37 protein-coding genes, 1 tRNA gene and 3 pseudogenes (1 of these 41 only partly in view) are annotated in these 49,347 nt (G+C 68.9%); 18 read left to right on the top strand and 23 right to left on the bottom strand.

The window, feature by feature from the left end:
* Together ACH4YP_RS39970 and ACH4YP_RS39975 are read right to left on the bottom strand one after the other, a co-directional pair.
* Positions 1 to 81: the beginning of a hypothetical protein gene (locus tag ACH4YP_RS39970; RefSeq protein WP_398495980.1), read on the bottom strand. It extends 243 nt beyond the left edge of the window; the window shows 81 of its 324 coding nt (coding positions 1–81); it begins with the start codon at positions 79 to 81; the stop codon falls past the left edge of the window.
* A 21-nt stretch (positions 82 to 102) separates the two neighbouring features.
* Positions 103 to 1,821: a sodium:solute symporter family protein gene (locus ACH4YP_RS39975; protein WP_398495982.1), complete on the bottom strand. Its 1,719-nt coding sequence runs from the start codon at positions 1,819 to 1,821 to the stop codon at positions 103 to 105.
* Positions 1,822 to 1,948: 127 nt separating this feature from the next.
* Between ACH4YP_RS39975 and galT the strand changes: the two genes are divergently transcribed.
* Genes galT through galK form a run of 3 tightly spaced genes read left to right on the top strand, consistent with a single transcriptional unit; the run spans position 1,949 to position 5,147 of the window.
* Positions 1,949 to 3,010 carry a galactose-1-phosphate uridylyltransferase gene (galT, locus tag ACH4YP_RS39980; protein ID WP_361052027.1) on the top strand — a complete coding sequence of 354 codons (1,062 nt, stop codon included), beginning with the start codon at positions 1,949 to 1,951 and terminating at the stop codon, positions 3,008 to 3,010.
* The gene (galE, locus tag ACH4YP_RS39985; protein ID WP_361052030.1) at positions 3,007 to 3,981 is read left to right on the top strand and encodes a UDP-glucose 4-epimerase GalE; all 975 of its coding nucleotides are present in this window, start codon (positions 3,007 to 3,009) and stop codon (positions 3,979 to 3,981) included. Before galT ends, galE begins: the two co-directional genes overlap by 4 nt.
* Entirely contained in the window at positions 3,981 to 5,147 is a 1,167-nt protein-coding gene (galK, locus tag ACH4YP_RS39990) for a galactokinase (RefSeq protein WP_398495984.1), read from the top strand. Before galE ends, galK begins: the two co-directional genes overlap by 1 nt.
* Positions 5,148 to 5,354: 207 nt before the next feature.
* On the opposite strand, the gene ACH4YP_RS39995 is transcribed toward galK, so the two are convergent.
* On the bottom strand, positions 5,355 to 5,810 hold the full coding sequence (locus tag ACH4YP_RS39995; protein WP_398496029.1) for a GNAT family N-acetyltransferase: 456 nt from the start codon (positions 5,808 to 5,810) through the stop codon (positions 5,355 to 5,357).
* A gap of 250 nt (positions 5,811 to 6,060) precedes the next feature.
* On the opposite strand from ACH4YP_RS39995, the gene ACH4YP_RS40000 reads away from it, so the two are divergent.
* The gene (locus ACH4YP_RS40000) at positions 6,061 to 6,828 is read left to right on the top strand and encodes a response regulator transcription factor (RefSeq protein ID WP_055617965.1); all 768 of its coding nucleotides are present in this window, start codon (positions 6,061 to 6,063) and stop codon (positions 6,826 to 6,828) included.
* On the opposite strand, the gene ACH4YP_RS40005 is transcribed toward ACH4YP_RS40000, so the two are convergent.
* A complete protein-coding gene (locus ACH4YP_RS40005) occupies positions 6,787 to 7,284 on the bottom strand; it encodes a MarR family transcriptional regulator (RefSeq protein WP_327396383.1) in 498 nt (165 codons plus the stop codon). The genes ACH4YP_RS40000 and ACH4YP_RS40005 overlap by 42 nt on opposite strands.
* A 152-nt stretch (positions 7,285 to 7,436) precedes the next feature.
* Between ACH4YP_RS40005 and ACH4YP_RS40010 the strand changes: the two genes are divergently transcribed.
* Positions 7,437 to 8,255, top strand: a complete 819-nt coding sequence (locus tag ACH4YP_RS40010; protein WP_361061550.1) for a trans-aconitate 2-methyltransferase — start codon at positions 7,437 to 7,439, stop codon at positions 8,253 to 8,255.
* A 9-nt stretch (positions 8,256 to 8,264) separates the two neighbouring features.
* A pseudogene (locus tag ACH4YP_RS40015) lies at positions 8,265 to 8,408 on the top strand (glyoxalase); the annotation flags it as partial.
* Here ACH4YP_RS40015 and ACH4YP_RS40020 read toward each other — a convergent pair.
* Genes ACH4YP_RS40020 through ACH4YP_RS40035 form a run of 4 tightly spaced genes read right to left on the bottom strand, consistent with a single transcriptional unit; the run spans position 8,383 to position 10,602 of the window.
* Entirely contained in the window at positions 8,383 to 8,631 is a 249-nt protein-coding gene (locus ACH4YP_RS40020; protein ID WP_398495987.1) for a type II toxin-antitoxin system RelE/ParE family toxin, read from the bottom strand. The pseudogene ACH4YP_RS40015 and the gene ACH4YP_RS40020 sit on opposite strands and share 26 nt — an antisense overlap.
* On the bottom strand, positions 8,628 to 8,879 hold the full coding sequence (locus ACH4YP_RS40025; RefSeq protein WP_151484010.1) for a type II toxin-antitoxin system Phd/YefM family antitoxin: 252 nt from the start codon (positions 8,877 to 8,879) through the stop codon (positions 8,628 to 8,630). The genes ACH4YP_RS40020 and ACH4YP_RS40025 overlap by 4 nt, the downstream gene beginning before the upstream one ends.
* A 41-nt stretch (positions 8,880 to 8,920) precedes the next feature.
* The gene (locus tag ACH4YP_RS40030; RefSeq protein WP_267026752.1) at positions 8,921 to 9,592 is read right to left on the bottom strand and encodes a TetR/AcrR family transcriptional regulator; all 672 of its coding nucleotides are present in this window, start codon (positions 9,590 to 9,592) and stop codon (positions 8,921 to 8,923) included.
* A complete protein-coding gene (locus ACH4YP_RS40035; protein WP_361061544.1) occupies positions 9,589 to 10,602 on the bottom strand; it encodes a fatty acid desaturase in 1,014 nt (337 codons plus the stop codon). Before ACH4YP_RS40035 ends, ACH4YP_RS40030 begins: the two co-directional genes overlap by 4 nt.
* A 296-nt stretch (positions 10,603 to 10,898) precedes the next feature.
* Between ACH4YP_RS40035 and ppc the strand changes: the two genes are divergently transcribed.
* Positions 10,899 to 13,631, top strand: a complete 2,733-nt coding sequence (gene ppc / locus ACH4YP_RS40040) for a phosphoenolpyruvate carboxylase (RefSeq protein ID WP_398495989.1) — start codon at positions 10,899 to 10,901, stop codon at positions 13,629 to 13,631.
* A gap of 85 nt (positions 13,632 to 13,716) precedes the next feature.
* Here the strand turns inward: ppc and ACH4YP_RS40045 are convergent, their stop codons facing one another.
* Positions 13,717 to 14,202 (bottom strand): hypothetical protein, encoded by a 486-nt coding sequence (locus ACH4YP_RS40045; RefSeq protein WP_361061541.1) that lies wholly within the window; start codon positions 14,200 to 14,202, stop codon positions 13,717 to 13,719.
* A gap of 254 nt (positions 14,203 to 14,456) precedes the next feature.
* On the opposite strand from ACH4YP_RS40045, the gene ACH4YP_RS40050 reads away from it, so the two are divergent.
* A complete protein-coding gene (locus ACH4YP_RS40050; RefSeq protein WP_361061539.1) occupies positions 14,457 to 14,687 on the top strand; it encodes a type II toxin-antitoxin system VapB family antitoxin in 231 nt (76 codons plus the stop codon).
* The gene (locus ACH4YP_RS40055; RefSeq protein WP_398496031.1) at positions 14,687 to 15,115 is read left to right on the top strand and encodes a PIN domain-containing protein; all 429 of its coding nucleotides are present in this window, start codon (positions 14,687 to 14,689) and stop codon (positions 15,113 to 15,115) included. The genes ACH4YP_RS40050 and ACH4YP_RS40055 overlap by 1 nt, the downstream gene beginning before the upstream one ends.
* Positions 15,116 to 15,614: 499 nt before the next feature.
* Here ACH4YP_RS40055 and ACH4YP_RS40060 read toward each other — a convergent pair whose 3' ends face one another.
* Both ACH4YP_RS40060 and ACH4YP_RS40065 read right to left on the bottom strand, forming a co-directional pair.
* Positions 15,615 to 16,310 (bottom strand): hypothetical protein, encoded by a 696-nt coding sequence (locus ACH4YP_RS40060; RefSeq protein WP_398495992.1) that lies wholly within the window; start codon positions 16,308 to 16,310, stop codon positions 15,615 to 15,617.
* A 64-nt stretch (positions 16,311 to 16,374) separates the two neighbouring features.
* On the bottom strand, positions 16,375 to 19,893 hold the full coding sequence (locus ACH4YP_RS40065; protein ID WP_398495993.1) for a DNRLRE domain-containing protein: 3,519 nt from the start codon (positions 19,891 to 19,893) through the stop codon (positions 16,375 to 16,377).
* A 613-nt stretch (positions 19,894 to 20,506) separates the two neighbouring features.
* Here ACH4YP_RS40065 and ACH4YP_RS40070 point away from each other — a divergent pair.
* Positions 20,507 to 28,141 carry a ricin-type beta-trefoil lectin domain protein gene (locus tag ACH4YP_RS40070; RefSeq protein WP_398495995.1) on the top strand — a complete coding sequence of 2,545 codons (7,635 nt, stop codon included), beginning with the start codon at positions 20,507 to 20,509 and terminating at the stop codon, positions 28,139 to 28,141.
* A complete protein-coding gene (locus ACH4YP_RS40075) occupies positions 28,138 to 28,710 on the top strand; it encodes a suppressor of fused domain protein (protein ID WP_398495996.1) in 573 nt (190 codons plus the stop codon). The genes ACH4YP_RS40070 and ACH4YP_RS40075 overlap by 4 nt, the downstream gene beginning before the upstream one ends.
* Positions 28,711 to 29,463: 753 nt before the next feature.
* On the opposite strand, the gene ACH4YP_RS40080 is transcribed toward ACH4YP_RS40075, so the two are convergent.
* The 8 genes from ACH4YP_RS40080 to ACH4YP_RS40115 all read right to left on the bottom strand — a co-directional run bounded on the left by ACH4YP_RS40080 (position 29,464) and on the right by ACH4YP_RS40115 (position 36,793).
* Positions 29,464 to 29,679, bottom strand: a complete 216-nt coding sequence (locus ACH4YP_RS40080) for a DUF397 domain-containing protein (protein ID WP_361061526.1) — start codon at positions 29,677 to 29,679, stop codon at positions 29,464 to 29,466.
* Entirely contained in the window at positions 29,676 to 30,500 is an 825-nt protein-coding gene (locus tag ACH4YP_RS40085) for a Scr1 family TA system antitoxin-like transcriptional regulator (protein ID WP_398495998.1), read from the bottom strand. Before ACH4YP_RS40085 ends, ACH4YP_RS40080 begins: the two co-directional genes overlap by 4 nt.
* Before the next feature lie 1,165 nt (positions 30,501 to 31,665).
* Entirely contained in the window at positions 31,666 to 32,277 is a 612-nt protein-coding gene (gene pth, locus ACH4YP_RS40090; protein ID WP_269651141.1) for an aminoacyl-tRNA hydrolase, read from the bottom strand.
* Between the two features lie 94 nt (positions 32,278 to 32,371).
* On the bottom strand, positions 32,372 to 32,959 hold the full coding sequence (locus tag ACH4YP_RS40095; RefSeq protein ID WP_361061520.1) for a 50S ribosomal protein L25/general stress protein Ctc: 588 nt from the start codon (positions 32,957 to 32,959) through the stop codon (positions 32,372 to 32,374).
* 202 nt (positions 32,960 to 33,161) lie between these two features.
* The gene (locus ACH4YP_RS40100; protein WP_055617955.1) at positions 33,162 to 34,133 is read right to left on the bottom strand and encodes a ribose-phosphate diphosphokinase; all 972 of its coding nucleotides are present in this window, start codon (positions 34,131 to 34,133) and stop codon (positions 33,162 to 33,164) included.
* 121 nt (positions 34,134 to 34,254) lie between these two features.
* Complete coding sequence (gene glmU / locus ACH4YP_RS40105) at positions 34,255 to 35,703, bottom strand: bifunctional UDP-N-acetylglucosamine diphosphorylase/glucosamine-1-phosphate N-acetyltransferase GlmU (protein WP_398496001.1); 1,449 nt, start codon at positions 35,701 to 35,703, stop codon at positions 34,255 to 34,257.
* Positions 35,704 to 35,831: 128 nt separating this feature from the next.
* A tRNA-Gln gene (locus tag ACH4YP_RS40110) sits at positions 35,832 to 35,903 on the bottom strand.
* 8 nt (positions 35,904 to 35,911) lie between these two features.
* Entirely contained in the window at positions 35,912 to 36,793 is an 882-nt protein-coding gene (locus ACH4YP_RS40115) for a hypothetical protein (protein WP_361061516.1), read from the bottom strand.
* A 167-nt stretch (positions 36,794 to 36,960) separates the two neighbouring features.
* Here ACH4YP_RS40115 and ACH4YP_RS40120 point away from each other — a divergent pair, with 167 nt between their 5' ends.
* Positions 36,961 to 38,289: a sensor histidine kinase gene (locus ACH4YP_RS40120; RefSeq protein ID WP_398496003.1), complete on the top strand. Its 1,329-nt coding sequence runs from the start codon at positions 36,961 to 36,963 to the stop codon at positions 38,287 to 38,289.
* Positions 38,290 to 38,380: 91 nt separating this feature from the next.
* On the opposite strand, the gene ACH4YP_RS40125 is transcribed toward ACH4YP_RS40120, so the two are convergent.
* Positions 38,381 to 38,893, bottom strand: a complete 513-nt coding sequence (locus ACH4YP_RS40125; RefSeq protein ID WP_361061512.1) for an SUKH-3 domain-containing protein — start codon at positions 38,891 to 38,893, stop codon at positions 38,381 to 38,383.
* A gap of 96 nt (positions 38,894 to 38,989) precedes the next feature.
* Positions 38,990 to 39,493, bottom strand: a complete 504-nt coding sequence (locus ACH4YP_RS40130; RefSeq protein WP_361061510.1) for a YwqJ-related putative deaminase — start codon at positions 39,491 to 39,493, stop codon at positions 38,990 to 38,992.
* 249 nt (positions 39,494 to 39,742) lie between these two features.
* Here ACH4YP_RS40130 and ACH4YP_RS40135 point away from each other — a divergent pair, with 249 nt between their 5' ends.
* The 3 genes from ACH4YP_RS40135 (at position 39,743) to ACH4YP_RS40145 (ending at position 44,804) form a co-directional block, all read left to right on the top strand.
* Positions 39,743 to 40,738: an SMI1/KNR4 family protein gene (locus ACH4YP_RS40135; protein ID WP_398496006.1), complete on the top strand. Its 996-nt coding sequence runs from the start codon at positions 39,743 to 39,745 to the stop codon at positions 40,736 to 40,738.
* A 7-nt stretch (positions 40,739 to 40,745) separates the two neighbouring features.
* Positions 40,746 to 43,733 carry an SUKH-4 family immunity protein gene (locus ACH4YP_RS40140; protein WP_398496007.1) on the top strand — a complete coding sequence of 996 codons (2,988 nt, stop codon included), beginning with the start codon at positions 40,746 to 40,748 and terminating at the stop codon, positions 43,731 to 43,733.
* Between the two features lie 183 nt (positions 43,734 to 43,916).
* A complete protein-coding gene (locus ACH4YP_RS40145; RefSeq protein ID WP_398496009.1) occupies positions 43,917 to 44,804 on the top strand; it encodes a cellulose-binding protein in 888 nt (295 codons plus the stop codon).
* A 182-nt stretch (positions 44,805 to 44,986) separates the two neighbouring features.
* Here ACH4YP_RS40145 and ACH4YP_RS40150 read toward each other — a convergent pair whose 3' ends face one another.
* A complete protein-coding gene (locus ACH4YP_RS40150; protein WP_398496033.1) occupies positions 44,987 to 46,564 on the bottom strand; it encodes a cation acetate symporter in 1,578 nt (525 codons plus the stop codon).
* Positions 46,565 to 46,590: 26 nt separating this feature from the next.
* Complete coding sequence (locus ACH4YP_RS40155; protein WP_361061503.1) at positions 46,591 to 47,064, bottom strand: DUF485 domain-containing protein; 474 nt, start codon at positions 47,062 to 47,064, stop codon at positions 46,591 to 46,593.
* A 267-nt stretch (positions 47,065 to 47,331) separates the two neighbouring features.
* Between ACH4YP_RS40155 and ACH4YP_RS40160 the strand changes: the two are divergent.
* The 3 genes and pseudogenes from ACH4YP_RS40160 to ACH4YP_RS40170 all read left to right on the top strand — a co-directional run.
* Positions 47,332 to 47,745: pseudogene (locus ACH4YP_RS40160) on the top strand (polymorphic toxin-type HINT domain-containing protein); the annotation flags it as partial.
* 250 nt (positions 47,746 to 47,995) lie between these two features.
* Positions 47,996 to 48,442, top strand: coding sequence for a hypothetical protein (locus ACH4YP_RS40165; protein ID WP_398496011.1), 447 nt, complete (start codon positions 47,996 to 47,998; stop codon positions 48,440 to 48,442).
* 408 nt (positions 48,443 to 48,850) lie between these two features.
* Positions 48,851 to 49,252: pseudogene (locus tag ACH4YP_RS40170) on the top strand (SDR family NAD(P)-dependent oxidoreductase); the annotation flags it as partial.
* Between the last annotated feature and the right edge of the window lie 95 nt (positions 49,253 to 49,347).

Consider the following 49,347-nt stretch of genomic DNA (forward strand, 5'->3'; position numbering starts at 1 on the left):
GGCCGCGGTGGCGGACTTGCCCTGCAGTTCGGTGACTTCGCGCTGGAGGTCGCGGTCGGAATAGCCAGAGTGCTCGGACATGGGTGATCAGGCCTCCGGTCGTCAGAAGGAGAAGGGGATGTAGCAGGCGGCGGCCAGGATGATCGCGCCCCAGCCGAGCAGGGCCGGCTTGCGGTACCAGGCGTCGTCGCCCTTGGCCGGGGGCTCCTCCATACCGGGCGAGGTGGTCCCGTACACCAGGCCCTGGAGTTCCTCCGCGGGCTTCGGCGCGGTGAAGAGGGAGACGGCGAACATGACCACCGCGCCGGCCACGAACCCGGCGATCGCCGAGACGAAGTTGGCGCCCTGGTCGGAGGGGATGCCGATGATGTCCTGCTTGTAGAGGACGAAGTAGTTGATCATCGCGGCCGTGGTGCCCGCGAGCAGGCCCCAGAAGCCGGACTTCATGGACGCGCGCTTCCAGAACATGCCGATGATGAAGACGACGAACATCGGCACGTTGAAGAAGGAGAACAGCGTCTGGAGGTAACTCATGATGTTCGAGAAGGAGGAGGCGAGGAACGCCGTCCCGATCGACGCCATGACGCCGACCGCCGTGATGAGACGCCCGAAGCGCACGTAGTACGTGTCCTCCTCGTCGCGCTTCACGTACTTCTGCCAGATGTCCGTGGTGAAGACGGTGTTGAAGGACGAGATGTTGGCCGCCATGCCCGCCATGAAGGCCGCCAGCAGGCCGGTCACCGCGATGCCGAGGACGCCGTTGGGCAGCAGGTCCTCCATCAGGTACGGGATCGCGTCGTTGTACTGGAGGTCGGACCCGGAGGTCCCGATCTTCGGTACGAGCACGGCCGCGACGAGCCCCGGGATCATCACCAGGAAGACGATGAAGATCTTCGGGAACGCGGCGATGAGCGGGGTGCGCTGGGCCGCGGAGAGGTTCTTGGCGGACAGTGCGCGCTGCACCTCGGCGAAGTTCGTCGTCCAGTAGCCGAAGGACAGCACGAAGCCGAGGCCGAGCACGATGGTCAGCCAGTTGGCGCCGAGCGGGTTGTCGCTGCCGATGCCGGTGCCGCCCCACGCGGTGGTGAAGTCGGCGCCGTGGGAGGCCGTCAGGGAGTCGGTCAGGCCGTCCCAGCCGCCGACCTTCTTCAGCCCGAGCACCGAGAGCGGGATCAGCGCGGCGAGGATCACGAAGAACTGCAGCACCTCGTTGTAGATCGCGGACGACAGCCCGCCGAGGGTGATGTAGCCGAGCACGAAGAAGCCCGCGACGACGATCGACACCCACTGCGGCCAGCCGAGCAGCGCCTCGACGACGATCGCGAGCGCGTAGAGGTTCACCCCGGCGATGAGGATCGCGGCGAACGCGAACAGGATCGAGCTGAGCAGATGCGCTCCCCTGTCGAAGCGCAGCAGCAGGAACTCGGGGACGGACCTGACCTTCGAGCCGTAGTAGAAGGGCATCATCACCAGGCCCAGGAAGACCATGGCGGGGATGGCGCCGATCCAGTACCAGTGCACGGTGTAGACGCCGTACTGGGCGCTGTTGGCGGCCATGCCGAGGATCTCGGTCGCGCCCAGGTTGGCGGCGATGAACGCCAGACCGGTCACCCAGGCGGGCAGCGAGCGCCCGGAGAGGAAGAAGTCGAGGCTGGTCTTCACCGAGCGACGGGCCGCGAAGCCGATGCCGAGCACGACGACGAAGTAGATCGCCAGGATCGTGTAGTCGAGCCAGTTGGTGGGGAGCCGCAGCTCCGCCGCCAGGTGCACGGGCGACGTGGGGGCCGGATATGTGGGAGCTGGAGATGTGGGGGTCTGCATTCAGCACTCACTTCAATTCACTGTGGTGTTCTTTGTTTGGTTGTGGTGATGACGGACGTGGTGATTTGTGGTTTGATGTGTTTGGTTCTGTTGAATGCTTTGATCGGGTACGGATGGAGAGTCCGGCGTGAAGAAGACCTCGACCCGGCTGGCCGACGGTCGTGAGCTCATCTACTACGACTCGCGCGACGACACGGTGCGCGACGCGGTGGACCGGCGCCCGCTCGACCGGACGGTCACCACATCGGAGGTACGCCGCGATCCGCTGCTCGGTGACGCGGTGGCCATCGCCTCCCACCGGCAGGGGCGTACGTACCATCCGCCGGCCGACGAATGCCCGCTGTGCCCCTCCGAGGGCGACCGGCTGAGCGAGATCCCGGACTCCTCGTACGACGTCGCGGTCTTCGAGAACCGCTTCCCGTCGCTGGCCGGGGACTCCGGTCGCTGCGAGGTGGTCTGCTTCACCTCGGACCACGACTCGTCCTTCGCCGATCTGACCGAGGAGCAGGCGGGGCTGGTCCTGGACGCGTGGACCGACCGCACGGCCGAGCTGTCGCATCTCCCCTCCGTGGAGCAGGTGTTCTGTTTCGAGAACCGCGGCGCCGAGATCGGCGTGACGCTCGGACATCCGCACGGGCAGATCTACGCGTACCCGTTCACGACGCCTCGAACGGCCCTGATGCTGCGGTCACTCGCGGCACACAAGGAGGGGACGGGCGGCGAGAACCTCTTCGACGCCGTCCTTGAGAAGGAACTGGCCGGTGAGCGGATCGTGCTGGAGACCGACCACTGGGTGGCCTTCGTGCCGTACGCGGCGCACTGGCCGTACGAGGTGCACCTCTACCCGCGCCGCCGCGTGCCGGACCTGCTGGGTCTCGACGAGGGGGCACGCACAGAGTTCCCCAAGGTCTATCTGGAACTGTTGAGGCGCTTCGACCGGATCTTCGGCGAGGGTGAACCGGGCACGCCGTACATCTCGGCCTGGCACCAGGCGCCGTTCGGCACGCTGGAGGAGTTCGACGGTGTGGTGCGGGAGGACTTCGCGCTCCACCTCGAGCTTTTCACCATCCGCCGCACTTCCGGCAAGCTGAAGTTCCTCGCGGGTTCCGAGTCCGGCATGAGCGTGTTCATCAACGACGTGCCGCCGGAGGCCGCGGCCCAGCGACTGCGAGAGGTAGCGAGTTCATGAGTGGGAAGTACCTGGTCACCGGCGGTGCGGGCTATGTGGGCAGTGTGGTCGCCCGGCATCTGCTGGAGGCGGGCCACGAGGTGACCGTCCTCGACAACCTCTCCACCGGCTTCCGCGAGGGCGTCCCGGCGGGCGCCGAGTTCATCGAGGGCGACATCCGCGACGCCGCCAAGTGGCTGGACTCCTCGTTCGACGCGGTGCTGCACTTCGCCGCGTTCTCGCAGGTCGGCGAGTCCGTCGTGAAGCCCGAGAAGTACTGGGACAACAACGTCGGCGGCACGATGGCCCTGCTCGCTGCCATGCGCTCGGCGGGCGTCCGCAAGCTGGTCTTCTCCTCCACGGCGGCGACGTACGGCGAGCCGGAGACCACCCCGATCGTCGAGTCCGCCCCGACGGCCCCCACCAACCCGTACGGCGCCTCCAAGCTCGCCGTCGACCACATGATCACCGGCGAGGCGGCCGCGCACGGACTGGCGGCGGTGTCGCTGCGCTACTTCAACGTGGCGGGCGCGTACGGCGCGAGCGGCGAGCGGCACGACCCCGAGTCGCACCTCATCCCGCTGGTCCTCCAGGTCGCCCAGGGCCGCCGCGAGGCCATCTCCGTCTACGGCGACGACTACCCGACCCCGGACGGCACCTGCGTCCGCGACTACATCCACGTCGCGGACCTGGCGGAGGCCCACCTGCTGGCCGTCGCCGCGGCGAAGCCGGGCGAGCACCTGATCTGCAACCTCGGCAACGGCAACGGCTTCTCGGTCCGCGAGGTCATCGAGACCGTCCGCCGGGTGACCGGACACCCGATCCCCGAGGTCGCGGCCCCGCGCCGCGCCGGTGACCCGGCGGTCCTCGTCGCCTCCGCGGCCACGGCCCGCGAACGGCTCGGCTGGAACCCGTCCCGCGCGGACCTCGCGGGGATCGTCGCGGACGCGTGGGAGTTCGCGCAGAACATCGCGAAGCCTAAGGAGCGCTAGTGGGGGCACAGCAGGTAGCAGAAGGCCAGGTAGGGGAAGGCTTCGAGGCGCTCTACGGGGACGCCCCCGAGGGTGTCTGGGCGGCGCCCGGCCGGGTCAACCTCATCGGCGAGTACACGGACTTCAACGAGGGCTTCGTGATGCCGCTCGCGCTGCCGCACACGGCGGTGGCGGCGGTCTCGCGCCGCGACGACGGCGTCCTGCGTCTCCACTCGGCCGACATCGAGGGCCCGGTCGTCGAACTGCACGTCGACGAGCTGGCGCCGCTGACGAACACGAGCTGGGCCGCCTATCCGGCGGGCGTCGTCTGGGTCCTGCGCGAGGCCGGCCACGCCGTCACCGGCGCGGACATCCACCTCGCCTCCACGGTCCCGACGGGCGCGGGCCTGTCGTCCTCGGCCGCGCTGGAGGTCGTCACGGCCCTGGCGCTGAACGACCTGTTCGACCTCGGCCTTACGGGTCCGGAGCTGGCCCGGGTCTCCCAGCGCGCGGAGAACGACTTTGTGGGCGTCCCCTGCGGAATCATGGACCAGACGGCATCCGCCTGCTCCACGGAGGGCCACGCCCTCCACCTCGACTGCCGTGACCTCTCCATCCGCCAGGTCCCCTTCGACCTGCCCGCCCACGGGCTGCGGCTCCTCGTGGTCGACACCCGCGTGAAGCACGCGCTGGGCGACGGGGAGTACGCGGAACGGCGCGAGGGCTGCGAGGAGGGCGCGCGGCAACTCGGTGTCCCCTTCCTGCGGGACGTCCGGTACGAGGACCTGGAGGCGTCCCTCGCCCGTCTGCCGGACGAGCGGGTGCGTCGCTACGTACGCCATGTCGTGTCGGACGACCACCGGGTCGATGAGGTCATCGCCCTGCTGGACGCGGGGGATGTGCGTGGCATCGGCCCGATCCTCACGTCCGGGCATGCCTCGCTGCGGGACGATCTGCGGATCTCCTGCCCGGAGCTGGACCTGGTGGTTGCCACGGCGAACGAGGCGGGGGCGCTTGGCGCTCGCATGACGGGGGGTGGGTTCGGCGGCTCGGCGATCGTCTTGGTGGAGTCGTCCGACTCGGACACGGTCACCAAGGCGGTGGAGGAGGCGTTCGCGGCGGCGGGCTTCACCGCGCCGCGGGTGTTCCCGGCGGTGCCGTCCGAGGGCGCCCGCCGGGTGGTCTGACCTGGGGGTTTTCTCGCCCCCGCCGCCCCTTCCCGTCCCGTCCCTTTCGGGGGCCAGCCCCCGAACCCCCGCTCCTCAAACGCCGGAGGGGCTGATTCTCAGCCCGTCCGGCGTTTGAGGACGAGCGCGCCAGCGCGACAGGGGGGTCTGGGGGCGCAGCCCCCAGGGACGGGACGGGTAGGGGCGGCGGGGGCGAAAACGTCTTGCTCAGGCGAGCCGCTTCGTCAGGGTGTACTCCGTGACCCCCGGGGGATAGTCCGGGATCTCGCACACCACCTCATAGCCCTGTTTGCGGTAGAAGGCAGGAGCCTGGAAGTCCCACGTCTCCAGGCGAGAGTTGCGGCACCCACGGGACGTACGGGCCAGATGTTCCGCGTGGGACAGCACGTGCGAGCCAAGACCACCGCCACGCCGGCGCTCGTCGACCCAGAGATACGTCACGTGCAGCCACCCGGCCCACGTGTGCCCGACGAGACCCCCGACCACCTCACCGGCCGGATCCAACGCCCAGACCTGGAGCGGAACTTCCCGTTCACCAGCGGTTCCGCGCAGAGAACGCAGCACGGGAGACGCGGCCATGTTCGCGTCCCGTAGCCGTGAACGCAGGAATTGGCTACGCTCTTTGTCGACTTCTGTCTCAATACGAAACATACGGCTCACCATAAACGCGCTGGCCAATCAGTTCTGCAAATCACCTTCCGCTCCTGCTGCCCAGCCGTACTCTGATGAGCAGCACCGGTGGGGGCCGGTGCTGATCAGGGGGCGAGACAGTCGGGTACGACGCCCGGAGTGGGGGTAGCAGTCCAGCACGGCGGCGGCCGTGCGGCTGCGGCACCCCGTTTTCCGAGCGAGGAGTTCGGGATCTCCGGGCGCCGTACCTGCGCCGGCCGTCCCCCGAGCAGTGGGGGTTTCAGTGGTTCGCATCCGTGTCCTGGTCGTCGACGACCACCGTATCTTCGCCGAGTCGCTCGCCGCCGCCCTGGCCGCAGAGCCCGATGTAGACGTCTCCGCGGCCGGCAGCGGTCCCGCCGCGCTGCGCTGCCTGGAGCGGGCGGCCGCCGAGGGCCGCAGATTCGACGTGCTCCTCGTCGACGCCGACCTGGGCGGCAACGTGCCGGGCGCCCGCCCGGCCGTACCCGTCCACGACAACAACGAAGAAGGCCTGGTCGACGGCATCTCGCTGGTCGCGGGCGTCCGTTCGGGCCAGCCCACCGTCCGTACGGTCGTGCTCGCCGAGAAGGACGACCCGCGTCGCGCGGCGCTCGCTCTGCAGGCCGGCGCCTCGGGCTGGGTCGCCAAGGACTGCTCGCTGTCCCGGCTGCTCACCGTCATCCGGGGCGTGCTGCGGGACGAGACACATCTGCCGCCCGCGCTGCTCACCGGCGTCCTGCGCGAGCTGACGGCCGCGCGGAAGCACCGTACGGAGAGCGAGCGGCTGGTGGAGTCGCTGACTCCGCGGGAGCGGGAAGTGCTGCGGTGCATGGTCGCGGGGCTGGGGCGCAAGGCCGTCGCCGAGCGGCTGTTCCTCTCGCCGCACACCGTCCGTACGCATATGCAGAACGTGCTGGGGAAGCTCGGCGTGCACTCCACCCTCGCCGCCGTGGCGCTGGCCCGCCGGGCCGGCGTCGGGCCCGTCGACCTAGCCGGGGATGTTGTCGAACGGGGCGGTCAGCTGGCGTAGCAGCCCGGCGAGTTCGCCTCGCTGGGCCCTGCTGAGCTCCGCCAGGATCGCGCGCTCCTGGTCGAGGAGCCCGGCCAGCGCCTGGTCCGCGCGGTCGCGGCCGTCCCCGGTGAGGCGTACGAGCACACCGCGGCGGTCGCTGGGGTCGGGGAGGCGCTCCACCAGGCCCTTCTTCGCCAGCCGGTCGATGCGGTTCGTCATCGTGCCCGAGGTGACGAGCGTCTGGGTGAGCAACTGGCCGGGGGAGAGCTGGTACGGCGTGCCCGCGCGCCTCAGTGCCGTCAGGACGTCGAACTCCCAGGGCTCCAGGGCGTGCTCGGCGAACGCGATCCGGCGTGCGCGGTCCAGATGCCTGGCGAGCCTGCTCACGCGGCTGAGTACCTCGAGCGGTTCCACGTCGAGGTCAGGGCGCTCCCGGCGCCACGCAGCGACCAGCCGATCGACCTCGTCCTCCATGGCGATCAGTGTAGTGGTTGTGTCGACATGAAGTCTCTTGACGTGAAGTCTCTTGACGTCGAGATAGTTGGGGTGTGAGGCTGGAGTTCCGTCGGGATGCCGGGATGCCGGGACGTCGAGTGCGGCGTCGATCGTGACTTGAGGAGGCCCTCATGCCCGCCACCACCACCCCCACCTGGGACCCGGGCCAGTATCTGCGCCACGCAGAGCATCGCGCCCGGCCCTTCGCCGAGCTTCTCGGCCGGGTCCCGGCGCTGCCCGGCGACCCGGCCCGCGTCGCCGACCTGGGCTGCGGCCCGGGCAACGTCACCGTGCGGCTCGCCGAGCGGTGGCCGGGCGCGCGCATCACGGGGTACGACAACTCCGCGGAGATGCTGGCCAGGACGGCTGAGCACGCGGGGCCCACGGCGGGCGGCGGCCGGCTGGACTTCGCCCACGCGGACCTCACGGACTGGGCGCCCACGGAGACGTACGACCTGATCGTCTCCAACGCGGCGCTGCAGTGGGTGCCGGGGCATCTGGACGCCCTGCCCGGCTGGCTCGACGCGGTGGCCCCCGGCGGGACCTTCGCCTTCCAGGTCCCGAACAACATCGACGCACCCCTGCACTCCCTGATGCGTGAACTCGCCGCGTCCACCCGGTGGAAGGGCCACCTCGACGGCGTCCTGCGCCACACGGACTCCGTCCATCCGCCGCTCCTCTACCTGGACCGGCTGGCCCGGCTGGGATGCGCGGTGGACGTCTGGGAGACGACCTACCTGCAGCTCCTCCAGGGCGAGGACGCGGTGCTCGACTGGTCCAAGGGCACGGGACTGCGGCCCGCCCTCACCGCCCTCGCGAACGACCCGGAGGCGCGGGACGCCTTCGTCGAGGAGTACCGAGACCTGCTCCGCAAGGCCTACCCGACGGCCCCGTACGGGACGGTGCTCCCGTTCCGACGGCTGTTCGTGGTCGCCCGGAAGGCCGCCTGACGGGATTGCGCGGCCCACCTCGCCGCATGCGGAGCGGCGGTGACCTGGGGCAGTGGGCTCCCAGGGCACGGCCGCTTCTACTCCGAGGCCTCGGCGGGCAACCGGCTGGAGTTCCTGGAGCCGACCGTCAGGGCGTGCGGCCCAGGTGAGTGATGAGGATGCGGATCACGCTGTCGTCGATCAGGTAGAGGACGCGGTAACTGCCGACGCGAAGGCGCCGGATGTTGGGGCCGTAGGCGGTGGAGCCGGCGGGGCGCGGGGCTTCGGCGAGCGTGCCGACGGTTTCGTAGACGGCGGCGAGTCCCGTGGGGTCGTCCTTGAGGAACCGCACCGCCGCGTTCGTGGCGCTCGGTTCCCAGATGATGCGATAGGTCACGGACGCAGCCCCAGGATGCGCCCGACTTCCTCGTGGGGGATGCCCTCTTCGAGCGTGCCCTCGGCCTTGCGGCGCTGGTAGTCGGCGACCGCGAGGGCGTCTTCGAGATCCTCTATCACCTGAGGGGAGACCAGCAGCGCCGCCACGTGACCGTGGTCGGTGAGGGCGATGGTCTCGCGGCTGTGAGCAGCTCGCCGGACCAGGTCGCCGAGCTGGGAACGAGCCGCGCTGATCGCAATCTCAGTCATGGCCACATTGAACCACAAGGTTAACCTTGTGGAATCTTGGGCTAGCTCTTCCGGCGCCCTATCAATCGAGGCTTCGCCTCCAGGCCGTCCAGGCCGTGCCAGGCCAGGTTCACCAGGTGGGCTGCCACCTCCGCCTTCTTCGGGCGGCGGACGTCCAGCCACCACTGGCCGGTGAGGGCGACCATGCCGACGAGGGCCTGGGCGTACAGCGGGGCGAGCTTCGGGTCGAAGCCGCGGCGTTTGAACTCGCGGCCCAGGATGTCCTCCACCTGTGTCGCGATGTCCGAGATCAGGGACGCGAAGGAGCCTGTGGACTGGGGGATGGGGGAGTCGCGGACCAGGATGCGGAAGCCGTCCGTGTACTCCTCGATGTAGTCGAGGAGGGCGAAGGCTGCTTGCTCGCACAGTTCGCGCGGGTGGCCTGCCGTCAGTGAGCTTGTCACTCCGTCCAGCAGGCGGCGCATCTCGCGGTCCACCACTACGGCGTACAGGCCCTCCTTGCCGCCGAAGTGCTCGTAGACGACCGGCTTGGAGACGCCGGCCTTCGCCGCGATCTCCTCCACCGATGTCGCCTCGAAGCCCTTCTGGGCGAAAAGGGTGCGGCCGATCTCCAGCAACTGGGCCCGCCGCTCCGCACCGGTCATCCGGGTGCGGCGGACGCGCCGCGGCTTTTCATTGCTGGGTGTGCTGGAGTCGGCCACGCCGTCAATCATGCCGCGTCGGCGGTCTCCGCCTTGCGTCGGGAGCCCTTCCCGTCCGGGTTACGGCGGGAATCGATACGCGAGCGTGACGGCCAGCGCACGTCGTACGCCCAGCCGAACACCTCGAACCAGCGGATCAGACGGGCCGAGGAGTCCACCTGGCCGCGCTCCACACCGTGCCGGGCGGAGGTGGGATCGGCGTGGTGGAGGTTGTGCCAGGACTCACCGCAGGACAGGACCGCCAGCCACCACACGTTGCCCGAGCGGTCACGCGACTTGAAGGGGCGCTTGCCCACCGCGTGGCAGATCGAGTTGATCGACCACGTGACGTGGTGCAGCAGCGCCACCCGCACGAGCGAGCCCCAGAAGAAGCCCGTGAACGCGCCCCACCAGGACATCGTCACCAGGCCGCCGATCAGCGCCGGGAGCGCCAGGGAGAGCCCGGCCCAGAGGAGGAACTGGCGCGAGATCGTGCGGATCGCCTTGTCCTTGATCAGGTCCGGCGCGTACTTGTCCTGCGGTGTCTGCTCCTCGTCGAACATCCAGGCGATGTGGGCCCACCACAGGCCCTTCATCAGCGCCGGGACCGTCTCGCCGAACCGCCACGGCGAGTGGGGGTCGCCCTCGGCGTCGGAGAACTTGTGGTGCTTGCGGTGGTCGGCCACCCAGCGGACCAGCGGCCCTTCGACGGCCATCGAGCCGGCGATCGCCAGCGCGATGCGCAGCGGGCGCTTCGCCTTGAAGGCGCCGTGGGTGAAGTAGCGGTGGAAGCCGATCGTGATGCCGTGGCAGCCGAGGTAGTAGAAGAAGACCAGCAGGCCGAGGTCGAGCCAGCTCACGCCCCAGCCCCAGGCCAGCGGCACCGCCGCGAGGACCGCGAGGAACGGAACGGTGATGAAGAGCAGAAGGGTGATCTGCTCCAGCGAGCGCTTCTGCTCGCCGCCCAGTGTGGCGGAGGGGAGTGCGGTGCCGTCGTTGTTCGCCTCGGGGGCGTCATCGATCACATCGGAACTCGTGGTCATGGAAGCGTCCCCTGTGGGGTCGAGGGTTGTGAGAGTGGCCGGTAATCGCGCCTGCCGGATTGCCGGAAACCGCGCTTACGGTTCCGTAACCTACGGCGTCGTAAGTATGGCAGTGCCTCGCCCGGCGGCAAGAGCCCGAGAGACTGCGCGTCCGTATGGACACCTATCCTTAAGGTCGGTCGGACAGCGCGGTCCGCTCTGTTTCATTCCCGGATGCCCCGTCGCCGATGCGCGCCCGCCGCCCAGGTGACGGGTTCCCCTCCAGACGAGCTTCAACACTGCAAGGAGCCGCACCTGTGAGCAGTGCCGACGACCAGACCACGACAACCAGCAGTGAGCTGCGCGCCGACATCCGCCGCCTGGGCGATCTGCTGGGCGAGACCCTCGTACGTCAGGAGGGGCCCGAGCTTCTGGAACTGGTCGAGAAGGTCCGCCGCCTCACCCGCGAGGACGGTGAAGCCGCCGCCGAACTGCTGCGCGGTACGGAACTGGAGACCGCGGCCAAGCTGGTCCGCGCCTTCTCGACCTACTTCCACCTGGCCAACGTCACCGAGCAGGTGCACCGCGGCCGCGAGCTGCGCGCCAGGCGGGCCGCCGAGGGCGGACTGCTCGCCCGCACGGCGGACCGGCTCAAGGACGCCGACCCCGAGCACCTGCGCGCGACCGTGCGGAACCTGAACGTCCGCCCGGTCTTCACGGCCCACCCCACCGAGGCGGCCAGGCGCTCCGTCCTCAACAAGCTGCGCCGGATCGCCGCCCTCCTGGAGACGCCCGTCATCGAGGCGGATCGCCGTCGCTACGACACCCGGCTGGCCGAGAACATCGACCTCGTGTGGCAGACCGACGAGCTGCGCGTGGTGCGTCCCGAGCCCGCCGACGAGGCCCGCAACGCCATCTACTACCTGGACGAGCTGCACGCCGGCGCCGTCGGGGACGTGCTTGAGGACCTGACGGCGGAGCTGGAGCGCGTCGGGGTGACGCTGCCCGACGAGACCCGCCCGCTCACCTTCGGTACCTGGATCGGCGGCGACCGCGACGGCAACCCGAACGTCACCCCGCAGGTCACCTGGGACGTCCTGATCCTCCAGCACGAGCACGGCATCAACGACGCGCTGGAGCTGATCGACGAGCTGCGCGGCTTCCTGTCGAACTCCATCCGCTACACGGGTGCCACCGAGGAGCTCCTGGATTCCCTGCGGACCGACCTGGAGCTGCTTCCGGAGATCAGCCCCCGCTACAAGCGCCTCAACGCCGAGGAGCCCTACCGCCTCAAGGCCACCTGCATCCGGCAGAAGCTGGAGAACACCAAGCAGCGCCTCGCCAAGGGCACCCCGCACGAGGACGGCCGCGACTACCTCGGCACCGCCGAGCTGCTCCAGGACCTGACCCTTGTCCAGAGTTCGCTGCGCGAGCACCGGGGCGCGCTGTTCGCCGACGGCCGCATGAACCGTACGATCCGCACGCTCGCCGCCTTCGGCCTCCAGCTCGCCACGATGGACGTACGGGAACACGCGGACGCCCACCACCAGGCGCTCGGGCAGCTCTTCGACCGGCTCGGCGAGGAGTCGTGGCGGTACGAGGACATGCCGCGCGAATACCGGCACAAGCTGCTCGCCAAGGAGCTGCGGTCCCGTCGGCCGCTCGGGCCCACCCCGGCACCGCTGGACGCGGCAGGGGAGAAGACCCTCGGCGTCTTCGAGACCGTGAAGCGGGCCCTCGGGGTGTTCGGACCCGAGGTGATCGAGTCCTACATCATCTCGATGTGCCAGGGCGCCGACGACGTGTTCGCCGCGGCCGTGCTGGCCCGCGAGGCCGGGCTGGTCGACCTGCACGCCGGCTGGGCGAAGATCGGCATCGTGCCGCTGCTGGAGACGACGGACGAGCTCAAGGCCGCCGACACGATCCTGGAGGACATGCTGTCCGACCCGTCCTACCGGCGCCTCGTGGCGCTGCGGGGTGACGTGCAGGAGGTCATGCTCGGGTACTCCGACTCGTCGAAGTTCGGCGGCATCACCACGAGTCAGTGGGAGATCCACCGGGCCCAGCGACGACTGCGTGACGTGGCTCATCGATACGGCGTACGGCTGCGGCTCTTCCACGGCCGTGGCGGCACCGTCGGCCGCGGTGGCGGTCCCTCGCACGACGCGATCCTCGCGCAGCCCTGGGGCACGCTGGAGGGCGAGATCAAGGTGACCGAGCAGGGCGAGGTCATCTCCGACAAGTACCTCGTGCCGTCGCTGGCGCGGGAGAACCTGGAGCTGACGGTCGCGGCCACCCTCCAGGCGTCCGCCCTGCACACCTCGCCGCGTCAGTCCGACGAGGCGCTCGCCCGCTGGGACGCGGCCATGGACGTGGTCAGCGACGCCGCCCACGCGGCCTACCGCAGGCTGGTCGAGGACCCGGACCTTCCGACGTACTTCCTCGCCTCCACGCCGGTGGACCAGCTCGCCGACCTGCACCTGGGCTCGCGGCCCTCCCGCCGCCCCGGCTCGGGCGTCTCGCTCGACGGTCTGCGCGCCATCCCGTGGGTGTTCGGCTGGACGCAGTCGCGGCAGATCGTGCCCGGCTGGTTCGGTGTCGGCTCCGGTCTGAAGGCGCTGCGCGAGGCCGGTCTCGACAGCGTGCTGGAGGAGATGCACGAGCAGTGGCACTTCTTCCGCAACTTCCTCTCCAACGTCGAGATGACCCTCGCGAAGACGGACCTGCGGATCGCCGGGCACTACGTCGACACACTCGTCCCGGACGACCTGAAGCACGTCTTCGAGACCATCCGGGCCGAGCACGAGCTGACCGTGCGCGAGGTGCTGCGCGTCACCGGTGAGCCGGAACTCCTCGACGCCCACCCGGTGTTGAAGCAGACCTTCACCATCCGTGACGCCTACCTGGACCCGATCTCGTACCTCCAGGTCGCCCTGCTGAAGCGGCAGCGTGACGCGGCGGCGGCCGGTGAGGAGGCCGACCCGCTGCTGTCGCGGGCCCTGCTCCTCACGGTCAACGGGGTGGCGGCCGGGCTGCGTAACACAGGCTGACCCGTCTGGAAGCGCAGTTTCCCGCGCCCCTTTGGGGCGCGGGACTGCGCCCGGCCTCAGAAGGTCGCCCTCAGAAGGGTCGGCCTCAGAGGGTCACGAACGCTGCCGTGAGCAGCGTGAGTCCCGCGCCGCCGAAGGCCCAGGCGAGGCGGGTCAGGCGCAGGCCGCCCGCGACCACCATCGAGGCGAGCAGCAGCGCGCCGCCGAGCGGGGCCCAGGCATAGAGGAGTCCGCCGGTGCCCGTGCGCACGACCTCGTCGCTGCCGGGCTTCACCGCGACCGTGTAGGTGCGGCCCCTGTCCACCGCGACCTCGCTGTCGAGGACGACCCGGTCGCGGGCCGTGGACCCTTCCGACAGCGGCCGGTACGGACCCGTGCAGCGGTCGTCGGCACATCGCGCGACCGTCATCGTGCCGCGCTCACGGCCCTTGGTGAGCATCACGTGCTGGGCGGTGCCCCAGGAGGCCCAGACGCCCGCGATCAGGATCAGCGCCGCGACCGTACCCATGGCCGCGAGCTGCCCGAACCGCAGCGCGACGACCGCGTTCTGACGGGAGGCGAGGGCAGGCATGGCGGCGATCCTTGGCCATGGTCCTGCGCTCGGTCAACTCGACCGGGCGACAAGTCCCGCGTTGTACGGACCTTTCTGCGGCTCCAGGAGTCGTACCGGGGGTCAGCGATCTTGGAAAATTCTCCGCCGCAGGAGCGGATCCCCAACCCCGGGGTTCACGGCATGAGAGTGACCGCGATGCTTGGGCGCAGCCTCGGCGCTACGATGGAGGTGGCGCACAAGATGTGCGCACACCTTGTGCGAAGGGGTAGTGCGTGAGCGCGACGAACATAGAGGTCAATCCCGAGCTGCTGGCCGACGCCATGCGTCTGCTGGGCACCAGGACCAAGAAGGACACGGTCAACACGGCACTGCGAGAGGTCGTCCAGCGGCTGAAGAGGCTGGAGGCTTTGGAGCACATGACGGCCCGCTCCGAGCGGGGTGAACTGGACTCTGCCATGCGCGCGTACGAGGCCCGCAAGAGCGCTCAGCGGAGTGGCGCGTGATCAGCTCCTACCTGATCGACACCTCGGGGATCTGGCAGATCCTGCGAGACCGGGAGCTCCAGATGCGGTGGATCGGACCCATTGAGGCGGGACTGCTCAAGGTCTGCGCTCCGACACGTCTTGAGTATCTGTACTCGGCGGAGAGCCCCGCCGGGCGGGACGAGATGGAGTCGGAGCTGACCACCCTCTTCGAAGGCGTTGCCGTTCCGAAGGATGCGTGGCGCTGGGCCGAGAACGCCCAGTACAAGCTCACCCAGAAAGGGCAACACCGCGGCCCGGGGCCGGTCGACCTGGTGCTGTGTGCCACCGCCGTGCACCACGGTCTCACCCTGCTGCACGCGGACAACGATTTCGCCGCGACCTCGCGGATCCTCCCCGAGGTCGTGGAGAGGGACATCCGTCGTACGGCACCGCCTCGGGCCGACTGAGGGCCCGAACGACATACTCACCCCGCGAGCGCGGTGGCGAGGCGAGTGCCGCGGTCCATGCTCACAGTATGTCAACATGTCGATACGCTTGGTATGGGCTGCCCGTCGGCAACGGGGTTGCGGGCGGGAAGTGGCCCTGGATCGCGCCTGATCAGAGACCGGTTCTCAGAGAGTGACGCGTATGGACAGCGCGAGGGGACGTGACCGCCGGTGACCAAGCAGGATCACGGGAACAGGCAGCAGGGCCGGGCCATGGGATCGGGTCTCGACCCGTACGCATCGCCGCGGACCTTCTGCCAGCCTTTGGGCGAGACGCCCGTTCTGCGGGGACAGATGAGCCATGGTGGCAGCAGGCCGCTGAAGCAGGTTGCGGCGAACCCGAGGCTGGGCGCCTCTACGTGTACCTGCCTCAGTAGCCAGCGCCGGTCACCGTCCTTATATGGAATCGGCTCCGGTCTCCCGGAGCCACGGCTGACAGGAGTCAGCCAAGTCTGGTCGGTCAGTGAAACTTGGCAAGCTGTGCGTCGACAACCGCTGCGGGTACGGCGAAGTCCTCGTCTGCTTTGTCCGTCGGCACGGCGCTGACGTACCCGACCGTTGAGCCCTTACGGAACACGACCACCTTCACCGGCGTCTTCGTCCTGTCCCGCTCCACGACCGCGCCCAGAGCCATCGCCTGGTCCGCACCTTCCGGCGCGATCTCCGGGGCGACCTTCCCAACCTTCCGCTCAGCACCGTCCACAGTCACGGTGAATCCGGCGGCGCACTCCGCAACGGCCGTACTGAGGTCGTCCATCGCGCCCTGCGCCCGCTCCCCCTGATACTCCGCGAGCACGACAGTCACTGCCGCACCCTCACCAGCCGCCTCCCGCACCTGCGTCGACGCCGGTTTCCCGACCACGGTTCCGGACACGACGTACGCCACCGAGCCGCAGGCGTCCTCCTCGGTTCTCACATCTCGCTGACCAACCGCCTCAACGTCGGCGGGCACAGTGACGCTGAACCCGTCCGCATCACGGCCCTCAAGAGCCATCTCGCCCAGTTCCGCGGCCCCAGCCACCGCACTGGCACTCGCCTGCGGCGCCGCCTTCAGGCTCGGGTCGTCCCCGTTGTTCCCGCCCCCGCTCGTCACATCACAAGCGGACACCAGCGCGCACAGCACCACCGGCGCAGAGATCCCCCACGCTCGCCGCATGCTCACTCCTCACGTTTCTTGTGCCCGCGCCGGCCAACTGCAGCAAGTCCCGAGCTCTATGACCTCAACCAAACGCCAGCTTCGTCGTCGCCCACTCGCTGCCCGAACTGATCACGGTCGTCCCCGTGCCCAGCGTCGCCGCCCCACCCTTGTAGAACTTGATGGCGCCGTCGCTCGCCAGGGCCCAGATGTCGGGGATGTCATCCCCGGTGACGTCCGGCGTCCCGTACAGGTGCGTCATCGGCGCGGCCGTCGTGGACCAGCCGGACGCGTAGAGCTCGTCGGCGCCCGTCTTGGAGTTGGCCGCCGCCGCCAGCGACGACAGGGTCGCGCCGCCCGAGCTGTCCTTGATGCCGAACCGCAGTTTCAGCTCGCTGGTGGAATCCTGCCGCCACAGCAGGTCCGGTGCGCCGTCCTTGTCGTGGTCACCGACCGATACGAGATCGCGCGTCGCCCACGCCGTCGTCGTCATCTTCGTCGTGGACAGGAAGCTGGCTCCCGTGTAGCCGTCGAAGGCCCAGAAGGTGCCCGCCGTGTCCGTGGCGAACAGGTCCGCACGGCCGTCGAGGTCGTAGTCGCCGACGATGATCTGGGTGAGGGCCGACGGGTCGGGGGAGCCGGAGGGCATCCTGACCTTCATACGTGCGGCGATGTCCACGCTGCCGTAGCCGTCGCCGGGGTACACGTACAGCTCGCCGTCCGGCATCCGGGCGAACAGGTCACCGACCCCGTCGGCGCCCGTCGCGTCGCCGCCGTGCGCGATCAGCGCCGGTTTGCCGTCCGCGCCCACCCAGTAGCCCGGCTGGTGGTCCTCACCGTCCTTGTCGGGGTCGGCGAGCAGACCGGTACCGTCGTCGTGCGCGGCCTCCATGCCGACGTGCAGGTCGCCGACCGTGCCCGTCGGGTACATGTTCAGGTTGCCCGCGGACGTGATCGCGAACAGGTCGGGGACGGTGTCGCCCGTGACGTCGCCCGGCTCGTCACCGGTGTCGCGGGGAGTGACGTAGAAGAGGTACTTCGTGCCGAGCGAGGGGTTGCCCGCGCTGTCCACCGCCCGTACGTACAGCAGGTTCGGGCCCGCGTTGGGCGGCTTCAGGGACAGTGTGGTGGACGTCCCCGCGGTGACCGTTTTGCTGCCCGCGTACGTCGTGGTGTTGAACGAGTACTGGAACTTGGTGATGTCGGTGTCGTCGTCCGGCGCGAAGGTGAAGTTGCCTGCCTGGCCGAACTTCACCTCGGACCACACCGAGCCGTCGTCGTTCGCGGCCGGGAAGTCCGTCGAGGTGACCAGGGGCTCGTTCGGTACGGAGCTGTCGAAGACGAAGCGGCACACCTTCGGTTCCGCGGTCGGCGCGTAACTGGAGGCCGCGCCGCTGGAGTCGATGGCGCGCACCTGCCAGGAGTACGTGTAGCCGTTGGTCAGCGTGGACTTGGAGACCGTGGCGGAGGCCTTGCCCGCGCTGGTGACCGCCACGTTCTTGTTCAGGACGGAGTCACTGGTGCCCGTCCGCCACAGCTGGAAGTGCAGGTACTTCAGGTCCTGCCGCGTGGAGGTGTCGTCCGGGTCGGAGGAGGCCGCCGACAGCACCAGGTCGCGCTTGCCGATGTGGCTGTACGGGCTGGTGCGGTCGCAGCCGCCGCCCGGCGCCTGGGCGAGCGAACTCGGCGTCTTCGGCTTGCGGTTGTAGACCAGGGTCAGCTTCGGCGCGCTCTCGCCCTCCGCCCGGAACTTCTTCCACGAGTACGCCGAGTCCTCGGTGCTGGCCTGCAGCCCGATCGTGAACTCCTTCCAGCCGCCGTCGGCCGCGTCCTGGGCGACCGACTTCGCGTCGTAGGTCACGTACGCGTCGGGACAGGACGAGTTGTAACCGTGCGCGAAGGACTTGGCGCCGATCTCCGCCTTCTTGTCGGGCTGGTTGTTCCAGGTGGTCTTGGACGAGATGCCGCCGGTGTGGAACAGCTTCATCTCACGGGCGGAGCACGACCAGGAGTACGTCTCGCGCAGCCGGACGGACGCGGACGACACGTGGGCGCCCTTGATGCTGGTGGACCAGCCGAGCCGGAAGTAGGAGCGGGACAGTCCCCAGCTGGTGGACTCGTAGCCGACCCGCGCCTCGGTGGTGCCGCTGTTGTAGTTGGCGCCGTCGTAGAAGCTGGAGTTCGGGTACTTCTTGTACGCCGTGGTCCAGTTCTTGGTCTTGCCGTGGATCGTGGGGTCGATGAAGACCGGATAGACCGTGTCCTCGTCCCTGAACAGGTCGGCGTCGGGGACGACGGCGAGGGTGGTGGACGCGGTGCCGGGCGTGCCCAGCTCCGCGTCGGCGACTGCCATGTGGGTGCCGGGGTCGGGGCCCGCCAGACCCTCCAGGGCGAACACCTCGTCGTCGCCGAGCGCGGCCCCCCGCGCACCGGTCGCCGCGTGTCCCGCCCGGGCGACCGTGGATCCGGCTTTCGCGCCGCGCCGGTACGCCGCCGGATCGGCGGTCGTCCCGTCGGCCGGGGTGCTCTCCGCGTCCTCCTCGCCCGCGGCCTCGTCATCGGCTTCCGAGGTCGCGGTGGGCGCGTCGGTGTCCTGCCCGTCCTCGGGCCCCACGCTCTCCTCGCCGATGCCCGCACCGGGCTCCTCGGAGTACGACGGCGTGGGCTCGGTCTCCTCCTCTGCCGGCTCCGGGTCGTCGCCTTCGGTGACCGCGTACTTCCCGGCCGAGTCCCAGAGATAGGGAGTGGGGGAGACGGCGATCTCCTCGCCGTCGCGGTCCCGGCCGGTGACGACCTTGGTGACCGGGTCGAGGTGGAAGGTCAGATCCGGGGAAGACAGTCCGTACGACAGTTTCGCGAGCGCCGGATCGGCCGCGGCCTCGGCGCTGTGCACGATCAGTACGTGGCTGAAGCCGCTGGCCTGCGCCGTCAGCATCAGGTCGACGCCGTCGAACACGTTCCGGTACAGGGCGCTCGACCCGCTGATCACCGGCTCGGGCAGGTCTCCCGGCCAGCTCAGCGTCACGTCATGGCCGCCGCTGCTGAGGACGGCCAGCTCGGTGTGGTCCTCGGCGTCCGCGGCGGCCCGCACCGTGCGGCCGTCGTTGGCGGCGGTGTACACGGCGCCGCGGACGCTACCCGGGCCGGTGGACGCCTTGCGCGCCGAGGAACCTCCGCCGATCGCGCCGTTCCCGCCGGCCGAGAAGACCACGGGATCCGCGGCCGCCTTCGGCGCCCACCCGCCGTCGGCCTTGACCAACTCGGTGTCGATGGGCTTCCAGGCGCCGTTCACCTTCGCCCGTACGGGAGCGCCGTACGCGACCAGCTCGAAGGTGCCGTCCGGACGGGCGTACGTCATGGAGGTCTCGTCGCGCAGCGCGGACACCTCGACGCGCTTGCCGGAGGAGACCGCCTTTTCGAGCGCGGTGCCTTGATCCACCGGCCCGGCGGCGGACTTCTTCGTCTCGGCAGGGGAGTCGGAAGGGCCCTGATCGTCGAGGAGGGGAACGGTGAGTAGTCCGAGGCCGAGCGCACCGGCGATGAGGGCGGCCGTCCCCGCCCGGGCACGTCTGGACGCGGGCAGGCCTAAGCGGCGACGTTTCATGGTGTTGGGTCCCCTCCCCCTGAATTCCCGAGAACCGAGAATTCTGCGCATCCCCTCTGAATCCCCTGCGCTACCCAGGAATGGCATGGCGTGGCCCGGGAAGGCGCGGACAGAGCATGACCCATGCGTGGGGATTGCGCCATAGCGTGCCGTGCTCTTTGCCTGCGGACGGTCCGGTGAACGGATCCGTACGGCCCGCACGTACTTCTGTGCACACGAGGTGGCGTGCGGAAGCGAGCCTGGCGGATCGAAGAGGTCACGGAGTGTCAAATCACCTTCACCTGGACGGATTTGACGAGTAGTTGACTCTCCTTTGACCTTGATCATGCAGGAATGATCACCTCTCCACCCATAGGAGAATTCCCTCCTGAATTCCCTCCGAATAAACCCTCGATCACCCTTGTTCAAGGAATTGAACAATACGCGGCGTGAGCTAAATCACCAGGCTCCGGCGACTTGTTGACTTTCTGTGAAGACCTGCCGGAGAGTTCGTGCTCGTCAAATACGGAGAGCGGGGGGCCGCGCTATGTGGGGAACGCTGTCGTGGTGCGGCCGGGGCCGGCTCGCGGGGAATCGAGCCCAGCGCCGGAGACGGGCGCGGAGGCGTGCCGGAGTGATCGGCTCGCTCACCGTGGCGCTCCTGGTGGGCGCCTTACCCGCCGCCTACGCACTGCCGCCCGACAACAACCGCAGCGGTGTCGACCTGGTCGACCTGCCCGCCTCCGAGAAGGCCAAGGGCGAGAACGGCGGAAAGCTCGCCGAACTGACCACGTCCGAGGCCGAGGACCCGGCGGAGTACGACCCGGCCAAGGTCACCGCTCCCGCCGGCGGCACGGTGACGGAGAACCTCTCCGGTCTCGTCCCCGGTGAGCTGGTGCCGGTCAGTCAGGACGGTGTGGACCTCCCCGTCGAGGTCGGCGCCCCCGAGGACGCCACCGCCACCGAGGCCGCCGCGCTGGAGGGCGCGTGGCAGGTCTCGCTCGCGGGCCAGGACGAACTCGCCGACACCGCCATCGAGGGCATGGCGCTCACGGTCACCCCGCCCGCGGAGGCCACCGGCGACGCCGTGATCGCCCTCGACTACACCGACTTCTCGGAGCTGTACGGCGCCAACTGGGCCGACCGGCTGTCCTTCGCCCAGTACCCGTCCTGCTTCCTGACCACGCCGGACACCGAGGGCTGCTCCGAGCCCACGGAGGTCACCACCGACAACGTGGTCGAGCAGACCGGGACCGACAGCGACGGCCGGCCGGTGTACGAGCGCCGCATCCTCGCCACCATGGACGTCGAGTCCCTGGCGGCCGGCGGCACCTCCGCGGAGTCCACCGACACCGCGTCCGCCAACACCGCGTCCAACGTCGGCGCCTCCGACGAGGGCACCCTCAGCGACGCCGTGTACCACCAGGAACCCGAGGCACGCCTGGCCACCCTGGCCGCCGCCACCGTCGACGGCTCGGGCTCCTCCGTCCTGCTCGCCACCGACTCCGGCACCGGCTCCAAGGGCGACTTCTCCGCGACCCCGCTGGTCAGCGCGGGTTCGTGGTCCGCGGGCGGCAACTCCGGCGCCTTCACGTACTCGTACACACTGCAGACCCCGACCGTCCCCGGCGGACCCTCGCCGGCCGTCTCGTTCGGCTACAACTCGCAGGGCGTGGACGGCCGTACGTCCGCCTCCAACAACCAGCCCTCCTGGATCGGCGACGGCTGGGAGTACAACGCGGGCTCCATCACCCGCACGTACAAGTCGTGCCGCGACGACCGGACGGACGGCAACAACACCAAGAAGACCAGCGACCAGTGCTGGGGCTCGTACAACGCGGTCATGACCCTCGGTGGCCAGACGACCGAGCTGGTCCTGCCCGACGGCGCCGCCCCCACCGGCGACAAGTGGGTCACCGCCAACGGCGACGGCTCCCGTGTCGAGCTGCTGAAGAACACCGACCTCGGCAACGGTGACGGCGACGGCGAGTACTGGCGCGTCACAACCCGCGACGGCACCCAGTACTACTTCGGCCGGCACAAGCTGCCCGGCTGGGCGAGCGGCGACCCGACGACGAACTCCGTCCTCTCCGCCCCGGTGGCCGGCAACCAGAGCGGCGAACCCTGCTACAAGGCGGGCGACTTCGCGGGCTCCTTCTGCGACCAGGCCTGGCGCTGGAACCTCGACTACGTCGTCGACACCGACGGCAACGCGATGACGCTCTGGTGGGAGAAGGAGACCAACTACTACGCCAAGAACGAGAAGTTCAAGGCGTCCGTCGCCTACGACCGCGGCGGATATCTGAAGAAGATCGAGTACGGCCTGCGCACCGGCGCCCTGTTCGCCACGCCCATCGCCAGGGTCACCTTCGACGTCGACGAGCGTTGCTTCAAGGAGGGCGAACTCGCCTGCACCGAGGAGAACTTCACCTCGGGCGACTTCGGCAAAAACCGCATCTGGTACGACACCCCGGCCGACCTGTACTGCGCCAAGGGCAAGGAGTGCTACGTCCCCGTCCCGACCTTCTGGTCGCGCAATCGCCTCTCCCAGGTGACGACATGGGCACAGCGCACCCAGGGCTCAGCGGCTCTCTCGAAGGTGGACAGCTTCAAGCTCCAGCAGTCCCTGCCCGCCGACCTCACCGACGAGGGCGTGGCGCTGTGGCTGGAGTCGATCACCCGCACCGGCTACGACACCGAGGGCGAAGCGATCGCCCTCAACCCGGTCCGCTTCCTCGCCAACAGCCAGCCGATGCCGAACCGCGTGAAGGAGGGCTCGAACGACCCCAACCCCGCCTTCGACCGCCTTCGCATCACCAGGGTCGTCAGCGAGTACGGCGGCGAGACGGCCATCACCTACAAGAACCCGACCGGCGCCTGCAAGACGGGCAGCGGCTTCCCCGACGTCGAGGACAACACCGGACTCTGCTACCCCGTCTACTGGAACCCGGACCCGGACAAAGAGACCATCGACTGGTTCCACAAGTACGTCGTCGAGAAGGTCCAGGAACTGCCGGCACTCACCGGGGTCGACGCGGTCACGACCGAGTACGACTACCTGGACGGCGCGGCCTGGGCGCTGAACCAGGCGGAGTTCAGCAAGAAGAAGACGCGCACGTACGACCAGTGGCGCGGCTTCTCCCGGGTCCGGACCCACACGGGCACGGATTCCTCCACCGCCTACATGTCCACCGAGCGGGGCATGACCGAGACCCGCTACTTCCGCGGTATGCACGGCGACAAGCTGCCGGGCGACGAGGGCACCCGCGAGGTCACGGTCACCGACTCCAACGGCACGAGGATCGCCTTCGACGAGGAGCCCTTCGCGGGCCGGGTCTCGGAGACGCTGACCTACACCAAGAAGGACGGCAGCCTGCTGACCCGTGACGTCGACTATCCGGTCGCCACGGTCCTCGCCACCCGTACCCGCTCCGGCGGCATCCCCGCCCTCAAGGCCTACCGCGTCCTGGACGACCACAGCATCTCGGTGACCAACTCCTCGGGCACGGGAGACGACAAGCGCACCTGGCGCGTCCTCAAGACGTCCACCACGTACGAGGACACGTACGGCCTGCCCGTCAAGGTCGAGTCACTCGGCGACACCGACAAGGGCGACGACGAGACGTGCACCGAGATGAGTTACGTCCACAACACGGACAAGCACCTCATCGGCCTGCCCAAACAGACGCTGACCACCGCCGGTAGCTGTGGCGAGACGCCCACGGCCGAGGACTGGATGGACGGCTCGCGGGTCGCCTACGACAGCGGCGCGTACGGCGGCACCCCTACCTCGGGCTCGGCGACGACGACATGGGCGGTCAGCGGCAACGGCGGCGGCTGGACGCAGGACGGGAAGGTCGCGTACGACGACCACGGCCGCACCACGTCCACGACTGACGCGGCGGGCAACGTCGACAAGACCACCTACACTCCCTCCACGGGCCAGGTGTTCGAGGTCAGGACGACCAACGCGCTGGAGCAGAGCGAGACGACGATCCTGGAGCCGGCCCGCGGTGTGTCCCTGAAGGAGACGGACGCCAACGGCAGGACGACCACCTTCACCTACGACGCGCTCGGCCGCACCATGCAGGCCTGGGCCCCGACCCGGTCCACGTCCAAGTCCGCGTCGGCGAAGTTCACGTACGACACCACGATCGGCCAGCCGGTCTCGGTGACGACGGAGGCCCTGACGGACGAGGGCGACTACGACACCTCCACCGTCATCTACGACGGCCTGGGCCGCGAACGCCAGAAGCAGGAACCGGCGGTCGGCAAGGGCCGCCTCATCACGGACATCCTCTACAGCGCGAACGGCACGATCTCCCAGACGAACAACGCGTACTACGCCACGGGCGACGCCACGACGACGCTGTTCGAGCTGGACTCGGACTACCAGGTCCCCAACGCCACGCTGTACTCGTACGACGGCCTGGGCCGCACCCTGACGGAGACCCCGTACCTGCACGGCACCGAGAGCACGGCCAAGCAGACGCGCTACGTCTACGGTGACGACTACTCGACGGTGATCCCGCCGTCGGGTGGTGCGGTGCAGCGCAGCTTCTCGGACTCGCTCGGCCGTACGGCCCGGGTGGACACCTTCACGAACGCGGCCCGTACGGAGTACCGCTCGACGCGCTACACGTACGACTGGCGCGGCGACCGCGTGAAGGCCGAGGACTCCGAGGGCAACACGTGGACCTGGCAGTACGACGCGCGCGGCCGTGAGGTCGAGGCGGTCGACCCGGACACGGGCACGGCGACCACGAAGTACGACGTGCTCGACCGGCCGGAGACGGTCACCGACGAGAACGCGACGGTGTGGACGAAGTACGACGCGCTGTCCCGCCCGGTCGAGCAGCGCCTGGACGGCGAGAACGGCACGCCGCTGGCGTCCACGGTGTACGACACGCTGACCGGCGGCGTGGGCCTGCCGACCTCGCAGACCCGCTACACGGACGGCCAGCCCTACACCACCTCGGTGTCCGGCTACACGGCCGACTACCAGCCGCTGGGCAAGCGCATCACGCTGCCCGAGTCGGTCGCGACGTCGTACGGCCTGCAGAAGGAGTACGCCTACAGCTTCGACTACTCGGAGTCGGGCCGGCTGGAGTCGGTGAACCTGCCGTCGGTGGGCACCCTGCCCTCCGAGAAGCTGGTCGTCCGTTACAACGAGGACGGTCTGCCGGTCTCGACGTCGGGCCAGGAGTGGTACACGGCGCAGACTTCGTACTCCCCGTACGGTCAGGTGCTGCGCACTGCCAGCGGCGAGCACCCCGACCGGGTGTGGACGACGAACCTGTTCGACGAGGCGACGGGTGAGCTGCAGCGGAGCATCGTCGACCGCGAGTCGACGAGCGACACGACGGCGGTGACGGGCCACCGGGTCAACTCCCGTGCGTACGCCTACGATCCGGCCGGCAACGTCACGTCGATCGCGGACACCTCCAACTCGGTCACGGACCGCCAGTGCTTCACCTACGACACGCTGGGTCAGCTGACCAAGGCGTGGACGGCACCGTCGAGCTGCACGGCGGCCGGCAAGACGACGGCGGCCCCGAAGTACGACGACGGCACGACGAACGTGACGGCGGCGAACGAGGGTTACTGGCAGAGCTACGAGTACGACGCGCTGGGCAACCGCAAGAAGCTGGTCGAGCACGATGCGGGCCTGGATGCGTCGAAGGACGCGACGACGGCGTACACGTACGGCAAGGAGGACGGCTCCCAGCCGCACACGCTGACGGGGATGTCGTCGACGTTCAAGGCGGACTCGGGGGCGCAGGTCACCAAGGCGACGACGCTGACGTACGACGACGCGGGCAACACCAAGTCCCGTACGTACGACGGTGACAAGCAGGCGCTGGACTGGACGTGGGACGGCCAGGTCGAGAAGATCACGGGCTTCGGTGAGAACGGCTCGGGGGCGTGGCTGGGTCTGGCGGGCAAGTGCCTGGACCTGGCGAGCGGGCTGACGACGGCGGGCACGGCGCTACAGCTGTACTCCTGCAACGGCTCGAAGGCGCAGAAGCTGCGGATCGACGCGCCGGCGGGTTCGTCGGATCCGTCGACGGGCGCGCTGAAGATCATGGGCAAGTGCGTGGTGCCGTCCGGGGGTGGTACGGCGAACGGCACGGCGGTCGTGATCGCCGACTGCACGGGTGCGGACGCCCAGAAGTGGACGGCGACCTCGGCAGGCGCCCTGAAGCACGTGTCGTCGGGCAGTTGCCTGGACGTGCCGACGTCCAACTCGGCCGACGGTACGGACCTGCAGCTGTACACGTGCAACAGCAGCGTGGCGCAGTCGTGGGTGCCTGACAAGGAGACCAAGTACGTCTACGGCGGTGACGGCGCCCGTCTGATGGCGGTCTCGGCGACCGGGCGGACGCTGTATCTGGGTGAGGCGACGATCTCGCTGAACGCCGACAAGACGCCCGCGTACACGGAGCGGTACTACGCGCAGCCGGGTGCGCCGACGGTGATGCGGCATGCGAGCGGCGGGGGTACGTCGGAGCTGTCGGTGCAGGTGGCGGACCAGAACGGCACGGCGTATGTGAACGTCGCGCTGGCGTCGGGCAACAAGGTGATGTTCTCCAGGACGGACCCGTTCGGCGTGGAGCGCTCGGAGAACGCGAACTGGCGTAGCCACCGCTCCTATGTGGGCGGCAACGATGACGCGGCCGGCGGGCTGGTGCATTTGGGGGCGAGGGAGTACGACCCGGCCACGGGCCGCTTCCTGTCCGCGGACCCGGTGCTGGACCTGGCGGACCCGGTCCAGATGAACGGGTACGTGTACTGCGAGAACAACCCGGTCACCTTCGCCGACCCGTCGGGCTTGATGTCGGAGGGCGGCAATGACGGCTACAGCGGTGCCCCGACGGCCGGGCAGGAGGCCTGGGCGAAGCAGACGCTGAACACGTCCGTCGCGGACGTGATCATGTCGGTGGGCTGGGCGGCGCTGAAGGACTTCGTCGGCTGGAACGACGTGGTGGGCTGCTTCTCCCGGGGTGACCTGTGGGCCTGCGGCAAGATGATCGTCAGCGCGATCCCCTGGGGCAAACTGCACAAGGCCCCGGGGGTGTTGAAGGCCGCGGCGAAGATCGCAAGTGCGGTCAGTGCGTTGTGGAAGGCCAAGGAGAGGGCCCGCAAGGTCATCGAGGCGGCCAAGAAGGCCCGGGAGCTGGCGCGCAAGGCCAGGGAAGCGAAGAGGAAGGCTGCCGCGCGGGCCGCTCAGCTGAAGAAACAAGCCCAGGAAGCAGCCACCCGTCAGGCGAAACGGGCAGCCCAGAAGACCGGCAACACCGCCCAGAAGGCACAGAAGGCCGCAGCGAGGAAGACCGAGGCACCCAGACCACAGAGGAAGCAGGCAAAGGCGAAGGAGAAGTCCTCAGGAGGCGGCGGGGGCTGCTCCACGGAGGACAACAGCTTCACCCCCGGCACCAAGGTCCTGATGGCCGACGGCACCACCAAGCCCATCGAGAAGGTCAAGAACGGCGACAAGGTCCTGGCCACCGACCCCAAGACCGGCGAAACAGCCGTCGAAACGGTCACCGCCGAGATCAAGGGCGAAGGCGTCAAGAACCTGGTCAAGGTCACCATCGCCCTCGGCAATGGAGAGAAGAGCGGCGAGAAGACAACCGAGCTCACGGCTACCGACGGACACCCCTTCTGGGTCCCGGAACTCGGCGAGTGGATCGACGCCGAGGACCTGAAGTCCGGCCAGTGGCTACGCACCAGCGCCGGCACCTACGTCCAGATCACAGCAATCGAACGCTGGACAGCCACCTCAGCCACAGTCCACAACCTCACCGTCAGCGACCTCCACACGTACTATGCGCTGGCGGGGGCCACGCCGGTACTCGTTCACAATTGCGGTGGCGCCAGGTTCGAAGTGGATTCCAGCGGGGTTGCGACTGACCTAGAAAACCCGGTCACAGCAACAGTTCCCTACAACCGCGCAACGCACTACGGCGGCTCTCAGACAAATGGACCCGGCGGACGTGCGGCGCGAGCGGCGGGTGAGGGACAACCGTGCCCGGAATGCCGCACTACGATGACATCAGGAACTGCTCACGCCCCCGTGCCCGAGCATGACCCGCCGCTGGTTCTACACTACTATCGCGGCGGAGGGTCAGCTATGAATGACGCGGAGCGAAGGGCGTACGCGAGGAATGACGGCATCAATGGGGCCGCATGTCAGGTCTGCCAGCGATCGCAGGGGGCGGAAATGGCGAAGGTCTCCAAGGCGATAAAAAGGTATCTGGGACTATGACCGAAGAAGGCGAACGATTGTCGGCTCTTGAGCGGCACGTTCGGAGATTCTGGGATGGCCATATTGTGGAATCCGCCTCCTGGGATCGAGGGCCAGTCCTGGAGCGAGTTCCACATTTCTCCACTTTTCGGGTCTACCCCCAGCGTGCTGGTGAGGCCTGGGTTTACGTAACATTGGGGTCCTCTGTGCGTGGATCTGCAGTCGGTGGAATTGAGTTCTTCGTCATGTCACCCGTGGCTGCCGACATCCACTCGGAAACGCTGGCTATGGTGAGTCACTATCACTCGTTCGAGGCTCACCGGTTGGACGTGGGATCGGTCATTAATATTGGCCGCCCCTGGACTCCGGATTCGCGCATGGATCATCTTTTGGTGAGTCTCCCCTATCCCTACGGGCCTGAACTTGAATGGGCTCCGACAGAGGCGGGGGGTGCGCGATTCTTGTGGCTGCTTCCGATCCATAAGAGTGAGGCAGATTTTATCAAGCGTGAGGCTCTTGATGTATTCGAATCCATGCTGGATGCGGAAGGTGTAAACGTACTAGATCCCGACAGAAATCCGATTGCTTGATGCGCGATGCGCATGCATCTTGGCGGGCAAAAAAGTGTACGGCGAAGCCTTGAATTCTGGTTTCGGATTCAACACTTCGATGCATCATTTGCTCATGAGGCTGACGGGATGCTCTACCTTGCGTTGGAGCAATGCGAAAATAAGACCGCCTTCAAGATAAACTTCGAGAGCTATTTGTCGATCGAATCGAGGTCGAACCCGTCGTGCTCGCGGAGTATCAGCGGGAACGTACGCGGAGCGATGGACGATCTCGGTACGGCTGTCGCCGAGTGCGCCGATGGGTTTGCTGTGACGATGAAGGGCGCTGAGCGGAAGGCGAGGGAGGCCGGCCGGAGATTACTCCGGAGGGCACGGGCCAGGTGATGGCGCTGGGCGCGGTCGTCGAGCAGGACGGGGTGAAGAGTCCGGTCAAGGTGGTCGTGTTCCGCAAGGGCTCAACGGTCGGGTATGTCAGTGCAGTACCAGAGGGGCGAGTCGGTGAGGGTTTCGCGGTTCTCTCTGCCGTGGTCGACGCCCAGCTCGCCAAGCTGGGTTCACGGTGTTCCGGACTCTGACCGGCGCCAGCGCTCCGCCCCGATCCGCTCCTACATCTCCACCATGCACAATCACGGCATCAACCCCCTGACCGCCGACCCGCTCTCTTCGTCGGACGGCCATGGATGTTGCCCGTAACCAACTGAAACGCCTGAGCAGTTGCGAAGCCCCGCCTACCAGGAGAGTGACGGGGCTGGTGCGGAATGTGACAGGTGTGGGTCAGGAGTGGTTGATCGAACCGTCCTTGACGGCGGTGACGAAGGCCGACCATCCGTCGTTCGGGACGAGGATGGGCGCCCCTTCGGGGATCTTGCTGTCACGCACAGGGACTACGTAAGGGAAGCCGTCGCCCACCTCCACGCAACTGCCTCCTTGGCCGTCACTGTAAGACGACTTTCGCCAGACTGCCGCGCTCAGGTCGTGTCGGTTGCTCATGCTCTTGAGTAGTCCTCCGCCGCCGATGCGATCAGGTCCAGGGATGCCGCCGGAGACAGCGCGGTTGCCCTGACCCGATCGTATGACCTCTGGTATTGCTCAACCAGTGCTGGGTCTTCGATGAGTTGTCCGCTTCCCGCGCCCTCCGCGTAGACAGCGGGCGGGGCATCGTGGAATGCGAAGAGGGCTGTCATCCCGTTGATGAAGGCCTCAGCCGACGCAGCGAAGGGCAGCACCTGCAGCACGACACGTCGGCTCTTGCCCAGTTCGACCAGGTGTTTCAACTGTTCCGACATGACCGCGTCCCCGCCCATCGGCACTCGAAGAACGGTCTCGTGGAGAACTGCCCACAGTAGCGGGCTTGTGGGGCCTTCCAGGATGCTCTGCCGCCCCAGCCGGAGCTGTACGAACTGCTCAACCTCATGCGGTTCCGCATAAGGCAAGGTGACGCAGGTGATCGCCCGCGCGTACCCCTCAGTCTGCAGCAGTCCCGGCACCAGCATCGGCGCATACTCACTGATCGTCTTCGCCAGCGTTTCCAGCTCCGCCGCGTCAGCGAAATAGTCCGCATGCTTGGACTTCCGAGCCAGGCTGCACAGCCGCTCGAAGTGCCGGTCCGTGCCGAAGACCTGGTCGAAGAGGCGGGACAGATCCGGCTGCGGCCGACGCGTTGCGGACTCGAACTGGCCGATGTACGCCCCGGAGCAGAAGACCTTCTCCCCCAACTGCTCCTGGGAATAGCCCGCTGCCTCCCTCTCCCGGCGAAGTTCGGAGCCGTAGAAGGTCCGCGGCGATGTGTACGGGTCGAGACCCGATGCCACGGCTCGGCTCCGCTGCCTGCTCCCATGATCCTGCGTAGTCACCGCCGGCCACGCCCCCCTCGCGCTGTCCATACGCGTCACTCTCTGAGAATCCGGGTCTATCATCAGGCCCGGCCCAGGGTCATTTCCCGCCCGCACCCTGTTGAGGGCGCGCTCCCCTACTGAGCGTAGCGCTAACTCGTCACGCTGTGTGTGTCAATCGTGACGCGTGCCCACTCCCACCCGGGCTCTTCCCGCCGCAGCAGCGGGTGCGCAACTGAGCCAAGTCGGCGCCTCTCAAGCGGCCATGCCTGTCACCACCCCGGTATGGCGAAGAGACCACGGGGCACACCGGTCGACCACGAGATTCTGGGACCCGCAAGGGCCCAAGTCGGCGATCGAAGGCTGAGCATCGGCGAGTGCACCGCCCCGCTCGTACGGCCCGAGGCCGTCTGCTTGTCCGTGGCCTGAACGCTGTCGGCGTCGGCCGAACTCTCGACTGTCGTCGAGACTCGTCATCATGCGACAGGGCCCGGCTCCGGGAGCCGCGGACCCGCCCGGTCCCAGGATGGGAGCCGGTCGGCGATGCCGTACGAGTCCAGACGAAGGGTGCGAATGTCGAGAACGAACAGCTCGTTATCGAAGAACCCGAATGGAGTCGGAAGCACCCGAACCAAGGAGCACACCGTGAGCGCACAGCCGGAATCCTCGAAACCTCCTCTGGCGAGGTCATTCCCGGAGCCGTCCGGTGAAACGTACGTGGCGAAGGCGTCGAAGACGAGACAACGGGCTGGGCCTGGGAGTACGACCCGAGTGCCGAGTGGGTCGCAGGCGGTATGAAAGAGCAGGACCACGAGGCAGTACGCGTCATGACATCCGCTCTGGCCGACCTGGCCGCCGCCGGACTCAGCCCCGACGGACGCCTCGACGACGACCCCTGACCTGGCCTCCCGCACAGTAACCACTGCGCCGCGTCCGCTCGCCGAGCTGCGTCGGGTCACAGCCCGCCCTTTCCCGAGCTCATCCGGCTCCTGCGAGCCCTCGTGCTGCCGCCACGTCCACGACCGCGAGCACGTCCTGTACTGGACCGCCTGGCGGCGCCATCACCAAACCGTCGCGACCGCCTGCCACCAGCAACGGACACCACCGTCACGACCAACCGTGATCAAGAACTACAGCTGTCGTGTCACGAGTTGTACGTCGACTGAGCCCGCTCCAGGCCCTCGATCACCAGAGCCTCCACCGCGTCCGACGCACGGTCCACGAAGTAGTCCAGTTCCTTGCGCTCCGCCGCGGAGAAGTCCTTGAGGACGAAGTCGGCGACCTGCATACGGCCCGGCGGGCGGCCGATGCCGAAACGGACGCGGTGGTAGTCCGGGCCCATCGCCTTCGTCATCGACTTCAGACCGTTGTGGCCGTTGTCGCCGCCGCCCAGCTTCAGCCGCAGCACGCCGTAGTCGATGTCGAGTTCGTCGTGGACGGCGACGATGTTCGCCGTCGGCACCTTGTAGAAGTCGCGCAGGGCCGTGACCGGGCCGCCCGACAGGTTCATGTACGACATCGGCTTGGCCAGGATCACCCGGCGGTTCGCCGGTCCCGGCGGGCCGATACGCCCCTCGATCACCTGGGCCTGCGCCTTGCCGGCCCGCTTGAACTTCCCGCCGATCCGCTCGGCGAGGAGGTCGGCCACCATGAAGCCCACGTTGTGGCGGTTCCTGGCGTACTCGGGGCCGGGGTTGCCGAGCCCCACGATGAGCCAGGGGGCGCCTGGTTCCGTGGTCACGTCCGTGTCTCCCATGGGTCCTCGATCGGCGGGCTGTCCGGGTCAGGGATGCGCACCGGCCGCCGCCCCCTCGGGAGCGGCGGCCGGCGCACGGTGATCCGGTGCGGGATCAGGCCTCGGCGGCCTCGTCGCCCGCGGCGTCCTCGGTGGGCTCCTCCGCCTGGGCGGCCAGGACCTGGAGCACGACGGCGTCCTCGTCGATGACCAGCGTGGTGCCCTCGGGGAGCGGGATGTCCTTGGCGGAGATGGAGGCACCGGCCTCCAGGCCCGCGATGGACACGGTGACCGACTCGGGGATGTGCGTGGCCTCGGCCTCGACCGTCAGCGTGCTCAGCACGTGCTCGAGGAGGAAGGCGCCCGGGGCCAGCTCGCCCTCGGTGTGGACGTAGACCTCGACGGTGACCTTCTCGCCGCGCTTCACGGTGAGCAGGTCGACGTGCACGAGGAAGCCCTTGATCGCGTCGCGCTGGATGGCCTTCGGGATCGCCAGCTCGCTCTTGCCCTCGACGTCCAGGGTGAGCAGGACGTTGGACTTGCGCAGGGCGAGCTGGAGCTCGTGGCCCGGGAGCGTGATGTGGACGGGGTCGGCGCCGTGGCCGTAGACGACCGCGGGAACCTTGTTCTCACGACGGATGCGGCGGGCGGCACCCTTGCCGAACTCGGTGCGGGTCTCGGCGGCGAGCTTGACGTCGGCCATGGTCACTCCTCGTAGAACAGTTGGGGAAGGTGGTCACCCGGCCAAAACATCGGCCTGCTACGAAGAGCGCGTCGATAACGGACCGCCGCACCAAAGAGTGCGGCCTCCCTCGCCGAGCAACTGTGACAGCTTACGTGGCGGGGAGGCCGTACAAGAAATCGATCTACACGGCCCCTCGGGGACCGGTGGACCTGCTTCTCGGTTACTCGTCGAACAGGCTGGTCACCGAGCCGTCCTCGAAGACCTCGCGCACCGCGTTGGCGATCGTCGGCGCGATCGACAGCACGGTGATCTTGTCGAGCTCCAGCTCGCCCGGGGTGGGCAGCGTGTCCGTGAAGATGAACTCGCTGACCTTCGAGTTCTTCAGCCGGTCCGCGGCCGGACCGGAGAGCACACCGTGCGTGGCCGTCACGATGACGTCCTCCGCGCCGTGCGCGAACAGCGCGTCCGCGGCGGCGCAGATCGTGCCACCGGTGTCGATCATGTCGTCGACCAGGACACAGACCCGGCCCTCGACGTCACCGACGACCTCGTGGACCGTGACCTGGTTCGCGACGTCCTTGTCGCGGCGCTTGTGCACGATCGCCAGGGGCGCGCCCAGCCGGTCGCACCAGCGGTCGGCCACGCGCACGCGGCCGGCGTCCGGCGAGACGACCGTGAGCTTGGAGCGGTCCACCTTGTGGCCCACGTAGTCCGCGAGCAGCGGCAGCGAGAACAGATGATCCACCGGACCGTCGAAGAAGCCCTGGATCTGGTCGGTGTGCAGATCGACCGTCAGGAGGCGGTCGGCGCCCGCCGTCTTCATCATGTCGGCGATCAGACGGGCCGAGATCGGTTCACGTCCGCGGTGCTTCTTGTCCTGCCGGGCGTAACCGTAGAACGGCATGATCACGGTGATGCTCCGGGCGGAGGCCCGCTTCAGAGCATCGATCATGATGAGCTGCTCCATGATCCACTTGTTGATCGGAGCGGTGTGGCTCTGGATGAGGAAGCAGTCGGCGCCGCGGGCCGACTCCTCGTAGCGGACGTAGATCTCGCCGTTGGCGAAGTCGAAGGCCTTCGTCGGGACGACCCCGACACCCAGCTGGTGGGCGACCTCCTCGGCAAGCTCGGGGTGGGCGCGGCCGGAGAAGAACATCATCTTCTTCTCGCCGGTCGTCTTGATCCCGGTCACAGCACTGTCTCCTCAGAGGTGTCTCAGCTGGATGTTGAGATGTGTTCTCAGATGCGGTCCCAGCTGGGTGTGCGGGTGTGCATCTATCACGGTACGCCGAGTCCGACCCACCGCTTTCCGGTCAGCTTTCGTCGGCCGACTCCCGGGCAGCAGCCTCCGCCGCCTTCGCGGCCGCGCTACCCGGACGCTTGCGGGCCACCCAGCCCTCGATATTCCGTTGCTGGCCCCGGGCGACGGCCAGTGAACCGGCCGGTACGTCCTTCGTGATGACGGAGCCCGCGGCAGTGTAGGAGCCGTCCCCGACCGTGACGGGTGCCACAAACATGTTGTCCGAACCCGTCTTGCAGTGCGACCCGACCGTGGTGTGGTGCTTGGCCTCGCCGTCGTAGTTCACGAAGACGCTCGCGGCGCCGATGTTCGTGTACTCGCCGATCGTCGCGTCGCCCACGTACGAGAGGTGCGGGACCTTCGTGCCCTCGCCGATCGAGGCGTTCTTCGTCTCCACGTACGTACCCACCTTGGACTTTAGCCCGAGGCGGGTTCCGGGGCGGAGATACGCGTACGGACCCACGCTCGCCTGGGGGCCGACCTCGGCGCCGTCGGAGACCGTGTTGTCGATCCGGGCACCCGCGCCCACCCTGGTGTCCTTCAGGCGGGAGTTGGGGCCGACCTCGGCGCCCTCGGCGAGATGAGTGGCGCCCTGGAGCTGCGTGCCCGGGTGCACGATCGCGTCCTGCTCGAAGGTGACGGTGACGTCGATCCAGGTGGAGGCCGGGTCGACGACGGTGACGCCGGCGAGCATCGCCCGCTCCAGCAGCCGGTCGTTGAGGATGCGGCGGGCCTCGGAGAGCTGGACGCGGTTGTTGATGCCGGCGATCTCGCGGTGGTCGCCCGCCACGGAGGCGCCGACGCGGTGCCCGGCCTCGCGGAGGATGCCGAGGACGTCCGTCAGGTACTCCTCGCCCTGGCTGTTGTCCGTGCGGACCTTGCCGAGCGCGTCCGCGAGGAGCTGTCCGTCGAAGGCGAAGACACCGGAGTTGATCTCGCGGATCGCGCGCTGGGACTCCGAGGCGTCCTTGTGCTCGACGATCGCGGTGACCGCGCCGGAGGCGCCGTCGCGCACGATGCGGCCGTAGCCGGTGGCGTCCGGGACCTCGGCGGTGAGCACGGTGACCGCGTTGCCGTCGGTGGTGTGGTTGGAGGCGAGGTCGCGCAGGGTCGCGCCGGTGAGGAGGGGAGTGTCCCCGCAGACGACCACGACGGTTCCGTCGACGGTGCCGCCCAGCTCCTCCAGGGCCATCCGCACGGCGTGACCCGTGCCGTTCTGCTCGGCCTGCACGGCGGTCCGTACACCCGGAGCGGTGTCGGTGAGGTGCGCGGTGACCTTCTCGCGGGCGTGGCCCACGACGACCACCAGATGCTCGGGCTCCAACTCGCGTGCGGCGGCGAGTACATGGCCGACGAGAGAACGGCCACAGATGTCGTGCAGGACCTTGGGTGTGGCCGACTTCATACGGGTGCCCTCACCCGCTGCAAGAACGACGACGGCTGCCGGGCGGTTGGCGCTCACGGGGATGCCCTTCGGCTTCGGATGGCTGGGGTGCCTTTGGGGGGTGGACATCCGCAGGATACCGGGGCGTTGTGAGGGGGAAATGTGAGCGGGCCCTGACAGTGCTGTCAGGGCCCGAACGTTCGCAGCTCCGCCGGCTGGATTCGAACCAGCGTCTCAAGGCTCCAAAGGCCTGCGGGATGCCGCTACCCCACGGCGGATTGCTGCCTTAAACCTTACCGGAGGAGGGAGGGGCATGATCCCTCCCGGCGGAGTCCACCATCCCGGACCACCAGCCTTCGATGCGTCGGTATAGCTCGGCTCCTTGCGATACGCGGATTACGAGGCAGCCGCGGTAGTTCTCGCCTACGTTCTTGCGGACTGTCTTGGGGTTGTGCTTCTTGATGGTCGTTTTCTGGAACGTGGAGACGTCGACTCCGACGAGTTCCGCCCAGTAGCACTCGGCGCCATCAACGTCGGCCGTGATGTGGATCATGACTCGGTACTGCAGGCGTTTGGGCTCGACGCCAAGCAGGGTCAGCCAGGCCAAGTAGAGCCGGATGACGCCCGGATCGCTGTTGACGAAGTTGACCGTCTCTCGACGGTCGTATGGCTTGTCCTTCGAGCCTTCCGCCCAGTACAGGGCGACCCCGGCTACGAACAGGTCCCGATCGGTCATAGTGCCGATCTCGCGAGTGGCCGCCTCCTTCGTTTGCTTGCGCTCCTTGTCCCGTACTGTCAGCTCGTGCTCCCACCGCTTACGCGCCGCGAGCTTCGCCTGCTCTGTCGGGTCCCGGCGTTCCGGCTTCGGCAGGTCCCGTACCCACAGTGAGATCGAACTCTTCGAGCACCCCAGCTCCACCTGGATCTGGTCATAGGTCCAGCCCTGGAGTCGTAGCTCACGAGCCCTGTCGCGGAGGTCGTCCTTCGCGTTGGGCCGCTTCGTCCACTCCGGGGCCGGCTCGCCCTCCAGGAGGCGGTTGAGGATGTCGTTGTTGTCGACGTGGAGTCGGTCGCGGATCTGGCGGCGGCTGAGGCCGGTCCGGCGCAGCGCGGTCGCCTGCTCCCGCAGCTTCTCGAAGTCCGCGTATTTGCCGTGTGTGTGTGCCATAGGCATACCGTCCAGGCGGAATGCGGGCGTCCGGGGTCGAACGGTGGGCGATTCAGCAGTTCGAGGGATTCTGGTCGGTTTCGCGTCTGTTCGATTACGTTGAGTGGTGTAGGCCAGTACGCGAAACTCACCGGAAAAGCGGTGGGGGGCGACCGTAGGCTGGAGGCATGACCACGACGGGGGAAGACCACACCGCGACCCTGACCGGGCCGTGGTGGTGGGCGAGGTGGCGCAGTGCGGTGCTCGACGGGGGCCTCGCGTTGGTGTCCGCCGTGGAGTGTGCGATCGAGGGGTATCCCTTCGCGGACGCGGCGGGCGTGCCGGTGCCCGTCGGAATGGTGTTCGGGGCGCTCGCCGGGTCCGTGCTGTTGTTCCGGCGGCGGTGGCCCATCGCCGTGGTGCTGGTGTCGATCGCCATCACACCGGCCCAGATGGGGTTCCTGATGGGGCTCGTCGGGCTCTACACGCTCGCCGCGTCCGAGATGCCCCGGCGGATCATCGGGGCGCTGGCCGGTATGTCGATGGTGGGCATGCTGATCGTCACGTACGTGCGCGCGCACCAGGGGATGGTGCGGGGCGACCTGCAGATGGTGGGCGACTGGTTCGTGCCGTTCGTGTCCATCACCACCTCGCTCGGGATGACCGCGCCGCCGATCCTCCTCGGGTTGTACGTGGGGGCCAGGCGGCGGCTGATGGAGAGTCTGCGGGAGCGGGCCGACTCCCTGGAGCGGGAGTTGATGTTGCTGGCCGAGCGGGCCGAGGAGCGGGCGGAGTGGGCGCGCAACGAGGAGCGGACCCGGATCGCCCGCGAGATGCACGACGTCGTCGCGCACCGGGTGAGTCTGATGGTCGTGCACGCGGCGGCTCTGCAGGCCGTGGCCCGTAAGGATCCCGAGAAGGCCGTCAAGAACGCCTCGCTGGTGGGCGACATGGGACGGCAGGCGCTGACCGAGCTGCGGGAGATGCTGGGGGTGCTGCGTACGGGCGAGGGGGGTTACGGGGGTTCCTCGGTGCGGTTGCAGACCGTGCCGCTCGCCGCGGTGGGGGTCGCGGCCGCCGCCGCGGCGTCCCGGGCCGTGGACGAGGCGGCGGGGGACGGACCCTGCCTCGACGATCTCCAGGAGCTGGTGGGGCAGTCCGCCGCCGCGGGGATGGTCGTCGACCTGTTCGTGGAGGGGGACGCCCGGGACTATGCGGCCAGGGTGGAGCAGACCGCCTATCGGGTGGTGCAGGAGGCGCTGACCAACGTCCACAAGCATGCGGCGGGGGCGAAGACCCGGGTGCGGGTCGCGCATCGCGGGGCCGAGATCGCCATGCAGGTGGAGAACGGCCCGCCGCCCGAGCCCGGCGCCGCCTCCGATGCCCGGCTGCCCAGCGGGGGCAACGGCCTGGTGGGGATGAAGGAGCGGGTCCTGGGACTCGGGGGCGTGTTCGTCTCCGGCCCCACCGACGTCGGCGGCTTCCGGGTCTCGGCGGTCATCCCGGCGGAGGCGTGAGCACCGCCGTCCTGGCGTGAGCCGGGGCAGTCCTGCAGTGACGAGGTCGATCGAGGGTGGTCGGGGTCGGCCCCGGCGAGCCCGTGCCCCTTCAGCCGGCCGTCAGGCGTACCGGTTCCAGGCCTGAGACGAGGGTGGTCAGGGCCTGGTCGATGGTGGCGCCCAGGTACCAGTCGCCCGTGTGGTCGAGGGTGTAGGTGCGGCCCTCCGCGTCGATGGCGAGGAGGGCTCTGGTGTCGGACTCCTCGCCCAGCGGGGCCACTTCGCTGTCCAGGGCTCTGCCCAGGTCCACGAGCGTACGGGCCATGTGGAGGCCGTACAGGGGGTCCAGGTGCAGAGGCGTCGGGGCGATCTGGCGGCCGGTGGCGGTGGCGGGGATGTGGAGACCGCCGAACTCCGCCCAGGCCTCGACCGCCGCCGGGAACACGGAGTGGCGGTGACCGGCCGGCGACTCGTGGCTGCGCAGGGCGTCGGCCCAGATCTCGGCCTGCTTTATGTCCCAGCGGCCCGGCTGCCATCCCGCGGAGCGCAGCGCGGCGTCGACCACGGCCGGGAACCGGGTCGAGGTCGGTGTGGGGGAGGGGGCGGTGCGGTCGGTGTGCATCGGACCTTCGCGTTCGTCTGAGCTGCCGCGGCTGTGGTTCGGCGGCTTCTGCGAGGGGCGCCGGTGACGCCCTGTGTGGGGGGGAAGAGGGGTTTCTCAGTCCTCCGGTGCCGTCGGGTCGACGATGCGTACGCCGAAGTGGGCGCTGAGCGCGGTGCAGGAGCGGCAGGGCGGCGCGAAACTGCCGTGCAGCGGGTCGCCGTCCTCGCGGATGCGGCGGGCGGTGAGTTTGGCCTGCTTGAGGGACTTGCGGGCCTCTCCGTTGGTCATGGGTTTCCGGGCTGCCCGTTTGGAACGCTCCGTGTCCACCGCCGTGATGTGCCGCGAGATGAGGATCACTTCGGCGCAGCGGCCGGTGAAGCGGTCGCGCTGTCCGCTCGTCAGTGTGTCGAGGAAGTCCCGGACGAGCGGGTGGAGCGGCGGTGTCTGGTCGCCCCGGCCCGCCGTGCCGGTGAGTGTCGCGCCCCGTACGGACAGGGCGGCGGCGATGGTCGGAAGTATGCCGTCACGGCGGTGGAGGAGTGTGGGAGTGACGGGTGCCTCGGTGTTGCTCCAGCCCACCCTGGGGTCACCAGACCTGCCTGTCCGCGTTGAGTTCATCGTCCTGTTTCCTCCCCTTACCGCATCCCCCGGTGCTCCGACAGAGTGCCAAACTCCGTGGCTGGTGCGGAAGCTGGGGCGCCGCGACACGCGCGGTCTTCGCCGCACCGTCACGGCGCGATGACGGCAGGTCACGGAACCGGAGTCCCGCTGGCCGGTACGGAACCGGAGGCCCGGTGACCGGTGTCGTTCAACCGCATAGGCTGTCGATATCCGCGATCCATCAGAACGCCGCAGGGGGCAATCGCCATGACGACAGGTCGGCTCGGGCAGCAAGCCGCGCCGCCGAACGCGGCGTACGCCGGGCAGGTCGTGCACTTCCCGGATCCCGTCCGGGCGGCGCGTCACCCCAGAGGTGTACGTGTCGACGAGCGCGGCTATCCCGACTTCTCGTTCTATGCGCGTGCCGCCGCGGAGATCGCCGAGCCGCCCGAGGGGTTCGGGGTCGACGAACTCCGGCTGACGGACTACGTGTCCGCGAACGCCGCCCTGGCCGCGGACGGTCATGACCTGTGGGACACCATCCCGCCCGTCGCCACTCCGCACGGCTGGACCTGGCACCACGTGCCGGGGACCCGGCGGCTGGAGCTGGTGCCGGTCGAGGTGAAGGCGCTGCTGCGGCACCACGGTGGACTGGCCACCGCCGCCGTCGACCAGGACAAGCGCGGGACCCGGCCCTTGCAGGAGACCCGGCCCGCGCACTTCGGGCTGCCCAAGGCCGCCGTCGCGGTGACCGAGCAGCAGGTGCTGGGCGTCGAGGAGGACCTCGGGTACCGGCTGCCCGGCGCGTACCGGTCGTTCCTGAAGGCCGCCGGCGGGTGCGCCCCGATGGGGGCCGCGCTCGACGCCGAGCTGGGGCTGCTGGTCGACCAGCCGTTCTTCACCGTGCGCGACGAGGCCGCCGTCAACGACCTCGTGTACGTCAACAAATGTCTGCGGGACCACCTCACCAAGGACTACCTGGGCGTCGGCTTCGTCCAGGGCGGCCTGCTCGCCGTGAAGGTCAAGGGCGAGTGCGTCGGGTCCGTGTGGTTCTGCGCGTACGACGACGCCCGTGACCAGGACCTGTGGGCGCCCCCGGAGCGGGTGCAGCGGCTGCTGCTGCCCTGCGGGGACGACTTCGACCAGTTCCTGTCCCGGCTCGCCGGCAATCCGCCGGAGCTGGAGACCGTGGCGAACCTGATGGTGGACGGTGGATTCGCGCGGGCTGTGTCGGTGTCCGCGGTGTCTTCGGTGGGGGAGTGAGCGTCCGATGGTGACCTTCGCGCAGGCGCAGGAGCGCGCGGAAGAGTGGATCAACGGGGATGTGCCCGGCTACCAGCACCGCGAGGTGCGGGTGCGGGAGTTCGAACTCGGATTCGTGGTGTGGGCCGAGGACCGGGCCGAAGGACCGCGGTCCGACGGCGGCGCCCACCGGCTCGTCATCGCCCGTGACAGCGGCGAGGCCACGCTGTGGCCCTCGCTGCCGGTGGGCGAGGTGATCCGCCGGTACGAGGAGGAGTACGGGCTGCCGGACGCGGCGCCCGAACCGGCGCCCGCGCCTCCCGCGCGCGTCGACCTCAACCAGACGTCCTTCCTGCTGACTCCTCCGGAGTGGCTCCAGGAGGCGGCGGACCGGATGGGCATTCCGGACCGGCGGGACCGGACGTCCGGCGGGGCGTCGGGCATCGGGGCGTCGGGCGGTGCGAACGACGGGGCCGGGTCTCGTCCCGCCGCCGCTGCCGCCGGCAATGACGGGGTTCCGTCCGGAGGCCGTCATGCCGGTCCCGCGCACGGAGGGGCCGGGGGCGGAAGCGCGATCCCCGAGACGTTGCCCGGGCCCGTCGGTGGCCCGGCGGCATCCTCCGCTCCCGGTGGGGGTACGTCGTGGCCCGCCGCCGGCGGAGAGGCCCCGGGTGGTTCCGGGGTGCCCGCCGACGCGACGCCGTGGGCCGGGACCGACACCAACGCCGAGACGGGGGACGACCGTTCGGTGCCGCTCCCCGCGACTGTGTACGCGCCGCAGCTGAGGGACGTCGGGGGTGCGGGCGCCGGTGGCGGGCCGTCGGAGCCCGACGCGACACCCGAGGCCAAGACCAAGCTGATCTCCGGCGGCAGCCAGCTCCCGAGCACGGCCGTCTCCCCCGCGGTGGGCAACCCGAACCCGCCCTCGTTCCCGCAGGGGCCGGGGGCTCCGGCCGGCCCTGGCGGTCCAGGCGCGCAGGGCACCCCGCCGCCCGGGGCGCCTTCCTCGTACGGCTATCCGCAGGGTCCCGGCGCCGGGACGCCGCCTCCCGGTGCGCCTTCCTCGTACGGCTACCCGCAGGGGCCCGGTGCAGGCTCGCCGCCTCCCGGTGCGCCCGGGACCCCGCCTCCGGGTGCGCCCGGTACGCAGGGTGCTCCCTCGTACGGTTTCCCGCAGGGTGCTCCGCAGTCGCCCGCCGGGCCCAATCCGCCGCAGCCGCCTCCCGGTCCGGGTGCGGGCGGGCGGCCGTTGCCGCCCAACGCCGGTGACATCGCCGACGCGGCCACCAGCAAGGCGCAGGCTCCGCCGCGCGGTGCCCGTGGTGCGGGTGCGCCCGGTACGCCGCCGCCTCCGGGTGCGCCCGGTACGCCCGGCGCGCGCCCGGGTGGTGCGGCTCCCGCGTCCGGTCCCGGTGCGCCGGCCGGTGGGTACGTACCGACGCAGCTCGTTTCGCAGCTCGGCCCCGGCGGGCCGGGCGGGCCCGGGGCCCCGCAGCCTCCTGGCGCCCCGGGCACTCCGGGTACCCCGGGCGGTACGCCTCCGGGCGGTGTCCACCACGCGGCGACCATGCTCGCCGACCCGAACCAGCCCGGTGCGCCCAAGCCCCCTGGCGTGCCCGGTACTCCGGGTGCCCCGCAGCCTCCCGGTGTGCCAGGCGCACCGGGTGCTCCGGGCGTGCCCAACAACCCCGGCGGTACGCCTCCGGGCGGCGTCCACCATGCCGCGACCATGCTCGCCGGTCCGCCGGTCGGAGGCCCCGCCGCGCCACAGCCTCCGGGTGCTCCGGGTGCTCCGGGAGGTCCCGGTGGGCCCGGCGCCCCCGGTGGCGTCCACCACGCCGAGACCATGCTGGCCGGTCCCCCGAGCGGCGGCATGAGCATGGCGCCGCCGCCGCAGGCTCCTCCCGGGATGCCGGGCGCCCCCGGCATGCCGCCGCCCGGTCAGCAGCCCTACCCGGGGCAGCCCATGCCCGGTCAGCCGATGCCCAGTCAGCCCATGCCGGGGCAGCGGCCCCCGGCCTACGGCTACCCCCAGCAGGGGCAGCCGACCGTCGGCCCCGGCTATCAGGCGGTCCTGCGCTACCGCGCCCAGGACGGGAGCGAGCAGCAGCTCATCCGGCGTTCCGCGCCCGGCACCCCGCACCCGGAGTGGCAGATCCTGCACGAGCTGCGCGCGATGAACGTGCCGCCGCAGCAGGTGCTGGAGCTCCACACGGAGCTGGAGTCGTGCGAGCTGCCGGGTGCGTACTGCGCCCGGATGATCCGGGAGAGCTGGCCGCAGGCGCGGATCACCAGCATCGCCTCGTACGGCACGGACCACGCGAGCCGTCAGCAGGGCATGGGTCAACTGCTCGCGCACCAGGGCGAGTTGCACCAGGTCGCGGACGGTCCTGCCCGGCCCGGACCGATCCGGGCGCCGCTGCCGCCGGTGCAGCCCGCGCCGCCGGTCCCGCCGGAGGCGATCGGGCAGGAGCTGGCGGCGGCGTTCGGACCGGGACTGTTCCGGTTCGACCAGGCGGCCGTGTCCCGGCAGGGGGTGCCGCCGATCGTGGCGCACACGCTGGTGGTGGCCGGTCTGCCCGTCGACATGAACCCGTTCTTCTGGGCGCAGGCCCAGCCGGGCCGCCCGGTGCCGACGCTCGCCGAGCTGGCGCAGGAGCGTGGCGTCCAGCCGTCCGCGGACGCGGGCTCGTACCTCGTCATGGGCAGCGACTTCGGCAAGGCGATCTGTGTCCAGTACGGGACGGCGCACATCGTGGCCGTGCCGGTGGAGGCGGGTCCCGGCGGCGCTTCCGTACCGCCGCAGTTCGTGAACACGGGGCTGCCCGAGTTCGCGCGCAGCCTCGCGCTGCTGGGCCGGATGTGGCGGCTTCGCTTCGGGCTCAACCAGGAGCAGGCGGGGCGCTGGACCGTCGACTTCCAGGCGCAGTTGGCCGCGATCGACCCGGCGGCGCTCGGCTCGCCGGAGAGCTGGTGGTCGGTGCTGCTGGAACAGATGTGGGACGGCTTGCTGTGACGTCGGGTCGCTGAGCTGCCCGAACGTCCTGAGAGGGCCGGGCCCGGTCGGTCGACCGGGCCCGGCCCTTTCGCGTCATGTTCCTGCGTGACCCAAGTCCGGAGTGTCGCGTTGTGAACGCTTCTGCCTGATCCGCCAAGATGTGCGACAAATCATGTCGTACGCCGGAGAGGGGATTCGAGGATGAGCAACGCATCGGTGTCGCCTCAGGGCTTCGAGGCCGTACGGGGGCGCGGTTACCGTCCCGACCAGGTCGACGCGTACGCCGCGGCGCTCTCCCGGGGGCGCGACGCCGCCTGGGAACGGGCCGCCCGGCTGACCGTCCTGGCCAGGGAGATGGAGACCGAGGCGGACCGGCTGCACGAGGTCGTGGCGGGGCTGGCTCCCCAGACGTACGAGACGCTCGGCGACCGCGCCAGGCGGCTCTTCGAGCTGGGCGAGGAGGAGGCCGCGGCCGTGAGCGAGGGCGCGCGGCGGGAGGCCCAGCTGGTCCTGGAGGAGGCCGAGGCGGCGGCCGGGCAACTGCGCGAGGCCGCGGGCGCGGAGGCCGACGCGGTGCGTGGTGAGGCCGAGGAGCGGGTCCGGCACCGGCTGCTCGCCGCGCAGGCCGAGGCCGACGAGATGCGGATCGCCGCGCGGCGCGAGGTGAAGGAGAACCGCGGTGAGGCGCTCGCCGCGCTGCGCGAGACGCGGCGGCGCAGCGAGGCGCTCCTCGCCGAGCAGGAGAAGGAGCACGCCGAGCGCTGGGAGCGGGTCGCGCGCGAGGCGGCCGAACAGGAGGCCGCGCTCGACGCGCGCCACGAGGAGCGGACTGCGCGCGCGGCGGCGGAGCTGGCCGAGGCGGAGCGGGCTCTCGCCGAAGCTCTTGAGTCCACCCGTCACCACCAGGAGGACGCCGAGGCCCGCGCCGCCGAACTCCTCGCCGAGGCCCGCCTCCACGAGGACCGCATCACCCGCGAGACGGAACGCGTCCTCCGCGAACACGGCGACGAGTGGGACGACGTCAGCGCCCACATGACCCACGTCCGCAACAGCCTCACAACGTTGACGGGCCGAGCGACGGCGGAGTAGCGGGCGGCGCGTTGTCACCCGCGCCCCTGAAGGCGGGGGTCGCCCCATCTGTTTGGGGGCGCGGGGAACTGCGCGAGCAACACCGACCGACCCGCAGCCAACACACAGACCTCAGCCCCTGGTCTTTCAGGGACGCGGGGAACGGCGCGGGCAACGCTCACCGCCCGCAGCCAACACCCCCCTCAGTCCCGCCGGACGGCGCCCGCGAGGATCCACCCCTCCACAGCCTCGTACTGCTTCCGCTGCTCCTCCGCCGCCCTCCGGCCGGAGGCCACCGTGCCGAGCCAGCCGAACAGGAACCCCAGCGGAATGGAGACGATCCCGGTCGTGGTGAACGGGAACCAGGTGAAGTCATGGCCGGGGAAGGCCGAGATGGGCGACCCGGACACCAGATTCGTACCGGTCATCAGGACGAGCGTGCTCACCGAGCCGCCGATGAGCGTGCACATCAGCCCGGCACGCGTGTACCGCCGCCAGAACAGGCTGTAGACGAGCGCCGGCGCGATGGCGGACGCGCCGAGGCAGAACGACAGCGTCACCAGCGGCTGCAGGCTGTGGTGCTGGACCAGCGTGGCCAGCAGGATCGCCGGGATACCGACCGCCGCCGCGGACGCCCGCGCCAGTGTCATCTCCCGGCGAGGCGACAACTGCTTCCTGCCGTGCGCGAAGACGTCATGGGCAAGGGAGTTGGCGCAGGCGAGGATCATCCCGGCGACGGAGGCGAGCACGGTCAGGAAGATCGCCGCCGTGACGGTGGTGAACAGCAGCGTCTCGGCCGTCGAGACGTCCGCCCCGAACGCGGCCCGCGCCCCCAGCAGATACGCCGTGTTGCCCTGCGGGTCCTCCGCCGCGATCGCCTCCCGCCCGATCAGCGCCGTCGCCCCGAACCCGACGACCGTGATGATCAGCACGAACAGGGCCACGGCCGGCACCGCCCAGGACATCGAACGGCGCACCTGACGCGCGCTGCCCGCCGTGTACATACGCATGGTGATGTGCGGCAGACAGGCCCCGCCGAGGACCACCGTCAGCTCCGAACTGATCATGTCCAGGCGGGGGTTGGGCCCGCCCGAGAACTGCAGACCGGAGCTGAGGAACGCGGACCCGGCACCGCTGCTCCGAGCCGCCTGGCCGAACAGACCGCCGAGGTTCCAGTCGAACTTGTGCAGGATGAGTACGGCGATGACGGCGCCCGAGCCGAGCAGCATCACGATCTTCAGGATCTGGATGAGGGCGGTGCCCTTCATGCCGCCGATCGCCGCGTAGCTGATCATCAGCGCGCCGAGGCCGATGATGCAGCCCGTCTTCAGCCCCTCGCTGGAGAAGCCGAGGATGAACGCCAACAGGTCGCCGGTTCCGGCGAGTTGGACCAGCATCAGTGGGAGCAGCGCGGCCAGTGTCGCCGCGCACGCCGTGATCCGTACCGCCCGGCCCGGCATCCGCCGTGCCAGCGCGTCGCCCATGGTGAACCGGCCCGCGTTCCGCAGGGGTTCGGCCAGCAGGAACATCAGCAGCATGAGGGAGAGGGCCGTGCTGAGGGCGAGTACGACCCCGTCGTACCCGAAGAACGCGATCACGCCGCCCGTGCCGAGCACGGTGGCCGCGGAGATGTAGTCACCCGCGATGGCCAGGCCGTTGCGCATCGGGGAGAGGGAGCCGTACCCCGTGTAGAACTCGTCGAGGTCGTCCCGGTCCGGGCCCGTCATCACGCACAGCAACAGCGTGATGGTCGCCACGACCGTGAACGCCACGAGTGACATCGCCTGGGCGGAACTGCTGAAGCCGGTCACCTGCCCGCCTCCGCCCGCTTGGTGTCCAGCTCCGCCTGCTTCCGCAGTCGCTCGGCGATCGGGTCCACGCCCCGGCGGGCCGTGTACTCGTACAGCGCGATCGCCACGCAGGTGACGGGCACCTGGAAGAGCCCCAGCATCAGACCGAGGGGCAGCCCGTCGGCCACCTCCCTCGTCATGAACGACGGCGCCCACGCGGACAGGACGAGGAACAGCGTGAAGTAACCGAGCGCGGTCAGCGTCGCCACGCGCCGCTGCCAGCGGTACGCGGTGCGCAGCACCCGGAGGTCGCTGTGGTGCCCGAGCGCGGTAAGGCGATGCCGGTTCGGCTGTCGGGCGGGTTCGGGCTCCGGCTGTTGCGGAGCCCACGGATACGTCGGTTGCGTCGGGTACGTCGAGTAGGACGGTGACGAGTTGTGGGGCGGATGGTGCGGTGGAACGGGGTACGACGGGGACGAGTCGTAGGACATCCCGGTTCTCCTTGCGTGGCTCGGGCCCGGTGCGGACCGCAGGGAGCGGGGGGTGAGCGAGCACGCACGCTACTCGCAAGTAGCCGAACTGCGCGAGGGTTTCGCCAAACTGTCTGGTCGGTATGCGCTTACTTCGCTGACCTGGGGTGTTACCCGCGTTAACCCGGGCGCCCGTGTCCACGTTGACCGCTTGTGATCGAAGTGTGAGCAACTTGAGTGCACAGGTGTCTCGTTCGAGCCGTTCCTCTCCTCGTCGACCAAGGAATCACGGACGTCCGGATGGCCGACGGCTCGACCAAGGACATCGAGGATGTCGACGTCGGTGACGAGGTGCTGGCCACTGACCCGGAGACCGGCGAGACCGGCTCCCGCAAGGTCACGCGCCTCATCGTCACGGAGGACGACAAGCACTTCGACGAGCTGTCCATCGCGACCGAGGACGGCATCGAGAGGCTGACCGCGACGCAAGAGCACCCGTTCTGGTCCCCGTCCGAACAGGCGTGGATCGAGGCGGGCGACCTCGTGGCGGGTATGGCGCTGCTGACGGACGAGAGTGACACGGTCGTCGTCACCGGCAACCGCGCGTATACCGATCACGCGCGTACGTACAACCTCACGGTTGACGACCTGCATACGTACTACGTGCTGGCGGGCGGAACTCCGGTCCTCGTTCACAATTCAGGTGGGGATCCCTGAAATGTCAACTGGTCGGCCAAGAGCGTCAAGACCTTCGGGCACACCTTCAGTGATCACGGCAAGGCCGCGGAGTTCCTCAGAAGTGCCTGGGTCGAGGGAGCGTGAGCTCGTTCCGTACGCTGAGCGAGCCACAAGTCGTGAAATCCAAGGGGTGAGTGGAATTCCTTTCGAGTTCAGCCTGTCAGGCCCCTCGGGAGTCATCGCTTCCGCTACGGCTTCCGAGCCGCTGGAAGACGTGGACGACTACGAGTACCTCGTCATGCAGGGGTGCACGATCCTGTCGGAGATCGGCTGCGGATTTCATATTGCGGGGTTCGGCAGTGACGGCTGGGGCTTCGATGTGTCGTACGACATGTCGGCTCTCGTGGAACAACTGCCAGAACTGCTGAAGGGACTGGCATCGGAGGGACGCGGCGAAGTCGACTTCTACTCACAGGGTGTGGAGCGGACGGTGACCTTCGAGAGGGTGGCGGGGGCGTACGTACTCCGGTGCCATTCCAGGACTTCCTGGAAGCCGTCTCCTGAGGTCGAGTATGTCGATTCCGTCAGGATGGAGAGCATGCTGACGGAATTGGCCTCCACATTCTCGACCGGTCTGGAGGCCGCGTCCTCAGAGATCTCCATGCTGGAGCCGTTCCGAAGCTGGCGCGGCGAGCAATGGAATTGGAATACGGGGACCTGAGGCCTGAGCCCGGATCCACCGGCTTGATTCCCGGTTGATCGTTTCGGGGTCGTGCAGGCCGTGTTGGGGGAAGACCGCATCTCGGAAGTGCCTTGTCGATCGTGCCTGATGTGGTCCTGGAAAAACCCCGTCATCGCAGGTCGCAAGGCACTTCTTCGTTTCTGGGTGAACCATCCACGGGCATCGAGCCGGGGTGATCCGGACTCGGCGCACCAGGCAAGGGGGGTTCTGACAGTACCTGTATCACCAGGGTCTCCCGGACGTCCAAGACACCTGTCAACCTGGTTGAGTCGAAAGCGCCGACAACACTCCATGGAAACGCGCTGCAGCTTTACCCTCATCAGTTCAGTTGCCCCGAATACGCGACCGTGTCGGCGCATTCTTTTACGAAGGAAGGGACGGAGACCAATGGCGGACAACCAGTTCACCACTCACACAGAGCGTTTCGATCTGAGGGGAAAGTACGCCCTTGTCACGGGCGGCACCAGAGGCATTGGGATGATGATAGCGCGCGGCCTTCTCCAGGCGGGCGCCCGCGTCGTCATCAGCTCACGCAACGCAGACACTTGCGCGGAGGCGCAGCGTCTGCTGTCCGAATTCGGCGACGTTCGAGCGATCCCCGCCGACCTGTCCAGGCACGACGAGTGTCAGCGCCTCGCTGATCTTGTCCAGGCCGACTCGGAACACCTGGACATCCTTGTCAACAACGCGGGAGCGATGTGGCGCGAGCCGCTGGAGACGTTCCCGGACGAGGCCTGGGACGTGGTGCTCGACCTCAACCTCAAGTCGCCGTTCTGGCTGGTGCAGGCCCAGGGGCATTGCGTGATTGGGATTGGTCCGGTTCGCCGGTCTCGTGAGTGACGTGGCGTCATGTCCGTTGTGCAGCAAGGGGACCGGGAGAGCAG

The organism is Streptomyces sp. NPDC020747 (genome assembly GCF_044334695.1).
Classification (GTDB): domain Bacteria; phylum Actinomycetota; class Actinomycetes; order Streptomycetales; family Streptomycetaceae; genus Streptomyces.

Bases quoted from the DNA above. Each gene is read 5' to 3' on its own strand.
- ACH4YP_RS39975 (WP_398495982.1), bottom strand. From the start codon at position 1,821: ATGCAGACCCCCACATCTCCAGCTCCCACATATCCGGCCCCCACGTCG.
- galE (WP_361052030.1), top strand. From the start codon at position 3,007: ATGAGTGGGAAGTACCTGGTCACCGGCGGTGCGGGCTATGTGGGCAGT.
- ACH4YP_RS39995 (WP_398496029.1), bottom strand. From the start codon at position 5,810: ATGGTGAGCCGTATGTTTCGTATTGAGACAGAAGTCGACAAAGAGCGT.
- ACH4YP_RS40005 (WP_327396383.1), bottom strand. From the start codon at position 7,284: ATGGAGGACGAGGTCGATCGGCTGGTCGCTGCGTGGCGCCGGGAGCGC.
- ACH4YP_RS40010 (WP_361061550.1), top strand. From the start codon at position 7,437: ATGCCCGCCACCACCACCCCCACCTGGGACCCGGGCCAGTATCTGCGC.
- ACH4YP_RS40025 (WP_151484010.1), bottom strand. From the start codon at position 8,879: ATGACTGAGATTGCGATCAGCGCGGCTCGTTCCCAGCTCGGCGACCTG.
- ACH4YP_RS40030 (WP_267026752.1), bottom strand. From the start codon at position 9,592: ATGATTGACGGCGTGGCCGACTCCAGCACACCCAGCAATGAAAAGCCG.
- ACH4YP_RS40035 (WP_361061544.1), bottom strand. From the start codon at position 10,602: ATGACCACGAGTTCCGATGTGATCGATGACGCCCCCGAGGCGAACAAC.
- ACH4YP_RS40045 (WP_361061541.1), bottom strand. From the start codon at position 14,202: ATGCCTGCCCTCGCCTCCCGTCAGAACGCGGTCGTCGCGCTGCGGTTC.
- ACH4YP_RS40060 (WP_398495992.1), bottom strand. From the start codon at position 16,310: ATGCGGCGAGCGTGGGGGATCTCTGCGCCGGTGGTGCTGTGCGCGCTG.
- ACH4YP_RS40065 (WP_398495993.1), bottom strand. From the start codon at position 19,893: ATGAAACGTCGCCGCTTAGGCCTGCCCGCGTCCAGACGTGCCCGGGCG.
- ACH4YP_RS40075 (WP_398495996.1), top strand. From the start codon at position 28,138: ATGACCGAAGAAGGCGAACGATTGTCGGCTCTTGAGCGGCACGTTCGG.
- ACH4YP_RS40080 (WP_361061526.1), bottom strand. From the start codon at position 29,679: ATGAGCAACCGACACGACCTGAGCGCGGCAGTCTGGCGAAAGTCGTCT.
- pth (WP_269651141.1), bottom strand. From the start codon at position 32,277: ATGGGAGACACGGACGTGACCACGGAACCAGGCGCCCCCTGGCTCATC.
- ACH4YP_RS40095 (WP_361061520.1), bottom strand. From the start codon at position 32,959: ATGGCCGACGTCAAGCTCGCCGCCGAGACCCGCACCGAGTTCGGCAAG.
- ACH4YP_RS40115 (WP_361061516.1), bottom strand. From the start codon at position 36,793: ATGGCACACACACACGGCAAATACGCGGACTTCGAGAAGCTGCGGGAG.
- ACH4YP_RS40120 (WP_398496003.1), top strand. From the start codon at position 36,961: ATGACCACGACGGGGGAAGACCACACCGCGACCCTGACCGGGCCGTGG.
- ACH4YP_RS40125 (WP_361061512.1), bottom strand. From the start codon at position 38,893: ATGCACACCGACCGCACCGCCCCCTCCCCCACACCGACCTCGACCCGG.
- ACH4YP_RS40130 (WP_361061510.1), bottom strand. From the start codon at position 39,493: ATGAACTCAACGCGGACAGGCAGGTCTGGTGACCCCAGGGTGGGCTGG.
- ACH4YP_RS40135 (WP_398496006.1), top strand. From the start codon at position 39,743: ATGACGACAGGTCGGCTCGGGCAGCAAGCCGCGCCGCCGAACGCGGCG.
- ACH4YP_RS40140 (WP_398496007.1), top strand. From the start codon at position 40,746: ATGGTGACCTTCGCGCAGGCGCAGGAGCGCGCGGAAGAGTGGATCAAC.
- ACH4YP_RS40145 (WP_398496009.1), top strand. From the start codon at position 43,917: ATGAGCAACGCATCGGTGTCGCCTCAGGGCTTCGAGGCCGTACGGGGG.
- ACH4YP_RS40150 (WP_398496033.1), bottom strand. From the start codon at position 46,564: ATGTCACTCGTGGCGTTCACGGTCGTGGCGACCATCACGCTGTTGCTG.
- ACH4YP_RS40155 (WP_361061503.1), bottom strand. From the start codon at position 47,064: ATGTCCTACGACTCGTCCCCGTCGTACCCCGTTCCACCGCACCATCCG.